This window comes from Neomesorhizobium albiziae, assembly GCF_900114255.1.
Classification (GTDB): domain Bacteria; phylum Pseudomonadota; class Alphaproteobacteria; order Rhizobiales; family Rhizobiaceae; genus Neomesorhizobium; species Neomesorhizobium albiziae.
This window is the reverse complement of the sequence record NZ_FOSL01000018.1, coordinates 1-55,367: the sequence shown is the minus strand read 5'-3', so window position 1 is coordinate 55,367 and position 55,367 is coordinate 1. Positions and strand designations below refer to the sequence as shown.

The 55,367-nt window shown below is 63.1% G+C and carries 62 protein-coding genes (1 of these 62 running past the window's edge); 46 read left to right on the top strand and 16 right to left on the bottom strand.

Features of this window, described 5'->3' with window-relative positions:
- The 3 genes from F3H98_RS22650 to F3H98_RS22640 form a co-directional block, all read left to right on the top strand.
- Positions 1–862, top strand: partial view of a LacI family transcriptional regulator gene (locus F3H98_RS22650; protein WP_149762602.1) — the 3' portion only. The gene continues 188 nt to the left of window position 1, outside the view; only the last 862 of its 1,050 coding nucleotides appear in the window; the start codon falls outside the window, past its left edge; its stop codon occupies positions 860–862.
- 316 nt (positions 863–1,178) lie between these two features.
- Positions 1,179–1,889, top strand: a complete 711-nt coding sequence (locus F3H98_RS22645) for a helix-turn-helix transcriptional regulator (RefSeq protein WP_149762601.1) — start codon at positions 1,179–1,181, stop codon at positions 1,887–1,889.
- Positions 1,889–2,647 (top strand): helix-turn-helix transcriptional regulator, encoded by a 759-nt coding sequence (locus tag F3H98_RS22640; protein ID WP_244621850.1) that lies wholly within the window; start codon positions 1,889–1,891, stop codon positions 2,645–2,647. Before F3H98_RS22645 ends, F3H98_RS22640 begins: the two co-directional genes overlap by 1 nt.
- Before the next feature lie 4 nt (positions 2,648–2,651).
- Here the strand turns inward: F3H98_RS22640 and F3H98_RS22635 are convergent, their stop codons facing one another.
- Genes F3H98_RS22635 through motA form a run of 6 tightly spaced genes read right to left on the bottom strand, consistent with a single transcriptional unit; the run spans position 2,652 to position 7,531 of the window.
- The gene (locus tag F3H98_RS22635; RefSeq protein ID WP_149762600.1) at positions 2,652–3,092 is read right to left on the bottom strand and encodes a hypothetical protein; all 441 of its coding nucleotides are present in this window, start codon (positions 3,090–3,092) and stop codon (positions 2,652–2,654) included.
- On the bottom strand, positions 3,089–4,180 hold the full coding sequence (gene flhB / locus F3H98_RS22630) for a flagellar biosynthesis protein FlhB (protein WP_149762599.1): 1,092 nt from the start codon (positions 4,178–4,180) through the stop codon (positions 3,089–3,091). The genes F3H98_RS22635 and flhB overlap by 4 nt, the downstream gene beginning before the upstream one ends.
- Positions 4,181–4,208: 28 nt before the next feature.
- A complete protein-coding gene (locus F3H98_RS22625) occupies positions 4,209–5,219 on the bottom strand; it encodes a flagellar motor switch protein FliG (protein WP_149762598.1) in 1,011 nt (336 codons plus the stop codon).
- A 43-nt stretch (positions 5,220–5,262) separates the two neighbouring features.
- Positions 5,263–5,652, bottom strand: a complete 390-nt coding sequence (gene fliN / locus F3H98_RS22620; RefSeq protein WP_149762597.1) for a flagellar motor switch protein FliN — start codon at positions 5,650–5,652, stop codon at positions 5,263–5,265.
- Between the two features lie 33 nt (positions 5,653–5,685).
- Positions 5,686–6,624: a FliM/FliN family flagellar motor switch protein gene (locus F3H98_RS22615; RefSeq protein ID WP_149762596.1), complete on the bottom strand. Its 939-nt coding sequence runs from the start codon at positions 6,622–6,624 to the stop codon at positions 5,686–5,688.
- Positions 6,625–6,658: 34 nt separating this feature from the next.
- The gene (gene motA / locus F3H98_RS22610) at positions 6,659–7,531 is read right to left on the bottom strand and encodes a flagellar motor stator protein MotA (RefSeq protein WP_149762595.1); all 873 of its coding nucleotides are present in this window, start codon (positions 7,529–7,531) and stop codon (positions 6,659–6,661) included.
- A gap of 148 nt (positions 7,532–7,679) precedes the next feature.
- On the opposite strand from motA, the gene F3H98_RS22605 reads away from it, so the two are divergent.
- The 29 genes from F3H98_RS22605 (at position 7,680) to fliQ (ending at position 32,549) form a co-directional block, all read left to right on the top strand.
- Complete coding sequence (locus F3H98_RS22605) at positions 7,680–8,795, top strand: DUF1217 domain-containing protein (protein ID WP_149762594.1); 1,116 nt, start codon at positions 7,680–7,682, stop codon at positions 8,793–8,795.
- Between the two features lie 10 nt (positions 8,796–8,805).
- Positions 8,806–9,528 carry a flagellar basal-body rod protein FlgF gene (flgF, locus tag F3H98_RS22600; RefSeq protein WP_149762593.1) on the top strand — a complete coding sequence of 241 codons (723 nt, stop codon included), beginning with the start codon at positions 8,806–8,808 and terminating at the stop codon, positions 9,526–9,528.
- Between the two features lie 12 nt (positions 9,529–9,540).
- On the top strand, positions 9,541–10,953 hold the full coding sequence (gene fliI / locus F3H98_RS22595) for a flagellar protein export ATPase FliI (protein ID WP_149762592.1): 1,413 nt from the start codon (positions 9,541–9,543) through the stop codon (positions 10,951–10,953).
- A complete protein-coding gene (locus F3H98_RS22590) occupies positions 10,934–11,575 on the top strand; it encodes a hypothetical protein (protein WP_149762591.1) in 642 nt (213 codons plus the stop codon). Before fliI ends, F3H98_RS22590 begins: the two co-directional genes overlap by 20 nt.
- Positions 11,576–11,659: 84 nt before the next feature.
- Complete coding sequence (gene flgB, locus F3H98_RS22585; protein ID WP_149762590.1) at positions 11,660–12,040, top strand: flagellar basal body rod protein FlgB; 381 nt, start codon at positions 11,660–11,662, stop codon at positions 12,038–12,040.
- A 1-nt stretch (position 12,041) separates the two neighbouring features.
- Positions 12,042–12,458 (top strand): flagellar basal body rod protein FlgC, encoded by a 417-nt coding sequence (gene flgC / locus F3H98_RS22580; RefSeq protein ID WP_149762589.1) that lies wholly within the window; start codon positions 12,042–12,044, stop codon positions 12,456–12,458.
- The gene (gene fliE / locus F3H98_RS22575; protein WP_149762588.1) at positions 12,458–12,778 is read left to right on the top strand and encodes a flagellar hook-basal body complex protein FliE; all 321 of its coding nucleotides are present in this window, start codon (positions 12,458–12,460) and stop codon (positions 12,776–12,778) included. The genes flgC and fliE overlap by 1 nt, the downstream gene beginning before the upstream one ends.
- Before the next feature lie 9 nt (positions 12,779–12,787).
- Positions 12,788–13,576 (top strand): flagellar basal-body rod protein FlgG, encoded by a 789-nt coding sequence (flgG, locus tag F3H98_RS22570; protein ID WP_149762587.1) that lies wholly within the window; start codon positions 12,788–12,790, stop codon positions 13,574–13,576.
- 75 nt (positions 13,577–13,651) lie between these two features.
- Entirely contained in the window at positions 13,652–14,056 is a 405-nt protein-coding gene (flgA, locus tag F3H98_RS22565) for a flagellar basal body P-ring formation chaperone FlgA (RefSeq protein ID WP_280178022.1), read from the top strand.
- A complete protein-coding gene (locus F3H98_RS22560) occupies positions 14,053–15,255 on the top strand; it encodes a flagellar basal body P-ring protein FlgI (protein ID WP_149762585.1) in 1,203 nt (400 codons plus the stop codon). Before flgA ends, F3H98_RS22560 begins: the two co-directional genes overlap by 4 nt.
- Before the next feature lie 9 nt (positions 15,256–15,264).
- Positions 15,265–15,843 (top strand): MotE family protein, encoded by a 579-nt coding sequence (locus F3H98_RS22555; RefSeq protein WP_244621849.1) that lies wholly within the window; start codon positions 15,265–15,267, stop codon positions 15,841–15,843.
- Positions 15,840–16,538 carry a flagellar basal body L-ring protein FlgH gene (gene flgH / locus F3H98_RS22550; protein WP_149762584.1) on the top strand — a complete coding sequence of 233 codons (699 nt, stop codon included), beginning with the start codon at positions 15,840–15,842 and terminating at the stop codon, positions 16,536–16,538. The genes F3H98_RS22555 and flgH overlap by 4 nt, the downstream gene beginning before the upstream one ends.
- A gap of 16 nt (positions 16,539–16,554) precedes the next feature.
- On the top strand, positions 16,555–17,049 hold the full coding sequence (locus tag F3H98_RS22545; RefSeq protein ID WP_149762583.1) for a flagellar basal body-associated FliL family protein: 495 nt from the start codon (positions 16,555–16,557) through the stop codon (positions 17,047–17,049).
- Entirely contained in the window at positions 17,046–17,777 is a 732-nt protein-coding gene (gene fliP, locus F3H98_RS22540) for a flagellar type III secretion system pore protein FliP (RefSeq protein ID WP_149762582.1), read from the top strand. The genes F3H98_RS22545 and fliP overlap by 4 nt, the downstream gene beginning before the upstream one ends.
- Positions 17,778–18,017: 240 nt before the next feature.
- Positions 18,018–19,331, top strand: coding sequence for a flagellin N-terminal helical domain-containing protein (locus F3H98_RS22535; protein WP_188130521.1), 1,314 nt, complete (start codon positions 18,018–18,020; stop codon positions 19,329–19,331).
- A gap of 130 nt (positions 19,332–19,461) precedes the next feature.
- Positions 19,462–21,075, top strand: coding sequence for a flagellar basal-body MS-ring/collar protein FliF (fliF, locus tag F3H98_RS22530; protein WP_149762580.1), 1,614 nt, complete (start codon positions 19,462–19,464; stop codon positions 21,073–21,075).
- Complete coding sequence (locus F3H98_RS22525) at positions 21,075–21,713, top strand: hypothetical protein (RefSeq protein ID WP_149762579.1); 639 nt, start codon at positions 21,075–21,077, stop codon at positions 21,711–21,713. Before fliF ends, F3H98_RS22525 begins: the two co-directional genes overlap by 1 nt.
- On the top strand, positions 21,710–22,996 hold the full coding sequence (locus tag F3H98_RS22520) for a MotB family protein (protein WP_244621848.1): 1,287 nt from the start codon (positions 21,710–21,712) through the stop codon (positions 22,994–22,996). Before F3H98_RS22525 ends, F3H98_RS22520 begins: the two co-directional genes overlap by 4 nt.
- Positions 22,993–24,324, top strand: coding sequence for a chemotaxis protein MotC (locus tag F3H98_RS22515; protein ID WP_149762577.1), 1,332 nt, complete (start codon positions 22,993–22,995; stop codon positions 24,322–24,324). Before F3H98_RS22520 ends, F3H98_RS22515 begins: the two co-directional genes overlap by 4 nt.
- Positions 24,321–25,712: a flagellar hook-length control protein FliK gene (gene fliK / locus F3H98_RS22510; protein WP_244621847.1), complete on the top strand. Its 1,392-nt coding sequence runs from the start codon at positions 24,321–24,323 to the stop codon at positions 25,710–25,712. Before F3H98_RS22515 ends, fliK begins: the two co-directional genes overlap by 4 nt.
- On the top strand, positions 25,645–26,232 hold the full coding sequence (locus tag F3H98_RS22505) for a transglycosylase SLT domain-containing protein (RefSeq protein WP_425294865.1): 588 nt from the start codon (positions 25,645–25,647) through the stop codon (positions 26,230–26,232). Before fliK ends, F3H98_RS22505 begins: the two co-directional genes overlap by 68 nt.
- Before the next feature lie 192 nt (positions 26,233–26,424).
- Positions 26,425–27,093 (top strand): response regulator transcription factor, encoded by a 669-nt coding sequence (locus F3H98_RS22500; protein ID WP_149762576.1) that lies wholly within the window; start codon positions 26,425–26,427, stop codon positions 27,091–27,093.
- A gap of 157 nt (positions 27,094–27,250) precedes the next feature.
- The gene (locus F3H98_RS22495) at positions 27,251–28,504 is read left to right on the top strand and encodes a flagellar hook protein FlgE (protein ID WP_149762575.1); all 1,254 of its coding nucleotides are present in this window, start codon (positions 27,251–27,253) and stop codon (positions 28,502–28,504) included.
- 40 nt (positions 28,505–28,544) lie between these two features.
- The gene (flgK, locus tag F3H98_RS22490; RefSeq protein WP_149762574.1) at positions 28,545–30,011 is read left to right on the top strand and encodes a flagellar hook-associated protein FlgK; all 1,467 of its coding nucleotides are present in this window, start codon (positions 28,545–28,547) and stop codon (positions 30,009–30,011) included.
- Positions 30,012–30,015: 4 nt separating this feature from the next.
- Positions 30,016–31,062 carry a flagellar hook-associated family protein gene (locus tag F3H98_RS22485; RefSeq protein WP_149762573.1) on the top strand — a complete coding sequence of 349 codons (1,047 nt, stop codon included), beginning with the start codon at positions 30,016–30,018 and terminating at the stop codon, positions 31,060–31,062.
- A 20-nt stretch (positions 31,063–31,082) separates the two neighbouring features.
- Positions 31,083–31,430 carry a flagellar biosynthesis regulator FlaF gene (gene flaF, locus F3H98_RS22480; RefSeq protein WP_149762572.1) on the top strand — a complete coding sequence of 116 codons (348 nt, stop codon included), beginning with the start codon at positions 31,083–31,085 and terminating at the stop codon, positions 31,428–31,430.
- Positions 31,427–31,873, top strand: a complete 447-nt coding sequence (flbT, locus tag F3H98_RS22475) for a flagellar biosynthesis repressor FlbT (RefSeq protein WP_149762571.1) — start codon at positions 31,427–31,429, stop codon at positions 31,871–31,873. Before flaF ends, flbT begins: the two co-directional genes overlap by 4 nt.
- Positions 31,870–32,286, top strand: coding sequence for a flagellar hook assembly protein FlgD (gene flgD / locus F3H98_RS22470; RefSeq protein WP_149762570.1), 417 nt, complete (start codon positions 31,870–31,872; stop codon positions 32,284–32,286). Before flbT ends, flgD begins: the two co-directional genes overlap by 4 nt.
- Positions 32,283–32,549 (top strand): flagellar biosynthesis protein FliQ, encoded by a 267-nt coding sequence (gene fliQ, locus F3H98_RS22465; RefSeq protein WP_149762569.1) that lies wholly within the window; start codon positions 32,283–32,285, stop codon positions 32,547–32,549. The genes flgD and fliQ overlap by 4 nt, the downstream gene beginning before the upstream one ends.
- An 86-nt stretch (positions 32,550–32,635) precedes the next feature.
- Here the strand turns inward: fliQ and F3H98_RS22460 are convergent, their stop codons facing one another.
- On the bottom strand, positions 32,636–34,063 hold the full coding sequence (locus tag F3H98_RS22460) for an aminotransferase-like domain-containing protein (protein ID WP_149762568.1): 1,428 nt from the start codon (positions 34,061–34,063) through the stop codon (positions 32,636–32,638).
- Positions 34,064–34,149: 86 nt separating this feature from the next.
- Here F3H98_RS22460 and F3H98_RS22455 point away from each other — a divergent pair, with 86 nt between their 5' ends.
- The 7 genes from F3H98_RS22455 (at position 34,150) to F3H98_RS22425 (ending at position 39,953) form a co-directional block, all read left to right on the top strand.
- Entirely contained in the window at positions 34,150–35,013 is an 864-nt protein-coding gene (locus tag F3H98_RS22455) for a DMT family transporter (RefSeq protein WP_149762567.1), read from the top strand.
- A gap of 160 nt (positions 35,014–35,173) precedes the next feature.
- Complete coding sequence (gene flhA / locus F3H98_RS22450; protein ID WP_149762566.1) at positions 35,174–37,261, top strand: flagellar biosynthesis protein FlhA; 2,088 nt, start codon at positions 35,174–35,176, stop codon at positions 37,259–37,261.
- Between the two features lie 17 nt (positions 37,262–37,278).
- Positions 37,279–38,010, top strand: coding sequence for a flagellar biosynthetic protein FliR (fliR, locus tag F3H98_RS22445; protein WP_188130525.1), 732 nt, complete (start codon positions 37,279–37,281; stop codon positions 38,008–38,010).
- Positions 38,011–38,013: 3 nt separating this feature from the next.
- Entirely contained in the window at positions 38,014–38,400 is a 387-nt protein-coding gene (locus F3H98_RS22440; RefSeq protein WP_149762564.1) for a hypothetical protein, read from the top strand.
- Positions 38,401–38,457: 57 nt separating this feature from the next.
- Entirely contained in the window at positions 38,458–38,994 is a 537-nt protein-coding gene (locus F3H98_RS22435) for a rod-binding protein (protein ID WP_149762563.1), read from the top strand.
- A 12-nt stretch (positions 38,995–39,006) separates the two neighbouring features.
- A complete protein-coding gene (locus F3H98_RS22430; RefSeq protein ID WP_149762562.1) occupies positions 39,007–39,432 on the top strand; it encodes a hypothetical protein in 426 nt (141 codons plus the stop codon).
- The gene (locus F3H98_RS22425; protein ID WP_149762561.1) at positions 39,429–39,953 is read left to right on the top strand and encodes a hypothetical protein; all 525 of its coding nucleotides are present in this window, start codon (positions 39,429–39,431) and stop codon (positions 39,951–39,953) included. The genes F3H98_RS22430 and F3H98_RS22425 overlap by 4 nt, the downstream gene beginning before the upstream one ends.
- 105 nt (positions 39,954–40,058) lie before the next feature.
- Here the strand turns inward: F3H98_RS22425 and F3H98_RS22420 are convergent, their stop codons facing one another.
- Positions 40,059–41,237 carry an acyl-CoA dehydrogenase family protein gene (locus tag F3H98_RS22420; RefSeq protein ID WP_149762560.1) on the bottom strand — a complete coding sequence of 393 codons (1,179 nt, stop codon included), beginning with the start codon at positions 41,235–41,237 and terminating at the stop codon, positions 40,059–40,061.
- Between the two features lie 175 nt (positions 41,238–41,412).
- Between F3H98_RS22420 and F3H98_RS22415 the strand changes: the two genes are divergently transcribed.
- The gene (locus tag F3H98_RS22415; RefSeq protein ID WP_149762559.1) at positions 41,413–41,694 is read left to right on the top strand and encodes an SCP2 sterol-binding domain-containing protein; all 282 of its coding nucleotides are present in this window, start codon (positions 41,413–41,415) and stop codon (positions 41,692–41,694) included.
- Between the two features lie 36 nt (positions 41,695–41,730).
- Here F3H98_RS22415 and F3H98_RS22410 read toward each other — a convergent pair whose 3' ends face one another.
- Positions 41,731–42,300 carry a GNAT family N-acetyltransferase gene (locus F3H98_RS22410; RefSeq protein ID WP_149762558.1) on the bottom strand — a complete coding sequence of 190 codons (570 nt, stop codon included), beginning with the start codon at positions 42,298–42,300 and terminating at the stop codon, positions 41,731–41,733.
- Between the two features lie 255 nt (positions 42,301–42,555).
- Positions 42,556–43,689, bottom strand: coding sequence for an ornithine/lysine decarboxylase (odc2, locus tag F3H98_RS22405; protein ID WP_149762557.1), 1,134 nt, complete (start codon positions 43,687–43,689; stop codon positions 42,556–42,558).
- 541 nt (positions 43,690–44,230) lie between these two features.
- On the opposite strand from odc2, the gene F3H98_RS31880 reads away from it, so the two are divergent.
- The 4 genes from F3H98_RS31880 to F3H98_RS22380 all read left to right on the top strand — a co-directional run bounded on the left by F3H98_RS31880 (position 44,231) and on the right by F3H98_RS22380 (position 48,693).
- The gene (locus F3H98_RS31880; RefSeq protein WP_244621846.1) at positions 44,231–45,628 is read left to right on the top strand and encodes an amidase family protein; all 1,398 of its coding nucleotides are present in this window, start codon (positions 44,231–44,233) and stop codon (positions 45,626–45,628) included.
- 187 nt (positions 45,629–45,815) lie between these two features.
- Entirely contained in the window at positions 45,816–46,709 is an 894-nt protein-coding gene (locus F3H98_RS22390; protein WP_149762556.1) for a LysR family transcriptional regulator, read from the top strand.
- 138 nt (positions 46,710–46,847) lie between these two features.
- A complete protein-coding gene (locus tag F3H98_RS22385) occupies positions 46,848–47,510 on the top strand; it encodes a DUF1007 family protein (RefSeq protein ID WP_149762555.1) in 663 nt (220 codons plus the stop codon).
- 1 nt (position 47,511) lies between these two features.
- Complete coding sequence (locus F3H98_RS22380; RefSeq protein ID WP_149762554.1) at positions 47,512–48,693, top strand: nickel/cobalt transporter; 1,182 nt, start codon at positions 47,512–47,514, stop codon at positions 48,691–48,693.
- A gap of 58 nt (positions 48,694–48,751) precedes the next feature.
- Here F3H98_RS22380 and denD read toward each other — a convergent pair whose 3' ends face one another.
- From denD to F3H98_RS22355, 5 genes are all read right to left on the bottom strand, one after another.
- Complete coding sequence (denD, locus tag F3H98_RS22375) at positions 48,752–49,723, bottom strand: D-erythronate dehydrogenase (protein WP_149762553.1); 972 nt, start codon at positions 49,721–49,723, stop codon at positions 48,752–48,754.
- Position 49,724: 1 nt separating this feature from the next.
- A complete protein-coding gene (locus F3H98_RS22370; protein WP_149762552.1) occupies positions 49,725–49,925 on the bottom strand; it encodes a hypothetical protein in 201 nt (66 codons plus the stop codon).
- Positions 49,925–50,683: an SDR family oxidoreductase gene (locus tag F3H98_RS22365; protein WP_149762551.1), complete on the bottom strand. Its 759-nt coding sequence runs from the start codon at positions 50,681–50,683 to the stop codon at positions 49,925–49,927. The genes F3H98_RS22370 and F3H98_RS22365 overlap by 1 nt, the downstream gene beginning before the upstream one ends.
- A gap of 10 nt (positions 50,684–50,693) precedes the next feature.
- Entirely contained in the window at positions 50,694–51,647 is a 954-nt protein-coding gene (locus F3H98_RS22360) for a cation diffusion facilitator family transporter (RefSeq protein WP_149762550.1), read from the bottom strand.
- 98 nt (positions 51,648–51,745) lie between these two features.
- The gene (locus F3H98_RS22355) at positions 51,746–52,441 is read right to left on the bottom strand and encodes a GNAT family N-acetyltransferase (RefSeq protein WP_149762549.1); all 696 of its coding nucleotides are present in this window, start codon (positions 52,439–52,441) and stop codon (positions 51,746–51,748) included.
- A gap of 181 nt (positions 52,442–52,622) precedes the next feature.
- Here F3H98_RS22355 and F3H98_RS22350 point away from each other — a divergent pair, with 181 nt between their 5' ends.
- Positions 52,623–53,810, top strand: coding sequence for a pyridoxal phosphate-dependent aminotransferase (locus tag F3H98_RS22350; RefSeq protein WP_149762548.1), 1,188 nt, complete (start codon positions 52,623–52,625; stop codon positions 53,808–53,810).
- Positions 53,811–54,122: 312 nt separating this feature from the next.
- On the top strand, positions 54,123–55,010 hold the full coding sequence (locus F3H98_RS22345; RefSeq protein WP_149762547.1) for a hypothetical protein: 888 nt from the start codon (positions 54,123–54,125) through the stop codon (positions 55,008–55,010).
- An 11-nt stretch (positions 55,011–55,021) separates the two neighbouring features.
- Here the strand turns inward: F3H98_RS22345 and F3H98_RS22340 are convergent.
- Positions 55,022–55,367 (bottom strand): transposase (locus F3H98_RS22340; protein WP_149762546.1); only part of this gene is annotated, 346 nt, incomplete at its 5' end.

Sequence of the window (55,367 nt, the reverse complement as noted above, 5' to 3'; positions counted from 1 at the left end):
CCTGCCCGACCGCGCGGCGCAGCGGCTCCGCACCGGGCGCACCAATGTGATCAGCCTGGTGCTCGACCCGCACGATGAAATCCTCGGCTTCGGCAGCTCGCTGGTCAGCGGCCTCACTGATGCGCTTCGCGACACGTCCTATCATCTGGTCATCACGCCGCACTTTGCCAATGTGCCGGCCATCGACCCGGTGCGCTACATCATGCGCAACCGCATGGCGGACGGCATCGTCTTCTCGCGCACCGAACCCTTCGACGCCCGCGTCAAGCTGCTGACCGAGAACGGTTTCCCCTTTATCTGCCACGGGCGCACCGAGCTAACCGCCGCCCATCCCTATGTCGACTACAACAACTTCAGCTTCGCCTATGAGGCGACCAAGCGGCTGATCGCCAAAGGCCGGAAGCGCCTGGCAATCATTTTGCCGCCGCGCCGGTTCACGTTCTTCCAGCACATCCAGTACGGCTTCATGAGCGCCGTGCGCGAAAGCGGCATCGACTTCGAAATCGCCGAAGGCGTTGACCTCGACAGTCCGTCGGCCGACATCCAGGCGCAGGTGTTTTACCGTACCGCCGAACCGAACCCGCCGGACGGCTACATCTGTGGCGGCGAAGTCTCTGCCCTCGCTGTGATGGCAGCACTGAGCGACCGCGGACTGGTGGCGGGTTCCGACGTCGACATCGTCGCCAAGCAGACATCTGGCCTCTTCAACCTGATCCGGCCGCGCATCGACACGATCTACGAGGACATCGCCGATGCCGGGCGTCAGATGGGCCGACTGCTCCTGCGTCGCATCGCCGACGAACCCGCTGAGGATTTACAGTCCCTGCAGCAGCCGCGGTTGAATTTCAGCCAATTGACCTGACGCTTGCGCCGGCCTTTCGTGAGCTGTGTAAACAAAATATTAAAGTTTGACATGAGGGTTTGATGTCTGATTCCTCTGAGGTTAAATTAGACCCGAATCAGCCGAGCCTCGGGGGCGCGGCGAACCTCTGAAATGCAACTCGGACCGGGCCAATCCCGGGGCCAGCGCGGATGGTTTCGCAGCGGTATCTTGGGATTCCGGATTGTCGGGTGCCGTAGTCCTTCGGGGCGTCGTCTTCGTAAACAGTGTGCGTGTGTGAATTTCGGGAGTGGCGCAGCCAAGACCGGAAGTCGAAATCGATTCCAGCATTGGTCCAATGACAACCCTCGCCGCGCAAGAAGGAAAGTCCGCCGCCGCCAGCAACCTGGCCACCCGCGGCGATTTAAGCGACTTTCTCGGCCGGGCATGCCGCGACTGTGGCGCCGACAGCTACATGCTGGTCACCGTGCTGCATGACCAGGACAAAAGCGATGTGCGCATCATCAGCTCGAACTGGATCTACGATACGATCCAGGCCATTGGGCAGGGCCTGATCGCAGTCATCGCGCAAAGCGCCTACACAACATCGGCCGGCCTGCGGCCACGTTCGATACGGACGGACCAGGCATCCGCGGGACCGACGATCCTGTCCTCGGAGCAAGCCTTCCTGCTCCACCGCAACGGTCATTCCGAACTCTATTGCATGCGGCTCAACGTCGTCCGCTCGCACGCCTTCCTGCTGGTTTCCTCAAAGCTGCCGGAGCGGATCGACCTGCAGGCGCTCTGGAGACTGCAATTGCAATGCTCCTACGCGCTGGCGCAGATTCCACATCTGCTGGCGGGGGCCGCTCATCAGGACCCGCTGTCCGATCGCGAGCGCGAATGCCTGCTTTGGGTATCGGAGGGCAAGACCACGGACGAGGTGGCTGTCATACTCGGCGTCTCGTCCAACACCGTGAACAGCTACATCACCCACGCGATCCAGAAGTTCGCCGCCAGCAATCGCGCAATGGCCATAGCGACCGCAATCAGGAACGGCATCATCTAATGGTAGCAACCGCGAGCCAAACCCGCCCGGGCAGCGATTATCGGACCACCGGTGCAATCCCTCCGCCGCCGAAAATCCAGCCTGCCGTTTCGATGAATGACGCGGCGCGGCGCTGCCGCATCATCGCCGCCGACATCAACGCTGCCGAGTGCGCGGTTTTCCTGATCGGCCCGTCGGTGGAGCGGGGCCGTCTGGTGCCTTGCTTCGACGCCGAATATCCGAGCATAGCGGCGACAACGAAACTTTTGTCGATTAGATCCGGCGAGATCATCGTCAAACACGCGCTGGTTTCGCCGGCGCCGTTCTGGTGGTCGTCCAACACTGCCTCAGCATCGGCCGCCGGTTTCCGCCAGCTCGCCTGGGCTGTCGAGACCGAACCATGCCTTCCCGGCACTTCGGGCCTGGCGTTTCCGGTCCAGGCGGAGCATGGCCAGTTCGGCATCGTGCTCTTCATGGGTTCCTCCATCATCATCGACGAGCCGTCTCTTTGCGACGTACACGCGCGTAGTTTCGCGCTGTTCGGCGCTGTCGCCCGGCTACGGTCGTCGGAACATCGCGCGGCGCCGTCGATTTCCAAACGTGAACTCGAATGCCTGCGGCTGACGGCAAACGGCCATACCAGCGATGACATCGCCAGATTGCTCGGCCTTTCCGTCCACACTGCCAACCAGTACCTCAGCAACGCCACCCAGAAGCTGAATGCCGTCAACCGCATGCATGCGGTCGCCAAGGCGCTGCGGCTCAGCCTGATCGAGTAGCCGGCTATCCAGCGAGGCGCAGCGGCGCGGTCTTGCGGATCCGCGCGTCCTCCAGCGTCCTTTCGAGGAATGCGGTATTGTCGTCCGGGTCCGGCGACGCATCGTCGAACGCCACGTAATTGACCTCTACCGATGCGTGCTCGGCGGTCAGCGTCAGCTGGAAGTAGACGGTTGCGCCGCGTGGCCTGAGCTCGAGATCGAGCACTATGCTCGGATACGCCGTCCAGCCGACATGCGCTTCTCCGCCATGGCCGAGCCTAATGGTACCCGGCATGAAATAGAGCTCCGCCGCCGAATCCACGATATCGGCGATGCAGGCCAGACTCTCCAGGCGAATGAACGCGATGTAGTCGGCGACGTCGACCAGCCTCAGCTCGCTGACGACCTGTTGGATGGCGTTTGCCACGATGATCTCGCGGCTGTTGGAATGCGGCTGACGGTTCATGTCGTCCCTCTGCGCGGCGACGCTTTCGATTTGTTTCCGTAGACGATGCGCACGAGTTCCGCGACCGCCTGGTAGAATTGAGCTGGGATCATGCTATCGACCGAAACTTGTTTGTACATGGAGCGGGCGAGAGCGACGTCCTCGAAAACCGGGATGCCATTGGCCTCCGCGATTTCCCTGATCTTCAGCGCGACGAGATCCTGCCCCTTGGCCAGAACGACCGGCGCCGCATCCTCGTCGCGCACATATTTCAACGCGATGGCAAAGTGCGTCGGGTTGGCGATGACCAGCGTGGCGTTCGGCACCGCGCCCATCATGCGGTTGCGGGCGCGGTCGCGTGCCAGCGACCGCATGCGCGACTTGATAATCGGGTCGCCGTCGCTCTGCTTGTGTTCGTCCTTCACCTCCTGACGTGTCATCCGTAGTTCCTGCCGCCAGTGGAAGCGTGACCAGATCAGGTCGGCGACGGCGATCGCCGTCATAACAAGGGTGATGGAAACCAGGACGTCGATGGCGACGTCGCGGATGACCAGGCCGAAGACCACGGGATTGGTGATCATCCCCGAGAGCAATTGATGCCTGGCCTCGCCCACGGCAAAAGCCAGCACAGCAATCACGAAGCACAGCTTGCCAAGCGATTTGATAAATTCGGCGATGCCTTGCGCGCCGAACAGTCGCTTCCAGCCCCCCGAGAGCGAGATTCGCGACGCCTGCGGGCGGATACGCTCGAGCACAAAGGCCGGCGCATGCTGAATGACGGATGCGATCACGCCGGCGGCGATCAGCAGGATCATCATCGCGCCCAGCATCCGTGCGATCTCGACCAGCACGATGCGATAAAGCGCCACCACATCGTGTTCGGTAGCCAGCGGCCATGCTTCCGGCTTTTCCAGAAACATTGCCAGGAACATGCCAAGACGCGCGATGTCCTCCTGCGCGAAAAAGACCGCGAACACCAGGATCGCGATGAACGAAGCGAGCAGCGGCGCTTCCTTCGAGTGGGCTACCTTGCCCTTCTCGATCGTATCCTGGATTTTCTTCTCGGTTGCTTCTTCTGTTTTGCTGTCTTTGTCGACTGCATCGGACATGGCGCACCTAAACGGGGGTCAGCGGCAGTCAGGCTGCGTCTTGGACAAAAGGCAGCGTGAACGCGCCTTCGCTTGCCATGCGGATGGCCGTGGTCGCGATCGTCTTGCGGGCGCGATTGATGTCGTCCTGGGGAATTCCTTCGGCGCTGCTGTTAAGCTCCGACTCGACCATCCTGCGCGAGCGCTGGCTGATCGCCGACAGGATGGATTCGGCAAGCCCCGTTGGCGCGCCACGCAACGCCAGCGTAACGATCTCCGTCGAGATGCCGTCAAACAGCGCGGTGCGCGCCTTCTGGGTCAGGAGTTCTATGTCTTCGAAGGCGAACAGGCGGGCCCGGACACCATCGAGATCGCCAGTGCCGAACTCTTCGAGCTCCTTCATGAACTCGTCGAGCTGTGTCTTGTCCAGCTCGTTGAGCACGCTGGCGACACGCGCCTGTCCGGCGGAAATGTCCTTGCCGCCGGTATCGGTCAAGACGCGCGTGCGAATCTGGTTCTCGACAACGCGGATGGCCGCGTCCGGAACGCTGGTCATTGTCATCAGGCGTTTGATGATGTCGCTGCGCACCGGCTTTTCCAGGGTCAGGAGCACGTTGGCCGAAGCTGACGGCGCCAGCTTGGACAGTACCATGGCAGCTGTCTGCGGGTGCTCGCTGGCAAGGAACACACCAAGCCTCACCGGCTCGAGTTTTTCGAGCTGCGGCCACACCGACGGGGGGCCTTCCTGCTTGACGACAGGCGCCTCGTTGCCCATCAGGGCGCTGACCTCTTCGGGCGAGAGCGACTCGTTGAGTATGGTGTCCATCTTGTCGGCGGAATCGAGAAGGCCGGCACCTTCAGTGAACTCCGCCTCGAATTCGGCGACGATCTTCTCGAGATCGCTTTGCGGGATGGTGCGCAGCAGGCGCGCTCCCTCGATCAGTGCCCTCAGTTCCTCCTGCTTGAAGAATTTCAAGAGGCGGCTGGCCGACGGCTTGCCCATCGCCACCAGGATGGCGGCGGCCTTCTGAGCCCGTGTCAAAGCAGCGATCTGGCTCATGTCGGCACCATGCTGGGAACTGGACTGGGCAGACGGGAGATCATCAGGCCGGCTTCGCCGCGCTGATGATCTCGGTCAGACGGATACCGAATCGCGACGCATCGTTTTCGAGCACCGTGATCTCGCCCTTGGCGATCTTGCGTCCGTTCACGACCACGTCGACCGGCTCGCCGATGCGCCGGTTGAGCGCGACCGTCGATCCCTTCTGAAGCGCCATCAACTCTGACACCTGCATCTCCGCGCTGCCGAGCACGATCTGCACGTCGACCGGGATGTTCATGATCACGCCGGCGTTGCGCGCGGAGGCATCAGCGCCAGGCTTTGCACCAGGCCGGTTCTCCTCTTCCTTCAGCACACCGCGCAGTTCCTCGATCGCCTTGTTGAGCTGCTCTTCCTGAACGTCGTGTTCGGTGGCCGCCGCTGTCTGACTCATCGCGCTCTCCAGTTCCGCATTTTTGGGTTCCGCTCAACCTTGGCCGGGCAGCAAACCATCCATGAAATCCTTGTCCTCGTCGAAGGGGCTCTTGACGCGAACGGTATAGTTTTGGCCGAGTTTGCCGAACTCGCATACGAACAGCGTTTTCTTGCGCGCCGAAAGCCGCGCCTCCGACTGGGCGTTCGGCTCAAGTTCGATGACCTGGCCCGCCTGCAGGTTGGCGAGATCGCCGAGCGTCATCCGCTGCAGCGGCATAGTCGCCTCAAGCTCGACCTTCGAGCGCATGACTTCGTCATTGAAGCGCTGGCGCCAATCTTCGGCCACCGCCGGTTCGGCTTCCGCCGCCTTGCCTCCCGTCCGATGCATGAGCACGCGCTGCGGCATGTGCAACTGCAAGGTTCCGATCGTTTCGCCGATGGCGATCGAGAAAACCAGCCGCACGGCCGGCCCATCGCGGAAGATCTTCCGCTTCAACTCGGTTCCGGTGAGCGCCGTCGGCAGTGGGAACTTGACGTTGAGCGCGCGCGCGCCCCAGCCGTTCACCGAGGTAGCGACCTCCTGAAACACGATACCGGCGACTTCGAGCTCGGTTGGCGAGAGTTCCCTGGCAATCGGGGTTATCGGCAGGTCCGGATCGCCGCCGAAAAGCGCTGAGACCACCACCGCTATGGCATCCGCGTCTATCAACATCACCAGCGCGTCGGACGACATCGGCGAAGCACCAATGGTCATCGCGAAGCGGCTGGTGTCCTGCGGCTTCACTTCAGAAAGGCGCGAAACGTCGACGCTCTTGAGCTCGATTGTCACAGGCGACGACAACGACCCGTTGAGGCCATCCGAGAACAGCGGCAGCGCGCGGGCGCCGAGCGCCCGCCCGGCTTCGACAACGTTGGCGTTGTCGCCGCGGTCGCCAACGAGGCGCTCGATGATGAAGGCTCTGGTATCTGCGGGGCTTGCGGGACTGGCCATGTCACATCCGCTCCGCTTTGGCGCATGTCATGGGTCAGGCCGCCTTCTTTACTTCGCCGTTGTTGAGGGTGCTCTGTTCGACGGCGTCGATCGACGGGCGGTCGTAAGCCGAGATCGTCTTGCGGCCGAACTCGATCGCCACCTGCGGCAGCGAGCCGTTGAGATAGGCGATCAGCGTCTGCTTCACGATGATGTAGAGACGGTTCTTCTTCTCGCGGACGATCTTGATCTTGGTGGCGATCGGCCCGACCACCGCATAGGAAAGGAAGATGCCGAGGAACGTGCCGACCAGCGCTGCGCCGATCAGCGCGCCGAGGATTTCCGGCGATTGGTCGAGGGCCCCCATCGCCTTGACGACGCCGAGGACGGCCGCGACGATACCGAGCGCCGGCAGGCCGTCGCCCATCGCCACCAACGCATGATAGCATTTCAGCTTATCGGCGCGGATGACCTGGATTTCCTCATCCATCAGCGCCTCGATCTCATGCGAGCGCGCGTTGCCGATGATGATGATGCGGCAGTAGTCGCAAATGAAATGCGTCAGGTCGTGATTCTTGAGCACGGTCGGAAACGCCTGGAAGACCGCCGATTCCATCGGGTTGTCGATATGCGCCTCGACCTCGCTGCGCGTCTTGGTGCGCAGTTCGCGCATCAGGCTGTGCAGGACGCCAAGCGTCTCGAGATAGTCGGTTTCCTTCGGAACGGCGTGTTTGAACGCCTCCAGGCAGGCCTTGCCGGTGTCCTTCACGGTCGCAATCGGATTGGCAACCAGAAAGGTGCCGAGTGCGGCGCCGCCGATGATGACAAGCTCCCAGGGCTGCATCAGCACTTCGATGTGCCCGCCCATCGCCATGAAGCCGCCAAGCACACAGCCGAGCGTCACCACCAATCCAATCAGAATGCCCACGTCGCGACCTTCCAGACTCTAACGTTCGGCAACACCTAACGCGCGTGCCTTGTGTGAAGCTTGAAAGGACGCGCGATACGCGAACCAGCTTCGCGCAAGCAAGCTTCCGTACATTCGCTGAAATGCTTCGGCCGGAGGCTCAAAAACCGTGGTCAACACCTATCTCAGCTATCAGCTGATCACTCGCGACCTGGCAAAATCCATCGACCGCGTCGAGGCGCAGCCCGGCGTGCAGCGCGACACCGCATACTACCTCGCCAACATCGGCAAGGTGAAGTCGATCGACGACTTCCTCAAGGATGACCGGCTCTACAGATATGCGATGAAAGCCCACGGGCTGGAAGCCATGTCCTACGCCAAGGCCTTCATCAAGAAGGCGCTGACGGAAGGCGTCTCGGACCCCAACAGCTTCGCCAACAAGCTGACCGACAAGCGTTACGCCGAATTCGTCAAGAGCTTCAACTTCGCGGCGATGGGCGAGATGACCACCGTCTACACGAAAGCCCAGCACGAGGCGGTCAGTAACTATCTGAACCAGGTGTCCCTGGAAGGCGGGAACCCCCAATCCAAGGCGGTTCAGGACGAGTCCAACTACTACCTCGCCAACATCTCCAAGGTGAAATCGATCGACGAGTTCATGGCGAACGACCGGTTGTATGCCTTCGCCATGAAGGCCTACGGCATTGAATCCTCCATCGACAACAAGGAGATGATGAGGAAGGTCCTGGAGGGCGGCATCCGCGATCCGAACAGCTTTGCCAACAGCATGATAGACCGGAAGTACGCGACGTTTGCCGCGGCATTCGACTTCGAGGCTAACGGCGAAAACGCCACGACCTATAATCCGGCGCAGCAGCCCGCCGTCGCCAAATACATGCGCCAGACGCTCGAAGAAGATGCCGGCGTCCAGAACGAGGGCGTGCGGCTGGCGCTCTATTTCGAGCGCAAGGCTCCCGGCATCAACAATTTCTACGATATTCTTGCCGATCCGGCGCTGGCCAAGGTGGTGCGGACGGCGCTCGGCCTGCCCGATTCATTCGCTGCGTCCGACATCGACCGCCAAGCCAAGCTGTTCGATGAAAAGCTGAACATCGACGATTTCACCGACCCGGAAAAGCTCGGCAAGTTCCTGACGCGCTTCACCAGCCTCTGGGAGGTCTCCAATTCCACATCGTCGCAGCCGTCCATCGCCATCCTCTACCAGCCAGTCGAACTCGGTATCTCAACCAACACGTTGCTGGCGATCCAGCAGATGAAACGCTGACGGGACCACAATGCAGAACGGCCTTTACGTCGCCCTTTCCTCGCAGATCGCACTCGAGAAGCGGATGACCACGATTGCCGACAACGTCGCCAATCTTGGCACTGTCGGGTACCGCGCCACCGGCGTGAAATTCGAGGATGTGGTGTCGGGCGTCGGCCAGAAGTCGGTATCGTTCACTTCCGCCGGCGATACCTATCTTTCCCAGATTTCGGGTTCGATGCGCCAAACGGGCAATCCTTTCGATTTCGCCGTCCAGGGCGATGCCTGGTTCGGCATCTCTACCCCGGCCGGCACGGTTATGACACGCGACGGCCGCTTCAGCATGACCGAGACCGGCCAACTGGTGACGCATGAGGGCCATCCGGTTCTTGACGCCGGCGGCGCGCCGCTCCAGCTCGATCCGCGCGGCGGCGCGCCTGTCGCCGGACGTGACGGGGCGCTGTACCAGAACGGCCAGGCGGCCGGCGCTATCGGCCTCTTCGACTTCAATCCGGGGCCGAATTTCACACGATACGGAAACTCCGGCGTCGTTCCCGCGACCCAGCCCGAACCGGTGGTGGATCGTACCGACATTGGCGTCGTCCAGGGCTTTGTCGAGGACTCCAATGTCAATCCGGTGCTCGAGATGACCCGCCTGATCATGGTACAGCGCGCGTTCGAGAACGCCGGCGCGATGATCCGCGACACCGAAACCGCATTCGACGACGCCATCAAGACGCTTGGCTCGCGATAGGCTGTCTGAAGGATGAGCCTGCCCCTGCCTGCCGTGGAGCAAGAACCCGCAAGGCCAGTGCCCGCGGGCGACAATGCGCTGGTCGTCCTCGACCGCCTCTATCGCCAGTTCTCGGATGAACGCACGCTGATCCGCCGTGGCGGCCGCATCACGGAAGTGTCGCCGACACACTACAAGGTGCGTGGCTTGTCCGACAGCGCACGTCTTGGCGATATCGTGGAGCACCGCAGCAATGGCGGTGCGAGGACCGGCGAGATCGTCCAGATCGGGCCTGATGAAGTTCTCGTTGCTCCCTACGGCAAGGCCGCCGATGCAGGCGTCGGCGACACCGTCTTCAATCGCGGCGCCTTCGAAGTCATACCCGACCATTCCTGGCGTGGCCGCGTGATCGACGCGCTTGGGCGCCCCATCGACGGCAAGGCGCCGCTCGCCATCGGTGATGCGTCGACGACAGCGCACGCCGGCGTGCCCGGCGCGCTCGAACGGCAGCGTGTCGGCACAGCGTTCCTGACCGGTGTCCGGGTCATCGACATCTTTACGCCACTGTGCTTCGGCCAGCGGCTCGGCGTCTTTGCAGGCTCAGGCGTTGGCAAATCGACCCTGCTCGCCATGCTGGCTGGAGCCGACGCGTTCGACACCGTCGTCGTCGCGCTGGTCGGCGAACGCGGCCGCGAAGTTCGCGAATTCCTCGAAGACACGATCGGCGCCAAGAGCATGGCCAAGACGGTTGCCGTCGTGGCGACCAGCGACGAGAGCGCCATGATGCGCAAGCGCGCGCCCGGCACCGCGATGCGGGTGGCGGAGCATTTTTGCCAGCGCGGCGACCGCGTCCTCCTGGTGCTCGATTCGATCACCCGCTTCGCCCACGCATTGCGCGAAGTCGCAACCGGCACCGGCGAACCGCCGGTGGCGCGGGGCTATCCCGCATCGGTCTTCACCGATCTTCCGAAACTTCTGGAGCGTGCCGGACCAGGCATCGACGGCGCCGGTTCAATCACCGCCATTCTCTCCGTGCTGGTCGACGGCGACGATCACAACGACCCGGTGGCCGACTCCGTGCGCGGCATCCTCGACGGCCACGTCGTTCTCGACCGCGCGCTGGCCGAGCAAGGTCGTTACCCGCCGGTCAATCCGCTGTCGTCGATTTCGCGCCTGGCCGGCAAGGCCTGGAGCGAGGACCAGCGGGGGCTGGTGTCGCGGCTGCGCGCGATGATCGCGCGGTACGAGGATACGCGCGACATCCGCCTGCTCGGCGCCTACCAGAGCGGCGCCGACCCGGAACTCGACATGGTGGTGCGCCAGGTGCCGCTGATCTACGAAGGGTTGATGCAATCGCCAAAGGATCCTCCGTCGGCCGATCCCTTTTCGGATCTGGCGCGTCATCTGAGGGGGAAGGAGAAGCCGAATGTCGGACAAGCAAGCTGACGGCATGGCTGCCATGATCCTGCGCATGCGCAAGATGTTGGAGAAGGAACAAGGCCAGACAGCCAGCCGCCTGTTTCGCCGCAAGCCCAAGCCGCGCCCGGCGTTCACCGCTGAAAAGAGATACGCAACCGGGCGGGGCGACTTCGTGGTCGCGGGCCTGGGCATCGGGCTTGGGCTCCTCTGCGCGCTGTTCCCCTGGTACATCTTCTTCAACCAGGAGCAGTTCGGTATCCGCGCCATCAAGTTCGAAGGCGGCGGCCAGGCTGACGGTCCGGTCGAACTTGCGATACAGCCGGAGCGGGTCGGCGCGCCAAGCGAGTCTGCGGAGATCCCGCCTTCCGGGCTCGACCTGCTCGCTACGGGAACATTGCCGAAAGAACCTGATGAAGCAGGCGTGCCGCCGCCAGGCCTTCGCGAGCAGCCGTTCCCGGCCGCAGGCGAGGAATTCAAGCTGGTCTTCGCCGCCAATGGCCGTGCCATGATCGAGGACGACAGCGGGCTGTTCGTCGTGCAACCGGGCTCGCGCCTGCCTGACAACAGCCGTGTCGCGGCGATTGAGCAGCGCGAAGGCCGATGGGTGCTGGTCACCACCGCCGACCAGGTAATCGAACTCGACCGTTGATTGCACCCAGGCCCGGACGCCCGACCGCAAGGTCCACGCAAGACTGATCCCCTAACCTCAATCTATCTCTCCGGGGGATTTGCCATGCAGCCTGTTTCTCTTTTTGACCTTGCCGCCCAGCAAGCGCGCTGGCTCTCGGTGCGCCAGTCGACCGTCGCCGGCAACATCGCCAATGTGAACACGCCGGGCTACCGGGCCGCCGATGTCGAGCCTTTCGAAAAAGTGCTCGATTCCAAGAGCGTCGCAATGAGGGCGACCGATCCGCGCCACATCTCACTCGGGGTCGGCGGCAGCGGCATAGCCGTGCGCAGCGAGGAAAACGACACCGCGGTCATGCCCTCCGAAAACAGCGTCGTAATGGAAACCGAACTGATGAAGGCCGGTGACGTCCGCCGCTCGTTCGAACTGAACACGGCGATCGTCAAGGCCTTCCATCGCATGACGTTGATGAGCCTGAAGGCCTGACATGGATCCGTTGTCGACAGCACTCAAGGTTGCCGCGTCGGGCATGACCGCCCAGTCGGAGCGGCTGCGCATCGTCTCGGAAAACCTTGCCAACGCGCAATCTACCGGAGAGACCCCGGGAGCCGAGCCCTACCGGCGCAAGACGATCACTTTCGCGGCCGAGGTCGACCGCGCCAGCGGCGGCACCGTCGTCGACGTGACATCGGTCTCGCGCGATCAGGGCGCCTTTCCGGTCGAGTTTCAGCCCGGCCACGAGGCCGCCGACGAAAACGGCTACGTCAAGATGCCCAACGTAAACGTACTGGTCGAAATGGCCGACATGCGCGAGGCAAACCGAGGCTACGAAGCCAATCTTCAATCCATCAAGCAGGCCCGTGACCTGATCTCCATGACCATAGACCTGATGAGGAACCAGTAATGATCACCGGTATCGGCATGCTCGACGGCGCTGGCAAGGTCAAAGAACCGGCCGGCGTATCCGAGATTGGAGCGGGCGCTGCAGGTGGTGTGAGCGTCGGTGGCTCCTTCGCGACGGCGCTGGCGGATGCCGCCACAACCGCAGTTGGTAATCTTCAGCACGCCGAACAGCTTTCCGTGCAGACGCTGCAGGGTGGCGACATCCAGACCCGCGACGTGGTCGACGCGGTCATGAACGCCGAGCAATCGCTACAGGCTGCGGTCGCCATCCGCGACAAGATCGTAGCCGCCTATCTCGAAGTCAGCCGTATGGCGATCTGAGGAACCACGATGAAAGCGCTAGCCATCGCCGCCACGGGCATGAACGCCCAGCAGACAAACCTCGAAGTCATCGCCAACAACATCGCCAACATCAACACGACGGGCTTCAAGCGCGCCCGAGCCGAATTTACCGACCTACTCTATCAGGTCGACCGGCCGCAGGGTGTACCGAACCGCGCCAACGAGAACATTGTCCCGGAAGGCGTGAGCATTGGCCTCGGCGTCAAGACCTCGGCCATCCGCAACGTGCACATCGAAGGATCGCTGACCAGTACCGGCAACAAATTCGATCTCGCGCTGACCGGCACCGGCTGGTTCCAGATTGAAGGCGCCGACGGCGAGACACTCTACAGCCGCGCCGGCGCCTTCAACACCAACGCCAATGGCCAGCTCGTTACGATAGACGGTTTCCCCGTCGTCCCGGCGATCAATGTTCCCGCCGACGCGGTCGAAGTCATCGTCAACAAGAGCGGCCAGGTGTTCGCACGGTTTGACGATCAGGCAGATCTCCAGGACCTCGGCCAGCTGACGCTGGCTACCTTCGCCAACGAAGCCGGCCTCGCACCGCTCGGAGACAATCTGTTTAAGGAAACCCCGGCATCCGGCCCCGCCAATGTCGGCGTACCCGGCGACCCAGGCTATGCGACGGTGGAACAGGGTTATCTCGAAAACTCCAATGTCGATCCGGTCAAGGAAATCACCGAGCTGATCTCGGCGCAGCGCGCCTATGAAATGAATTCGAAAGTCATCCAGGCGGCCGACGAAATGGCCGCTGTCGTGTCCAAGAACATCCGGTAGCCGGCCGTGCCACTCCGCCGAACCAGCATCGCAAGACCTCTCGCAAGCGCCGGGTTGGCGCTGCTGGCGTTTGCCATGCCGGCGGTCGCACAGGAGATCGCCGTGGTCACCAACCGTGTCGTCTATCCCGGCGAGACGATCGGCCTCGATGTGCTGCGAGAAGTCCCGGTCACCAACCGGAATCGCGACCTCTCCACCGTTGCAACCGTCGTCGAGCAGGTCGAAGGCAAGGTCGCGCGGCGTACCTTGCTGCCCGGCCGCTTCATTGCTGTCAACGCGGTGCGCGATGCCTATCTGGTCGAACAGGGTGCCGCCGTGCAGGTGATGTTTGTACATGGCGGGCTGACGATTTCGGCGAGTGCGGTGACCTTGCAGCCTGGTTCGGCCGGCGATGTCGTGAAGGTCCGCAATATCGACAGCGGCAACACTTTCACCGGCACGGTGATGGCCGACGGAACCATCCGGGTCGGCGCCACATGAAGCGTGCATTCGTTCTGCTCCTGGCCACACTTGTCGGCCTCACCGCCGGCCATGCCGACGGACCCGACGGCAAACCCGCCCAGGGCGCCGGCAAAAACCAGCAACTCGCCGCCGATTACAGCGGTGGAGAAGTACAGTTTCGTCCTTCCAGCGGTCCGATATCGCGCATCAAGGACATCGCGATGCTGCAAAGCGCCCGCGACAACCAATTGGTCGGCTACGGTCTGGTCATCGGCCTGTCGGGTTCTGGCGACAGCCTGCGCAATTCGCCTTTCACCGAGCAGTCCATCCGAGCGATGCTCGAAAATCTCGGCATCGCCACCGAGGGCGGCCGTTCGCGCGCCAAGAATGTCGCCGCGGTCATCGTTACCGCCAACATGCCGCCCTTCGTCCAGTCGGGCGCCCGCATCGACGTAACCGTCTCGTCGCTCGGCGATGCCACGTCGCTCACCGGCGGCACCCTGATCATGACGCCGCTCAAGGCCGCCGACGGCGAGATCTATGCCGTGGCCCAAGGTCCCGTCTCGGTTTCCGGTTTCAGCGCGCAAGGCGACGCCGAGACGCTGACGCAAGGCGTGCCGACCGCCGGCAGGGTGCCCAACGGCGCCATCGTCGAGCGGCAGGTCGCCGCCGAATTCGCGGATCTCGGTACGCTAACATTGCAGCTGCGCAATCCCGATTTCTCCACCGCGGTGATGATTGCCGATGCGATCAACGAATATTCCAGGCAGCGCTTCGGCAAGCGCCTCGCGTCCGAGCAGGATGCACGCACGGTCCTGATCAACAAGCCGAAGGGCATTTCCCCTGCCCGTTTCTTCGCCGAGCTGGAAAACCTGGTCGTCGCCACGGATGCACCGGCGCGCGTCGTCATCGACGAGCGCACCGGCACCATCGTCATCGGCCAGGATGTCCGGATTTCGAAGGTCGCGATCAGCCACGGCACCCTGACGGTGCGGATCAAGGAGATGCCGCGGGTTGTCCAGCCCGAGCCGTTCTCGCGCGGCCAGACGGCGGAGGAGCCCTTCACGGATATTCAGGCCGATCGGCCCGATTCCAAGGTCGCCCTTCTCGACGGACCCGATCTGGAGACGCTGGTTGCCGGCCTCAATCGCCTTGGCGTGAAGCCTGACGGCATCATCGCCATCCTGCAGGGCATCAAATCGGCAGGCGCCCTGCAAGCCGATCTCGTCGTGCAATAGGTGCGTAAGATGATTGCGCTGCCCTCAACAACGTTTCGCAAGGCGGCGCCGGTCGCCTGCACCTTTGCCGCTATGCTTTTGCTCGGCGCGCAGCCTGCGGCCACCGAGGCGGCGGCGCCGAATGTCGCGACCCGCAGCGTCGGCGACGCGCCCGTGATAACCGCCGCGGCACCCGCAACCGGTACAGAGCCAGCCACCGAGATCCAGCGCTTCTGCTCCAACATAGCAGACGCCGCGCGCGACCGCCGTTACGCGCTTCAGGCGCAAGAACTCCAGACGCTGCAAGGCGAAATCGACAAGCGCATAAAGGTGCTCGAGGAAAAGCGCGCCGAATACGAGGGATGGCTGAAGCGTCGCAACGACTTCATGGCCGAGGCCGAGGAAGGCGTCATCAAGATCTATTCCCGCATGCGTCCGGATGCCGCCGCAGAGCGGCTTGCCGAAGTCGACGCCGAACTCGCCGCCGCCATTTTGATGAAGCTCGATTCCCGGCAGGCAGGCGTGATCCTCAACGAGATGGAACGCAAGGCCGCCGCGATGCTGACTGGTATAATGGCAAGCGCGGCGCGCGAGAAAGACCCGACATGAGACTCTATGCCTTCGCCGCGCTCGCGCTTGCCGCTCTCGCCGGCTGCACATCGAACAACGAGATCGGCATTCCGCCGAGGATGTCTGCTGTCGGAACCGGTGTCGGCGCCGCCCAGTCGGTCTATACCTATCCCGAACAGCCCGCCGCGCCGGTCAAACGCTTCTCGCTGTGGGACGATCGCCAGAGCCGGCTATTCACCGACCGCCGTGCGTTCCTGGCCGGTGACATCCTTACAGTCCGCATCTCCATCAAGGACCGGGCGAAGTTCAAGAACGAATCCGAGCGCAGCCGCACCGCCAACCGCAGCCTGGGCTTCAGCGCCGGGCTCGAATGGGACGGCTACAAGACTTCCGGCAAAGGCGATGCCGACATCCATTCGGGCACCGAGAGCGCAGGCGCCGGCGCCACCGAGCGTTCGGAAGCCATCGACCTGCTGGTCGCCGCCGTGGTCACCGAAGTTCTGCCCAACGGCAATCTGATGATACAGGGATCGCAAGAGGTCCGCGTCAACGCGGAACTGCGGATCCTGACGATCGCCGGCATCGTTCGGCCATCCGACATCGGTGGCGAGAACACGATTTCCTACGAGCGTATCGCCGAGGCCCGCATCTCCTACGGCGGCCGCGGCCGCCTGACGGAAGTGCAGCAGCCGCCATACGGCCAGCAGTTCCTCGACAACGTCTTGCCCTTCTAGTGGAGCGCGGCTGAAAGTGGCCAACACCGAGCAAGTCGTCCCGCACAAGCAAGGTCCGTCGCTGATGATCCAGATCGCGATGCTGCTCGGGGTGACGGCAGTGGCGATCGGCATGGGCTGGCTGTCGGGGAACTATCTCAACGACTCCACCGGCGCCAAGATGCCTGGCGCTGAGGCCAGCGCCCAGGCGCCGGCTGCTGAGGGCGAACATGCCGCGGGAGCGCCGCTTTCGAGCATCGTGGTCCTGCCTCCCATCACCACCAACCTCGCCGCGCCGGACGAGATCTGGGTGCGCCTGGAAGTCGCGCTCGCATTCGACGCGCCGCCGCCGGAGAACCTGGCCGACAACATCCACCAAGATCTTCTCGGCTTCCTCCGCTCGGTGAAGCTGCATCAGATCGAGGGCGCCAGCGGCTTCCAGCACCTCAAGGAAGACCTTGAGGAGCGCGCGAAGATTCGCAGCGACGGTGCCGTCAAGAAACTCTTGATCCGGACTTTGATTTTCGAATGAGAGTTCTCCGTTTTCTCCCGCTTCTGCTCCTGGCAAGCGGGTCGGCAGCACACGCCCAGCAGATCGATCTCGGCGCCATCGGCCAGGCCGACGGCACCACCATCGGCTACATCATCCAGATGTTCGGATTGCTGACGGTCCTTTCGATCGCACCCGGCTTGCTGATCATGGTGACGAGCTTCACGCGCTTTATCATCGCCTTCTCGATCCTGCGCACCGGCATCGGGCTGCAGACGACGCCGGCCAACATGATCCTGATCAGCCTCGCTTTGTTCATGACCTTCTATGTGATGGCGCCGACTTTCGATCAGGCGTGGAACAACGGCGTCAAACCGCTGATGGACAATCAGATCGACGAGACCGTCGCCGTGGAGCGGATCGCCGAACCCTTCCGCGCATTCATGGTCAAGAATGTCCGCGAGAAGGATTTTGCGCTGTTTGCCGATCTTGCCCGCGAACGCGGCCAGACCGTTTCGGAAGAGGCCGTGGACCTGCGCATCCTCGTCCCCGCGTTCATGATTTCCGAAATCCGCCGCGGCTTCGAGATCGGCTTCCTCATCGTGCTGCCCTTTCTGGTCATCGACCTGATCGTGGCCACCATCACCATGGCGATGGGCATGATGATGCTGCCCCCAACCGTGGTTTCCCTGCCTTTTAAGATTTTGTTTTTCGTGTTGATCGATGGCTGGAATCTTTTGGTGGGCAGCCTGGTTCGCTCCTTCACCTGATCGCGCACGAAAAAATTCGTTCAAACAAAGAGATAGCTGAAATCTAGGGTTGCGCGCGCTGAACCCGCACGCTAGATTCATACAATCGCGTTATCTCTTTGGTAGGAATTCCCGACCATAAGTGCAGCGATACAGACGGGTTGATCCCCACGGCGGGATCATAGGCATGATGCCGCTCCGTCTTCGCCGGTAACGTCCGGCATGTCCCGCGAAAATTATTTCACACAAGGGGCAGGACCTATGTCCAGCATTCTCACTAACGCATCGGCAATGACGGCTCTCCAGAGCCTGAACGCAACCAACAAGAACCTCGCCACCACCCAGAGCCGCATCTCCACCGGCATGCGCGTCGCGCAGGCTTCGGACAACGCCGCTTACTGGTCGATCGCCAGCACGATGCGTTCGGACAACCAGGCGATGGGCACCATCAAGGAAGCTCTCGGTCTTGGCGCTGCTCAGGTCGACATTGCCTATACCGCCATGGACAAGGTGAAGCAGACTCTCGACACCTTGAAGTCGAAGCTGGTCACCGCGTCGCAGCCGAACATCGACAAGTCGAAGATCCAGTCCGAAATCAAGGAGCTTCAGAACGACCTGAAGACCTACGCCGAGTCGGCCTCCTTCTCGGGCGGCAACTGGCTGTCGGTCGACAAGAGCAGCACTGCCAAGGTGGTTGCTTCGTTCTTGCGCGGCGCTGACGGCTCCATCTCGCTCGGCACCATCGACGTCGACACCGCCAAGACCGCGCTTTTCAACCGGGATGCCAATCAGGCCGGCCTCCTGGAAAAGGGCGCCGCCCTGACGGCAGCGAGCGGCGCAGGCATCGCGATCTATACCGGCGCGGCGACCCCGGTTGCCGGCACCGTCGGCGCCGACACGCTCCCCGGCACCGCTGACGATACAGCGGCAACAGCGACGTTCGGCGCGCATGCCAACTTCGCGCTGGACGGCAATGACGCGATCAGCTTCGAAGTGACGCTGAATGGCGGCACGTCCAAGACGATCCGTATCGACCGCGACACGATCACCGCCGCCGGCTTGGCCAACGGTGCTGTCACCAGCGCCGCCGAAATGGCGACTGTCATGACCCAGGCGCTGAAGAGCGCCGGCCTCGACAGCAAGGTAGCTGCAAGCGTCGCCGGCGGCGCTCTCGTGCTGACCACGACGGAAAAGGGCCCCAACGCGACGATCGCCGTCGCCAACGGCGCTTCCAGCGACAACGGCAACTTTGTCGACGCCACCAGCATCGACATCACTGCCGCCACGTCGGGCCAGCTCAGCCAGTACCTGCAGGGCGTCGAAAACATGCTCAGCGCGGTGACGACGGCTGCTTCGGACCTCGGCGCCATCAAGACCCGTATCGGTTCGCAGCAGACCTTCGTGAAGGATCTGATGAGCGCCGTGGATCGCGGTGTTGGCGCCCTCGTCGATGCCGACATGAACGAAGAGTCGACCCGCCTGCAGGCCCTTCAGGTCCAGCAGCAGCTCGGCATTCAGTCTCTGTCGATCGCCAACGGCAGCGCCCAGCAGATCATGTCGCTGTTCCGCGGCTAATCCGAACCGTCTCACGAATAGGCAACAACAATCCGTCGGGTCGCGCTTTCGAGCGCGGCCCGATTTCATTTTCGCACAAGCTTCGGCGTTTAGGGTCCCGCTTCATGACCAGTCTGGGAGCCGCGTGTCCGTGCCGGAGCAGATTCAGAACATTGCCGACAATCTGAGGGCGTTCGGGCCGCGCCGGCTGGCAATGCTGGGCGGCATCGCAGCACTGGTGCTCGCGGTCATCGCTGTCGCCTCGATCTATCTCAACAGGCCGGCTTACGAGACCCTCTATGTCGGCCTCGAACGTGCCGACGTGAATCAGATCGGCCTGGTGCTCGGGGAAGCCGGCATCGGCTTCGACGTCGCTTCGGACGGGACGACGATCCTCGTCTCCGCCGGCAAGACGGCGCAGGCGCGCATGCTTCTCGCAGAAAAAGGCCTGCCGACCAGCGCCAACGCCGGCTACGAACTGTTCGACAATGTCGGCTCGCTCGGCCTCACCTCCTTCATGCAGCAGATCACCCGGGTTCGTGCCCTTGAAGGCGAGATCGCCCGCACCATCCAGTCCATCGCCGGCATCAAGGCAGCCCGCGTCCACATCGTTATGTCCGAACGCGCCAGCTTCCGTCGTGACGAACAGCAGCCGACCGCATCCGTTGTCATCAAGGCTTCTGAAACCGACGCACTCAAGAACGCCACATCGATCCGCCACCTCGTGGCGGCAGCGGTTCCCGGCCTGAACGCCGACAAGGTGACCGTGCTCGATTCGAGCGGCACGCTTCTGGCTGCCGGCGACGATCCGACCAACACCAGCGCCAGCCGTACGATGAATGTCGAGCGCACCGTCGAGATGCAGATCGAGGAAAACATCCGCCGCGCGCTGGCGCCCTACCTCGGACCGGAAAATTTCCGGGCGAGCGTCAGGGCCGACGTCAACACCGACCAGCGGCAGATCGAAGAGACCATTTTCGACCCGGAATCGCGCGTCGAACGCTCCGTCCAGGTTGTACGCTCCAACGAAAACGCCAGCCAGCGCAGCACAGCAGCACCCGCCACCGTCGAGCAGAACCTGCCCGACGCGCAGGTGGCGCCGGCAACTGGACCGGAATCCTCCGAACAGAACGAACGCAAGGAGGAGACCACCAATTATGAGGTGAATTCCAAGCGCATCGCCACCACCAGCAACGGCTATACGGTCGAAAAAATGTCGATCGCCGTCGTCGTCAACCAGCAACGGCTGGCCGCAATTCTTGGCAAGGACGCGACGCCGGAGCAGATCAACACCCGCATTGCCGATATCCAGAAGGTCGTCGCCTCGGCCACCGGTTTCACCGAGGCGCGCGGCGACGTCATCAACGTGTCGGCGGTCGAGTTCATCGACGGTCTCGACGGCGAAGCGATCGACGAACCGGGCATCTTCGACGCCGCCAGCCAGCACGTCGGCACCATGATCAATGCGCTGGCGTTCGTCGTGGTTGTCTTCCTCATGGCCTGGTTCGGGTTGCGCCCGCTGGCCGCCGCTCTCGGCAAACCAGCCGTCGCTCCGCCGAGCTTCGAAGACGTGCAGCGGTCGCTTCCGACACCCGAAGGGGCGGGTCCGGCAGCGGTCGGCGCCTTGCCGCAATCCAACCCGCTCGACGATCTCCGGCAGAAGATACGCCCTGCCCCGCAGGAGCGCCTTGCCCGCATGGTTGACCTCAACGAAGAGCGCACCGCGCACATCCTGCGCAAATGGGCAGCGGCGGAGGCAAGCTGATGCGCGCGCTTGCACTTTCCGACTTCCTGCCCGATTTCGCCGTACGTTCGCTTAATTCGCAAAATTCCGGCAAGGGTCCCGAACCGCTTGTCGATTTGCCCGAGCCGGCGGCAGCAGCGCCGGCTGCAGCGGACCTGAACACCCTGATCCGCGAAGAGGTCGCGAAGGCCGAGGTCGAGATAACCGGCCGCCTGTCGGCGATCTATGAGGCCACATTGCAGGCCGAGCGTGACAAACACGCCGCCGAGGTCGAGCGCCTTCAAGTCGAGTTCGGAAGCGAAATCGGCGCCAGGATTTCCGCGCAGCTCGATGACCTGGAAGCCTCTGTCGGCCTTGTCGCCACCTCACTCACCGGCCGCATCATCAGCAGCCTGCTGACCGAAGACATCCAGAAGCGCAGCCTCGAAAGCCTGCGCCGCTCGATCGTCGAAGCCTTGCGCGACAACGACACCGTCCGTATCCAGGCGCAGGGACCGCTTTCGCTGTTCGAACCGCTCAGCGCAGCCCTCGGCGAACGCGCCGGCAGCCTGCATTATGTCGAGGCCCCGGGCTTCGACCTCACGGTCAGCATCGACGGCAATCTGTTCGAGACGCGGCTCGCCGAATGGTCGACTGCGCTGGCCGGTGCGCTGTCATGAGCGTGCATGCGCCCGGCGAGGAAAGACACGAGATCGTCATCGTGCGCCGCCATCTCGGCGACCATGACGAAGACCATCATGGCGGTGTCTGGAAGATCGCCTTCGCCGACTTCATGACGGCGATGATGTGCTTCTTCCTGGTTATGTGGCTGATCAACGCGGCCAACGACCAGACCAAGGCATCGATCGCGAGCTACTTCAACCCGGTGAAGCTTGTCGACCGCTCGTCCGGAGGCAAAGGCCTCGACGATATGAGCGAAGGCCCCAATGCGCTTGGCGCGACGGCCGACACGCCGCAGGAAACGGACGGCAAGTCCGGTACGGAAGGCAAGGCCAACGCCGGCCCCGCCGACGCGCCCAATGCCACCGATCTTTCCGAAACGGAAATGCGCTCCGACGAACACCTTTTCGCCGACCCCTACGCCGTGCTGGCCGAGATCGCTTCCGACACCGGCACGCTTCAGAATGTTTCCAGCAAGGGAGACGGCGGCGCCCAGGATGCCGGCCCTGCTTCGGGTGCTTCCGGCGGCGAATCCTATCGCGATCCCTTTGCGCCCGACTTCTGGTCGCAACAGGTTGCTACGCCGCAGAATCCGACCGAAGACACTGTCTCCGTCGAGGAAGCCAGAGCCCAGGACACCATACCGGCGCCGGAAGTAAAGGCAGGTGACGCTCCCCAAGGCAAATCGCCGCTCGAAGACCTGAAAGCGGAAGTATCCGCGGCAACGCCGCCCGAGGAAGATTCGGTCAAGCCGGCGTCGGAGGAAAAGCCTGCCGATGCGGAGGCTGCCGATGCGAAACCGGCTGAACCCGATGCGGCTGCCGCCAAGGCCGCGGCCGACATCAAGCAGGAACTCGCCAAGGCCTTCGAGGCCGGCGACAAGGCCTATGACGGGATCTCGGTAACGCCGACCGAAAAGGGCGTCATCATCTCGGTGACCGATCAGCTCGATTTCGGCATGTTCGAGATCGGCTCCGCTGTGCCGCATCGCGAACTGGTGCTGGCAATGGAGAAGATCGGCAAGACGCTTGCCGGCAGGCCGGGCAAGATCACCATCAGCGGCCACACGGATGGCCGGCCATTTCAGAACAAAAACTACGACAACTGGCGGCTTTCCACGGCGCGTGCCCATTCCGCTTACTACATGCTCGTGCGGGGCGGGCTCGACGAGCAGCGGATCCGGGAAGTGGCCGGTTATGCCGATCGTCAGCTGAAAGTTAAAGAGGATCCGCTGGCCGCACCGAACCGGCGCATCGAGATCGTCCTGGAGACCGCTGAATGAGGACGCCGCTGCCCGCGGCGGCACTGTTCCTCGCAGTGGCGATGGCGACGCCCTCCCCACTTGGCGCGGCGGCGTTGGAGCCATATCAGATGGTGCGTTCGCTCCAGCTGGTTCAGGACCGCATCGCAGCCGGCGACCATGCCGCGTTGCCGATGCAGAACAAGCTGCTCGAAATGATCGACGCCAGGCTCCGAGAAGCCGGCAAGGATGATTTCACCGACAAACGCAACTTCCATGCGATGCTCGTCTACGCGATGAGCGGCGGCAATCCGGCCACCATCGAAGCCGTGCTGTTACGCCTCAAGCCCGAAAACACCGATGCCGCACTTGCCAATGGCATTCTCGACTATCTTCGCGGCAGGCAGGGCGAGGCGCGCTCCTCGCTTTCGCACATCGACCCGCTGACGGTGGCGCCCGAGCTTGGCGCCTTTCTCGCCCTCGTCAAGGCCACGATCACCACCACCGGCAATGCTGCGGCGGCCTCACGGCTGTTCGATCAGGCGCGCCTTCTCGGACCCGGCACGCTGGTTGAGGAAGCCGCGCTCAGGCGCTCGCTCAGCCTCGCCGCCAAGCTTGCAGATGCCGAGCGTTTTCTGCGTTCTGCCAGCCAGTACGTGCGCCGCTACCTGCGCTCTCCCTACGCCAGCCAGTTCGCCGATGCCTTCATCGAGGGCGTCATTAGTCTCCGCGCCACGATCGATCTGGAGAAGGTCGGCGACATCGTCGCCGGCATGGACCGCGACCAGCGGAAGTTCATCTATCTCAGGCTTGCCCGCCGCAGCGCCATCGACGGATTGACCGAACTGTCGGCATTCGCGTCTCGCGGCGCCGAACGGGTCGACGAGGAGGAAAAAGCCAGGCGCGATCCACGCGCCGAGCTCTATTCCAGCCTGGCGACCATGACGACCGCGACAGCCGGCGATGTCCTGGCGCAATTGCGGACCATCGATCGCGGTCGTCTTTCCGAAAACGACCGTCGCCTTCTCGAAGCGGCCGAAGCGGTCGCTGCCGAGATTACGGCGGTACCGGGTCGCCCCACATCGGACGCCGCGCAAGAAGCGGCGATCGCCGAGACCGTTGCCGGCGGTGCGGAACCCACGGCGGAACCTGCCGCCGCACCGACCCCGGAACCTGCCGCCGCACAAGCGCCAGCGACGCAGGCAGCAACCACCGAACCGGCGAACGCCGCTCCGCAGCCTGTCTCTCCCGCAACGGAGACGGTGGCAGCAGAGATAGATGCGCCGACCGCCGCCGCTGCTGCGACGGCCGGCGACGCTCGCAAGAAACTCGAGGCGGTCGACAAACTTCTCGGAGGATTGCCGCAATGACCAGCGCCGTGATGCAGGCAGGTTTCGCGCCCGGGCCGGCGCCGCAAGGCAGGATGCCTTCCGGCAAGGAGAAAGACGCCGCCGGCAGCGCGTTCGACGATGCCATGCGGTCCGGTGCAAAAGATCAGGGGCAGACCGGCCAGCCCTCAGCCGGCCAGAAGCCGGACGGCTCGAGTGGGCGATTGAGGCCCGCACTCCACACGCTCGGCCAGACTTGGCAGTCCTCCGCAGATGCAGGCGCGGAAACCGTTGCCGAGGGCGACGAACCGGCAAATTGGCGGATCGACAGCCGTGCCGAGCGGAAGGCACTGGAAGACGCCACGGAAGTGTTACCCGGAGACGCCGACGATGCGCAGGACGGCGAGGATGGAAACTCCGAGGCCGGCCCGTTACCGGCGATCGCGCTGCTCCTCGAAACGGTACTTCGTGGCGGCGATCCCACAGCCCGGCAAGCCGCCGAAAATACCGGCGGCACGCTGAGCGTTGCGGAGGCGCTGGCGGCGGCAAGCGGCGCTGGCGCGTCGCTGAAGAGTGTGAAAAACGGTGCCGCCGGTACCGAGCCATCAGAGGCCATGGGATTTGAAAATGCCCTGACGACGGACGCCAGGGGCGGCGGCGAAGCGGCGAAAGCAGGCAACCGGATTGCGTCGGGAGCTGCCGAACTGCCATCGCAACCGGGCGCTTCCGCGCCTGAACCGGACCAGCAGGACCGCGGCCGGCAGATCGATCGCGCCTCTCCTGATCAGCCTGCAATGCCGAGGGAGGCGCAACGCGAAGCGACGCAGCCCGAACCATCGGGCGCCAGTGCGAAAGCCACCGTCGTCGGCATGCAAAGCATGCCGGCGCCAGCGGTAAACGCCACCACGGCAGCGTTCCTGGAAGCGATTTCCGCCGATGCAGTCTGGAAACCGCAGGGCGCCGAAGCGGCCTTGAATCTTTCTTCGCAGGCCCGCCCGCAGCCGGGCGCCGTCCACAGCCTGAAAATTCAACTGCACCCGGCTGAATTGGGTATGGTCACCGCCGACCTGCGCTTCACAGGCGAACAACTCTCGGTTGAGCTGAAGGTCGAGAGTGCCGAGGCTTATCATCGGCTGAGCAGCGACTCCGAGACCATCGTAAAGGCCTTCCGGGCGCTCGGCTACGAGATCGATCGGGTCATGATCCAGCAACCCCACAACACCAGCCAGGCTGCCCGTGCCGACAATGTCGACGCAAATTCTGGCGCTCCGGGGCGCGATCCCCAGTCGACATTTTCGGGCAACGCAGGCGACGACGGGACACGTTCTGGCGGCCGGGGATACAATGCGCAAGGAGGAAGCGATGGGCGGCATGCCGAAGGCAGCGGCGCGACGGCTCAGGACCGGTCTTCTCGCGGCCTCTATATCTAGTATCCTGACGACGGCGGCGCAGGCTGTGCCGAACGCCTGCGAGCCCGAAATACTGGCCGCCGCAGACCGCTACGGCTTGCCGGTCGGCATTCTGTATGCGGTCGGGCTGACGGAAACCGGAAAGAAAGGCAGCCTGCAACCTAACGCATTGAATATAGACGGAAAAGCTTTGTTCCCGACATCCCGCCAGCAAGCTGTCGAGGCCTTCCGGCAGGCCCGGGAAAACGGTGCGAAATTCATCGACCTCGGCTGCATGCAGATCAATCACCGCTTCCATTCCGAGCATTTCCGCAGCGTCCAGGACATGCTCGACCCGCACCGAAATGTAGATTACGCGGCGCGCTTCCTGGTGCAGCTGAAACGGAAGCACAACACCTGGTCGATGGCGGTGGCGCGTTATCATGCGGGACCCGACAACGACCCCGCACAAAAGCGTTACGTCTGCCGCGTCATCGCCAACATGGTGGCCACCGGGTTCGGCAACTGGACCCCGAACGCCCGCGATTTCTGCAACCCGTAAAAACGCATTCGGAGGGCCGCCTACCCTGCCTCGAATCCCGACTGCCAGCACCCCGAGGCTTGGAACCGCCGCAACCATTGCGATTCGAGACTCCCAAGAAAACAGCTACAAGAAATGACGGTTTTTCAGGATTCGCCACAAAGGTTACCTCTGCGTTTACCATAACTTGCAGCTGATTCGGAGGGCGGGCCGATGATAGTAATCGTCGACGAGCGGGAGCTCGTCAAAGAGGGCTATTATTCACTTTTTGATCGAGAGGGCGTCGCAAGCGCCGGCTTTGGTTCGACGGAATTCGGCGAGTGGGTCACCACCGTCGCGGACGAGGATCTGAAGTCCGTACGTGCTTTCCTCATCGGCGAATGTTCGACCGACATCGTCTCGCCGCACAAGATCCGCGACCGCACCAAGGCGCCGGTCATCGCCCTCAGCGAACAGCACTCGCTGGAGAACACGCTGAAGCTGTTCGAATCCGGCGTCGACGATGTCATCCGCAAGCCCGTTCACATCCGGGAAATCCTGGCGCGCATCTCGGCGATCAGCCGCCGCGCCAAGGAAGAGGCGAATTTCGTTCAGATCGGCGCCATGCGCATCTTCATGGACGGCCGCGATCCGGAAATCGACGGGCAGCCGTTGCCCTTGCCGCGCCGCGAGCGCCGCATCCTCGAATACCTGGCAAACAACAGCGGCCGCCGCGTCACCAAGACCCAGGTCTTCAACGCGATCTATGGCATCTTCGACGACGAGGTCGAGGAGAATGTCGTGGAGAGCCACATCTCCAAGCTGCGCAAGAAGCTGCGCGAGAAAATCGGCTTCGACCCGATCGACTCCAAGAGGTTCCTCGGCTACCGGCTGATCATCTGATGGGCAGTCCTGGCGGAAGCGGCGAAGCGGCCCCTCCGTTGCAACCCGCGCCCCATCGCGATGCGATGCGGGCGCAAACAAGACGGGAAGCCAGCTTCGCGCAAGTCAAAAGCTCTATCCTCATGACCAACGGCAAGTGGCCTGGGGAGAATATTCGATGAGCTTGTATGGAATGATGCGCACCGGCGTGTCCGGCATGAACGCGCAGGCCAACCGTCTGTCGACGACAGCCGACAACATCGCCAACTCGGGCACCACGGGCTACAAGCGCGCCAGCACCGAATTCTCGTCCATGGTCATCCCGAGCTCGACCGGCAATTACACCTCCGGCGGCGTCAAGACCAACGTACGCTACGCGATCACCAATCAGGGCGATCTGAAATACACCACCTCGGCCAGTGACCTTGCCATCGACGGCGAGGGTTTCTTCGTCGTCCAGGACGCCAGCGGTTCGCCGGTTCTCACCCGCGCCGGCTCCTTCGTTCCCGACAGCCAGGGCCGCCTCGTCAACTCGGCCGGCTTCTATCTGATGGGGTACAGTTTCGCCAATGGCGACCCGAGCGCCGTCGCAAACGGTTTTGGCGGCCTTGAGGCCGTAAAGATTTCGCAGAGCGAACTGGTCGCGACACCCTCCAGAAACGGCATTTTCACCGCGAACCTCCCGCTCGACGCCACTGTCGTCGCCGCGGCAAACCTTCCATCGGCGAACGCGGCGACCGCCGCCTATTCCGCAAAATCCTCGCTGGTCACCTACGACAATCTCGGCAAGGAAGTGATCCTCGACGTCTACTTCACCAAGACGGCGGCCAACACCTGGGAAGTAGCGGTTTACAACAAGGCCCAGGCCGGCTCGCCCAACGCCTTCCCCTACAGCGGTCCGGCGCTAACGACACAGACCCTCAACTTCGATGCCACCACGGGCAAGCTGACCGCGGCCACGCCACTGTCGATCGCCATTCCAGGCGGCGCCACCCTCAGCCTCGACATCAGCAAGACCACGCAGCTGGGAACCAGCTACACGGTGCTCAAGGGCGAGGTCGACGGCAACGCGCCGAGCGGCATAGAGAAGGTGGAAATCGGCTCCGACGGCACCATCTACGCGCAATACCAGAACGGCGCATTCAAGGCGCTCTACCGCATCCCGATCGCCACGGTCCAAAGCCCGGACCAGCTGGCCGTGCTGCCGGGCAACGTCTTCACGCAGAGCGCCGATTCCGGCGATGTCCGCATCGGCTTCGCCAACGAAGGCGGCATGGGCGCCGTGATCTCCGGGGCGCTGGAGAACTCCAACGCCGACATCGCCGAAGAACTGACCAACATGATCGAGTCGCAGCGTACTTACACCGCCAATTCCAAGGTGTTCCAGACCGGTGCCGACCTGATGGACGTCCTCGTCAACCTGAAGAGATAAACCCGGCAAGCTGAAAAGCGTCAGCCTAAGAAAGCAAAGCATGTCGCTGACATCCGCCCTGAACATCGCGCAAACGGCGCTCAAGAACACGTCGCGGCAGACGACCGTCGTCTCCCGCAACATCGCAGACGCCTCCAACCCCGACTATACGAGGCGCACGGCGGTTCTCTCCAGTTCGGCGCCTGGCGCTCGTGTGGTCGACATCCAGCGTGCGGCCAACGAACAGCTGTTCCGCCAGAACCTTTCCGCGCTCTCGTCGTGGGAAGGTCAGAGTGCGCTGCTCGACGGACTGGAGTCGCTGAAGACGTCCGTCAACGGGGTGGACAACGCATCCTCGCCGGCGATGCTAATCGGCAAGCTGCAGGAGGCGCTGGACCTTTATGCCGCAACGCCCTCCAACCGCACGCTTGCCGAAAACGCCGCGGAAGCCGCCCGCCAGGTCGTGCGGGCGCTCAACGACGCGAGCGAATCCGTTCAGCTGTTCCGCACCACAGCCGACCAGGACATCGCCCAATCGGTCGACGATCTGAACACGTTGCTTGCCGATTTCCATGACGTGAACACCAAGGTGGTGTCCGGCACGCGTGCCGGCCGCGACGTTCTGGATCTGGTCGACAAGCGCGAAGCCTTGTTGAAGCAGATCTCCGAAAAGCTTCCGGTCACCACGATGACACGGGCCGATTCCGACATGGTCATCATGACCAGGGACGGCACGATGCTTTTCGAGACGACGCCACGCGCCGTCACCTTCGAGCCCTCCACCAGCTATGCCGCGGGAGGGGTCGGCAACGCTGTCTATGTCGATGGCGTCAAGCTCACGGGCGGGAGCGGCGGCAACACCGACGCTTCCGGCAGGCTCGCCGGTCTGATCCAGTTGCGCGACAGCGTCGCGCCGACCATGCAGAGCCAGCTCGACGAAATCGCACGCGGCCTGATCACCGCCTTCGCCGAAGTCGACAAGGCTGGCGTCCTGCCGAACCAGACGGGCCTCTTCACCTGGTCAGGCGCGCCTGCTATTCCGCCTGCTGGAACATTGGTCGACGGACTGGCGGGATTGATCAAGATCAACGCCGCCTTCGATTCCAGGCAGGGTGGTAACCCCGAACTCATCCGCGACGGCGGCGCCAATGGCGTCGCCTACAGATGGAACACCGGGACACCCCCCTCCGCATCCTTCTCCGAGCTCCTGATTGCAATCGGCGATCGGCTCGATACGCCCATGACGTTCGACCCCGATGCTGGGAATGGAACGAGCGCGACACTCGGCGCCTATTCGACCAACTCGATCAACTGGTTCGAAGGCATGCGCCGGGATGCCTCCCGCGCCGCCGATACCAAGAGTGCGATGGCGGTGTATACCGCCGAGGCACTGTCCAACAGCACCGGCGTCAACATGGACAACGAACTGTCGCTGATGCTCGACCTCGAAAATTCCTACCAGGCGTCGGCACGGATGCTCAAAGCCGTCGACGACATGTTGTCGGCACTTTTCGCAGCGGTGAGGTAGCGCGATGAAAGCTTCCTTCGTTTCCTCTGTCTCGATATCCAACGCGATGCGCTACCAGGTGTCGCGCATGCAGTCCGAACTCGTGAAGGCCCAGAAGGAGTCTTCCTCGGACAGGGTCGCTGACGCCGGCCTTTCGCTGGGCGCCCGCACCGGTCAATTGGTCTCCATCGAACGCGATCTCGAACGCCTGGATGGCATCGTCAAGTCCAACGATCTGGCCAAGGTGCGGCTGTCGGCAACCCAGACCTCATTCGGGCAGCTCGCCACCACGGCGCGGACTCTGCTCACCACGCTGATGGCAAGCTCCACCGGCAACCCGGACTCATCCGTCGTGCTGTCCGACGCCAAGAATGCCTTGAGCGCCATGACCTCGGTGCTCAACACCACGGTCAATGGCCAGTATATTTTCGCCGGCATCAACACCGACGTCAAACCGCTGAACGATTTCAACGCGCCGGGTTCCCCCAGCAAGGCTGCGTTGGACGCCGCGTTCCAGTCCTTCTTCGGCTTCACCCAGACGGACGCCCAGGCGGCCAACATCACCACCGCCCAGATGGACAACTTCCTGACCACCGCCATTGAACCGATGTTCATGGGCGCCGGATGGAAAACCAGCTGGTCGAACGCCTCTGACCAGAAAATCGTCAGCCGCATCGCGCTCAACGAAACCGCCGAAACGTCCGTCAGCGCCAACAATGACGGCGTGCGCCGGCTTGCGATGGCATCCGCAACGATCAGCGGTCTCTTCACGGCCCAGATGTCCGCCGACGCCAAGAAGGCGATCATCGACCGCCAGGTTGGTCAGGTCGGTCAGGCCATTGGCAACATCAGTACGGAACAGGCCCTCATGGGCTTTACCGAGAATCGGGTCAAGAGCGCCACCGACCGCCTCACCATGCAGAAGGACCTGCTGGACCGGAGCGTGCTGGATATGGTCGGCATCGACCCTTACGAGGTCGCCAACCGGATCACGACGCTGGTCGGGCAGATCGACAAATCCTACGCGCTCACCGCCCGCATACAGCAACTCAGCCTGCTCAAATACCTGTAGCGCCAACCAGCGGAATCGACATGTACCAATTCTCCTATTCCGATATCCAGACAGACTCGGTTGCCGACGCCAAGGATCGCGAGCGGCAATTGCTGACCCGCTCCATCGACCTTTTGATCGCCGCGCGCGACGTCGGCCCGATGTCCATGCAGGCAATCGAAGCAGTCTACTTCATGAACAAGGTGTGGACCGCCTTTATCGACGACCTCGGCAGCGCCGACAACGAGTTGCCGACCGAACTGCGCGCCAACCTGATCTCGATCGGCCTCTGGCTTTTGCGTGAAGGCGAAGAGGTCAGGACCGGGAATTCCACGAATTTCGAGGGGCTGATCGAAGTCTCGCAGATCATCCGCGATGGGATTCAATGAAAAACACGCTGAAGATCTCGCTCAAGCCGAACGAGAAAATCTACGTCAACGGCGCGGTTATCAGGACCGACCGCAAGGTAACCCTCGAATTCCTGAATGACGTGCAGTTCCTGCTCGAAAACCACGTGCTGCAGCCCGAGGACGCATCGACTCCGCTTAGGCAGCTCTACTTCATCGTGCAGGTGATGCTGATGAGCCCGGGAGATGCCGCGCCCGCGCGCGATATGTTCCGCAAGTCGCTGCCGCTTCTACTGGCAAGCTTCGAGGACGAAGTTATTCGCGCGGCCCTAAAGGATATCGACCGGCAGGTCGGCGAAAACCATGTCTTCGAGGCGTTGAAGGCGATCCGTGCGCTCTACGGTCGCGAAGCCAGCGCCATGAATTCGCCGGCCGGCGCGTATGTGAAACCGAATCCGATCGCAATGGAGGAGAATTTCCGATGAGCGTGTCCGGTATCTCATACGACAAGCCCTTGCCCAACGGCGTCAAGGCTTCAGACCAGAAAGCCAAGACGACCGTCGATTACGATTCGTTCCTCAAGCTGCTCGTCGCGCAGATGAAGAACCAGGATCCGACTTCCCCGATGGAATCGACCGATTACGTGGCACAGCTTGCAACGTTCTCGCAGGTCGAACAATCGGTCCAGGTCAATTCAAAGCTCGACCAGATGCTGCAGGCATCTGCTCTCCAGCAGGCCGACGCGCTGATCGGCCGCCACGTCACCTCCGCCGACGGCCAGACCTCGGGCAAGGTCACCGAGGTGAAGCTCAAGGCCGACGGCATCGTCGCCATCCTTGAAGGCGGCAAGGAATTGCCCATCACGCCGGGCGTGGTGATCAAGCCCGCAGCCGCATGAACGAGGCCGACGCCCTCGACATCGTCCAGTTTGCCATCTGGACGGTCCTGACCGCGTCAGGGCCGGCCGTGGCGGCCGCCATGCTCGTCGGCATCGCCATCGCGCTCGTCCAGGCGCTTACCCAAATCCAGGAAATCACCCTCACCTTCGTGCCGAAGATCGTCGCGATTCTGCTCGTCGTCGCCTTCACCGGGCCCTTCATGGGCGGCCAGATCTCTGCCTTCACCAACGTCATCTTCGAGCGCATCGAAACCGGGTTCTAACTATGAGCCGGGCAGCGGCACCGGCACCCTCTCCCGCTGACTTCTCTCCAGCCCCGCCATCCAGCAAGGAGTGCGCTGACGCGCCATTAACAGGACCGGCGGGCTTCCAGGAGCGCCTGGCGCAGTACCTCGAATATGCGGGGGTCGAGCGTTTGTGAGACGTTGAACCGCATGTAGTTCGTCGCAGATTGCGACGGACTGAATGCATTTCCCGGCGCCAGCACGACATTTTTTGCGAGGGCGGCACGCGCGACCTCGGCGGCATCGACGCCGTCCGGCAGACGGCACCACAAAAGCATGCCCGACTGCGGCTCGATCCAGGGCACGATGCCCAGGGTCTTCAATCGGCCGGTGACATCGAACATGGCGCGAGAGAGGCGGCTGCGCAAACCGTCCATGTGCTTGCGGTAACCGCCGTCGCTGAGCACGTTGAGGACCAGTTCGGCGTTCAGCCGACCGCCGCCGAACGACGTGGCGATCTTCAGATCGATCAGGTTGTCAATCCATTCCCGGCGCGCTGCCACGAACCCGCAGCGCGCCGAGGCGGACAGGGTCTTCGAAAAGCTGCCAATATGGATGACGCGGTCAAGCCCGTCGAACGCCGCAAGCCGCGGTGCCGGAGTGTGTTCGAAGTCGGCGAAAATGTCGTCCTCGACGATAGTCAGGGCGAACTGCTCGGCGAGCTTCAGCACCCGATGCGCGACAACCGGGGACAAGGTGGCGCCGGTCGGATTGTGGATTGCGGAATTGGTGATGTAGAGCCGTGGCCGGTGCGCGGCGAGCGCCTGCCCGAGCAATTCGACGTCCGGGCCGGAGGGCGTGTAGGGCACGCTGACGATTTTCGCGCGATGCGCCCTGAGCAGCGCCTGGAAGTTGAAGTAGCAGGGATCGTCGACCAGCACCGTGTCGCCGGCTTCGAGCAGGAAGCGGCATAACAGGTCGATCGCCTGCGTTCCGGATTCGGTGAGCATAACCTGATCCGGCGAGGCCTCGATGCCACGCTCGGCCATGCGACGGGTAATCAGTTGGCGCAGCCGCGGCAAGCCCAGCGGAGAGCCGTAGTCCGCAAGGGCCGGTCCGGCCGCGCGCGAAAGCTTCCGCAACGCCCGTCGGATACCATCCTCGGGCAGCCAGGATGGCGGCAGCCATCCGCAACCCGGCTTGAGGTCGCCGTCGCCCGCTTCCAATGATTGCCGCGAAACCCAGAAAGGATCGACGGCGCGGTCGAGTTTCGGGCCGATGTCAGCGAGTGACAGGGGCGCCGCCTGGCTGGCGACATAAAAACCCGAGCCGGGCCGGGAAAAGATCGTGCCTTCCGCAACCAGGCGCTCATAGGCCTCGACCACCGTCGAGGCAGACACTTTCAACGTACCGGCCAACCCGCGGATCGACGGCAGCTTCGAGCCGGGCGTCAGGCTGCGTCCGGCGATACGCTGCCGGATCGTCGCCATGACCATCGCGACTCGGGTGCTTTCCGCCAACGGATTGTCCATCTGTACTGCACTTTGCGCCATAACAGTTTGTGCTAACCGTATCGATTTGTCACTGGCAACGCCAGCGCCAGCAACGGATAGCAGCAAGACAATCGAAGGAGTGCGGAATGGACCGAATGGCAGCCGGATGGATCAACGGTTTCATTGGCGTGGTGATCTTCAGCGGTTCGCTTCCCGCCACCCGCGTGGCGGTGATGCAGTTCGACCCGGTTTTCCTGACCGTCGCCCGCGCCGCCATTGCCGGCGTCCTTGCGCTCGGCCTGCTCATCGCCTTCAAGGAGAAGCGCCCCGCCAGCCGGGAACTCGCCTCCCTGGCGGTCGTTTCGCTGGGCGTCGTGGTCGGCTTTCCGCTGTTGACGGCGCTGGCCCTGCAGTATGTCACATCGGCGCACTCCATCGTGTTTGTCGGGCTCCTCCCGCTGGCCACGGCGATTTTCGGCGTGATCCGCGGCGGCGAGCGACCGAGACCGGCATTCTGGATGTTCTCGGTGCTCGGTAGCGCGCTGGTGGCGGGCTTTGCCCTGTCGCAAGGGCTTGCGGCTTCACCTGAAGGCGATGCGCTGATGCTCGCCGCCATCGTTGCTTGCGGGCTGGGTTATGCCGAAGGCGCGAAACTCTCCCGCACACTCGGCGGCTGGCAAGTGATCTCCTGGGCCCTGGTGCTGTCGCTGCCGGTCATGATGGTTCTGGCCTTTCTCTTTATGCCGCCGACCTTCACCGGCATCGAGGCGCCCACCTGGATCAGCCTTGCCTACGTCTCGCTCTTCAGCATGTTGATCGGCTTCGTTTTCTGGTATCGCGGCCTGGCACAGGGCGGTATTGCGGCGGTGGGCCAACTGCAGCTTCTGCAACCGTTCTTTGGCCTGGCGCTGGCTGCCACCTTGCTGCACGAACCGGTGACCTGGCTGATGCTGGCGGTGACATTCGCAGTCATCCTGTGCGTGGCCGGTGCGCGGAAGTTCGCCAGATAGCATTGGCAAGGACGATCCAGCCGAGCTTGGGAATGCCTGGTTCGGCCTGAACGCATTCCGCTCTAGAAAGCTTCGCCTCATCCTCGCACAAGCTTGGCTGATTATGCTCGCCGGGCCGGGGTGCGAATTCTCGCTCCGGTCTTGATAAGGCAGGGCATCGATGGCGATTACGGAAAGCATAGGCGCGATCAAGACCGAAAAGCACGGCCGCGACGTGGGCTTCGCGATCGGCATCCTGGTTATCCTGGCGGTGCTCTTCCTGCCGATACCGTCGTTCCTCATCGACATCGGCCTCGCCTTCTCGATCGCGCTTTCGGTGCTCATCCTGATGGTGGCGCTGTGGATCCAGCGGCCACTGGATTTCTCGTCCTTCCCCACCGTGCTCTTGATCGCCACCATGTTGCGCCTGTCGCTCAACATCGCGACGACCCGGGTGATCCTCTCCCACGGCAATGAAGGAACCAATGCCGCGGGTTATGTGATCGGCGGCTTCTCGCAGCTGGTCATGAGCGGCGATTTCGTCATCGGCCTGATCGTCTTCTTCATCCTCATCATCGTCAATTTCATTGTCATCACCAAGGGCGCGACGCGTATCGCCGAGGTCGGCGCGCGCTTCACCCTGGACGCTATCCCCGGCAAGCAGATGTCGATCGATGCCGATCTTTCGGCCGGCATGATCGACGACAAGACGGCGCAGCTCCGGCGCCGCGAGCTCGAGGAAGAAAGCTCTTTCTTCGGCTCGATGGACGGCGCCTCGAAATTCGTTCGCGGCGACGCCATCGCCGGCCTCATGATCACCGCGATCAACATCATCGGCGGCATCATCATCGGCTATTTCCGCCACGGCATGAGCATGGCGGAAGCCTCCGACGTGTTCATCAAGCTTTCCGTCGGCGACGGCCTGGTCACCCAGATCCCCGCGCTCATCGTGTCCCTCGCCGCCGGCCTGCTCGTCTCCAAAGGCGGCACCCGCGGTTCCGCCGATCAGGCCGTGTTCGGCCAGCTCGGCGCCTATCCCCGCGCGCTGTACGTGGCGGCCCTGCTGCTGCTGGTGCTGTCGCTGATGCCAGGCCTGCCGATGCTGCCTTTTCTCAGCCTGGCGCTGCTGATGGCCGCCGCCGGTTACATCATCCCGATGCGCCACAACCGCTCGCTCGCCGCCGCCGAACAGGCCGAGAAGCAGAAGCAGGACTCGAAGGAGGAAGAGGAGAAGAACTCCGTCAAGGCGTCGCTGAAAACCGCCGAAATCGAACTCCTGGTTGGCAAGCAGCTCTCCACCAGGCTGATCGTCTCGCATCAGGAATTGGCGTTCCGGATGGGCAAGATGCGCAAGAAGTTTGCCACCCAATACGGTTTCGTGGTTCCCGAAATCCGCCTCACCGACGACTTCAACATCCCCGGCAAGAATTACCAGATCAAGGTGCACAGCACCGTCGTCGCCGAGCACCAGATGCGCATCGGCGAGGTCATGGTACTGCTCGGCAACCGCGCCGCACCGGACATTCCGGGCGAGGAGGTGCGCGAGCCCGCCTTCGGCATGCGCGCCTTCTCGGTGCCGGAAATGTTCACCGAGGACCTGAAGCGCGACCAGTTCGCCTTTGCCGACAACATGTCGGTGCTTCTGACGCACCTCTCCGAAGTCATCCGCAACAACCTGCCCCAGCTTCTGTCCTACAAGGACATGAAGGCGCTGCTGGAGCGGCAGGACCCCGAATACCGCAAGCTCGCCGACGAGATCTGTACATCGCACATCTCCTATCCCGGCCTGCAGGCTGTGCTGAAGCTGCTGCTGGCGGAGCGCGTATCGATCCGCAACCTGCACCTCATCATCGAAGCGATCGCCGAGATCGCGCCGCATGTCCGCCGCACCGAGCAGATCGTCGAACATGTGCGCATCCGCATGGCGCAACAGATCTGCGGCGATCTCTCCGACGGCGGCGTACTCAAGGTGCTAAGGCTCGGCAACCGCTGGGACCTCGCCTTCCACCAGAGCCTGAAACGCGACGCCAAGGGCGAGATCCGCGAGTTCGACATCGATCCCCGCCTGTTGGAAGAATTCGGGCAGGAAGCCACCAAGGCGATCCGCTCCCATCTCGACGCCGGCGAGCGTTTCGTGCTGGTGACCGCGCCCGACGCGCGCCCCTATGTGCGCATGATCATCGAGCGGCTGTTCACCACGCTGCCGGTTCTCAGCCATGTCGAAATCGCCAAGGGCGTCGAAATCCGCGTGCTGGGCAATATCTCGTGACGGCAGTCGCCGAAAGCATGGTGCTTGCGGCGTTCGTAGCCTTCTGCCGCATCGGCGGGTGCTTTCTGCTGATGCCGGGCATCGCCAGTGTCCGCGTGCCTATACAGGTCCGGCTTTTCGTCGCGGTCGCGGCGACCGGCGCGCTGCTGATCCATATGTGGGACCAGATCGTTCCTTTCGTCAGCAAGCAGCCGGGCGTGCTTTTGCCGATGATCGTCTCCGAGGTGATGATCGGCGGACTGATCGGCCTGATTACCCGCGTCTACATCCTGGCGCTCCAGTTTGCCGGCGCGGCAATCGCCATGATGATCGGTTACGGCGGCATGGCCGGACCGGGCATCGAGGAACCCGAACCGCAGGCGCCGCTCGCAGCGATCATTTCGTTCGCCGCATTGCTTCTGCTTTTTGTGTTCGACTTCCACCACGAGGTCGTGAAGGCGCTGGTCGAATCCTACCGCGTCGCGCCGGTCAACGTCTTCTTCAACCCGCAATCGGCGCTGGTCGACCTGACCGACACCTTGTCCGAATCCTTCATGGTGATGATCCGCCTCGGCAGCCCGTTCATTGCCTATGGTCTGCTCGTCAACGTGACCATCGGCTTCATCAACAAGCTGACGCCGCAGATACCGGTCTATTTCATCTCGCTGCCCTTCGTCATCGCCGGCGGTCTGGTCATGCTTTATTTCGCCATCGCTACGCTGCTCAGCCTGTTCGCCGATGGTTTCATCCCGGTTACGATTGGAAGGTAGGCCATGACCTCGCGCAGGGATCGCCTGAAGAAATTGGTGAAGGTCCAGGAGCAGTTGAAGGCCTTCCACGAGACCCGTCATGCAGGTTTTCTGGCTGCAGCCTCTGCGGCTGAAACCGAAGCGCAGGATCTTGCCAAAAGCTTTGACGCCGAAGACTCTTATTCCGCGCTTTTTCCCGAACTCTACAACCGGCGCATCGCCAGCGCGCTGACCCGCAAGGATACCAGCCTCGAAAGCGCGCGCGGCGAGGCCGGGCGCGTCGCCACCGCGACCGCACGCACCAACATGGTCGAGCGGGCCTATCGCGAGGTGCTGCGCATGGACGAACGCGACCAGGCTGACCGCGAACGGCTGGAATTGATCCAGCGCAAGACGTCCGAAGCCAAGTAAGGCTGCCACAAGTTTGGCGAGCGATAATAGCCGGCAAGAATAAGACAGGAAACGTTCGTGGCGATCTCTCCACCCAGCGACATTGTTCTCGATGTTGCCCGGGCCATCGAGCCGGCAAACATCGACGCGGCGCGCGCCCGGCTGGCGCAGCGAAGCGGCGCCGCCGCTGTCGTGGACAACGCCTTTTCGATAAGCGACATGAGGAATGCATCGGCACCTGAAGCGAAGGCCACACCGGAAACCTTCGTCAAGTTCGAGGCGATGGTGCTGCAGCAGTTCATTCAATCGATGCTGCCAAAGGATGCCGGAGCGGTTTACGGAAACGGCATGGCCGGTGACATGTGGCAGTCCCTGCTCTCCCAACAACTGGGCGACGCAGTGGCCAAACGGGGCGGCATCGGCATCGCCGACAGCATCCTGCGCGATCACTATTTCGAAGGCGAAACCAAGGTGGCGCTGAGCGGTGTTTCGGCCGGTCCGGAGAAGGCCGAGATCGATCGTCAGAGCATGCTTTCGACAGCTCTCGTTCAGGAAATGCAGCGCAAACTCACGAAATCCCTTGCCGAAGATGCATCGGCAAGCCTCAAACCTTAGGCCAGGAGCAGCATGTCCGACTTTCCCCTGATCAACCCGCAGACGCCCGCACGTGCTTCCACCAATGAGGTCGCCGCGACTGCCGCCATGCCGGCTTCGCTGGCGGCGATCCTTGGCCGCATCGAGGAGGCTGTGGACGAAGAGACGGCGTTGATCAACACCGACAGCAATTTCGACCTCAAGGCCTCGAATGCGCGCAAGGGCCGCTATCTCTACGAACTGACCAGGGTCATGAAAGGCATCGGCGAGACGGTCGTGCTGAGCGACCAGCATCGCGGCGATTTCGTCCGCCTGCGCCAGAAGCTGGAATCCAACGAAGCCGCGATCCTCGCCCGGCTCAACGCGGTCAACGAGGTGGCTACCCTGCTGCAGAATGCAATCCAGCATTCGGAGGCCGACGGCACCTACTCGGCCGGTGAGTTCGGCGTCGCCGGATGATCAAGTTCGTCGTCGCCGCGATCTGGATCTGCGTCGTCACCATCGGCGCCATGGTCTATTCGTTCCAGTCGTCGGCGGCGAAGCCCGAGCCGGGTCAGGAGCGCGCCTTTTTCGGCGGGCTGGATTATGTGAAGACCGAAGTGTTCTCGGTGCCGGTGCTGCAGTCGGGCGCCATCAACGGCTATTTCATCGGCCGCTTCGTTTACACGGTCGAAAGCGAAAAGCTGAACAAGCTGTCGATCCCGGCCGAGTCGCTGATCGTCGACGAGGTATATTCCTATCTGTTTTCCCACCCGGAGATCGACTTCACCAGGACCGCGAAGGTCGATGTCGACGCTCTCAGGAACGGCATCAGGGACAGCATCAACAAGCGCGTTGGCGACACGCTTGTCCATGAGGTGCTGATCGAGCAGATCGACTATCTGTCCAAGGCTGACATCCGCAACAACACGATCCGCCAGCGCAACACCGCCGAAAGAGCGCGAGGCAAGCCGCTGGACGCGCCGGCGCCGAAACACTGAGGCCAGAGCATCGGACCGAAAAGTGCGAAGCGGTTTTCGGAAAAATCCGATGCTGAAACAAATGGATAGAGCAGCGAAGGCGGTTCCTGTTTAGCGTTCGCTGCTCTATTCGGCCTCGCTGCCGCCGCGCTTGTTGCTGGTGCCGGGCAGCGTGCCTTCCAACTTGCAGATGATGCCGAGCATGATCTCGTCGGCACCGCCGCCGATCGACACCAGGCGCGTGTCGCGATAGGCGCGGCTGACCGGGTTGTCGTAGGAAAATCCCATCCCGCCCCAATATTGCAGGCAGGCATCGCTGAGTTCGCGCGCCAGCCGCCCGGCTTTCAGCTTGGCCATCGAAGCAAGCCGGGTGACGTCGGCGCCGTCGACATAACGTTCGACCGCCGACCAGGTAAGCGCCCGCAGCGCCTCGACCTCGGTCCTCAGTTCCGCCAGCCGAAAATGCACGACCTGATTGTCCAGCACAGGTTTGCCGAAAGCGCCGCGTTGACCCGTATAGTCGATCGTCAGGTCGATCAGCCGGTCAAACCCCTTCAGCGAGCTCGCCGCGGCATAGAGGCGTTCCTCCTGGAACTGCATCATCTGCATAGTGAAGCCCATGCCCTCCTCGCCGATGACATTCTTCCGCGGCACCCGCACCTCGTCGAAGAAGAGTTGCGCCGTATCGGAAGAATTCATGCCGATCTTCCTGATCTTCTGCCGCGTGATCCCCCTGGCGTCCATCGGCACCGCGATCAGCGACTTGTTCTGGTGAACCGCACCTTCCGACGTGTTGGCAAGCAGGCAGCACCAGTCGGCCTGCATGCCGTTGGTGATCCACATCTTGGTTCCGGAGATGACGTAGTCGTCGCCGTCCTTGCGCGCCGCGGTCCTGACCGCCGCGACATCCGAGCCGCCGCCTGGTTCCGAAACGCCAAGGCAGCTCACGGCGTCGCCCGCGATGGACGGCGCCAGGAAATTGCGCTTCACATGGTCGGAACCGAAGCGGTTCAAAGCCGGCGTCGACATGTCGGTGTGGACCCCGATCGCCATCGGCACGCCGCCACAATGGACGCCGCCCAACTCTTCCGCCATCACCATCGAATAGGAAAAGTCCAGTCCGAGCCCGCCATAGCGGGGATCGTATTTGATGCCGAGCAGGCCGAGATCTCCAAGCTTCTTGAACACATCGTGGGCGGGGAACTGTTCGGCCTCTTCCCAGCCGTCGACATACGGGTTGAGTTCGGTCTCGACGAACTTGGCGACGGTCTTGCGAAGCTGCTCGTGTTCGGACGTGAATTGCATGTCCATCCTCGCGAGCGTCTTAAAGACGCCATTTCACATTTGACGTAAACGTCAATCCAAAGCTATATGCCGATAGTGTCGCCAGCCGGCAGCGATTTTGGCCTTGGAATTCGGCCAGGATGAAAACTTTGGCGCGGTCGGCCGCACGACAAACACCGGGACGAGGAGCATTTGCATGGCAATTCAGGATATCGCCGAAAAGATGACGGCGAAAGTCGCGAGCGCGGGTTTCGAGCGTTCCGTGAAATTCGATACTGGCGCTGACGGCGTCATCGTGATCGACGGCGCCACGGTGTCGACCACCGACGGCCCGGCCGACTGCACCATCAAGCTGTCACTCGACGATTTCGAGCAGCTGATTTCCGGCGACCTCAACCCGACCAGCGCCTTCATGACGGGACGCATTAAGATCGAGGGCGACATGACCGTCGCCATGGCGCTCAGCCAGCTGCTCTGATTCTGCCGCGCTAAACCGTTGATAGATAAGGAATAGTCAGGCGGCGAGCTTCAGCCCGCCGCCTTTCAGCTTGCGTCCGGCGGCACGCAGCACACCCTTTGCGCCGTTAAGCGCGCCTTCGCTCAGTTCAAGCGCAAGGAAGCGGTGCCGTTCGTACGGACCGGGCATGGCAAGCGCGCCGGTCTTGTCAGCCGAGAAGCCGAAACGGCTGTAATAGGGCGCATCGCCGACCAGCAGGATCGCTGCGTGGCCGAGCCGCTTGGCTTCCGAAATAGCGTGCGACATCAATGCCTTGCCGATGCCCGCGCTTTTCAGCGACGGCTCGACCGCCAGCGGCCCGAGCAGCAGCGCCTTGCCGCCGTTCTCACCAAGCCGGACATCCCACAGACGAACCGTGCCGACGACCGTGCCGGCGCCGTCGCGCGCCACGAACGCCAGGCCCTCCGACGGACGCCGGCCGCGCCGCAGCTTTTCGGAGGATTTCTTGCGTCTTTTCAAACCCATGGCCCGGTCGAGCAACGCCTCGCGCGCCGGCACATGTGGATCGATTTCTGCGGTGATGGCGAAAACGAATTCGTTTCGCGCAATGTTTTCAACGACTTCCATCTTCCTGATCCCTTACGAGTGGAGAAAAGTGTCCACAAGCAGCCATAGCGGCACAAAATCGTCCGCTATGGCGTGATCCGACGACCCTTTTGAGCGTGATCTTTTCCGAAAACCGGTTCCCACTTTTCGGGATCACGACCCTTTTGAGCGTGATCTTTTCCGAAAACCGGTTCCCACTTTTCGGGATCACGACCCTTTGAGCGTGATCTTTTCCGAAAACCGGTTCCCACTTTTCGGGATCACGCTTTGAGGCCGTCAGATCACGTAGGATCGGAGTGGCTCGAAGCCGTTGAAGGCGACCGCCGAGTAGGTGGTGGTGTACGCACCGGTACCCTCGATCAGAACCTCGTCGCCGATGGTCAGCGACAGGGGCAGCGGGTACGGCGTCTTCTCATACATCACGTCGGCCGAATCGCAGGTCGGGCCGGCGAGCACGCAAGGCGCGGTCGCACCGCCGTCATGCGCGGTCACGATCGGGTAGCGGATCGCCTCGTCCATCGTTTCGGCGAGACCGCCGAACTTGCCGATGTCGAGGAACACCCATCGCACATTGTCGTTGTCGGCCTTCTTCGAAATCAGGACGACTTCCGACTTGATGACGCCGGCATTGCCGACCATGCCGCGGCCCGGCTCGATGATGGTCTCGGGAATGGCGTTGCCGAAGTGCTTGCGCAGCGCCGAGAAGATCGCCTGGCCATAGGCCTGCGCCGCCGGCACGTCCTTCAGGTAGCGCGTCGGGAAGCCGCCGCCCATATTGACCATCTTCAACACGATGCCCTCGTCGGCAAGCTGTGCGAACACCTTCTTGGCGTCGCCCAGCGCGCGGTCCCATGCGGTGAGATCGGTCTGCTGCGAGCCGACATGGAACGACACGCCGTAGGCGTCGAGGCCGAGCTTGCCGGCATGACGCAGCACGTCGACGGCCATCGCCGGCACGCAGCCGAACTTGCGCGACAGCGGCCACTCGGCGCCTTCGCCATCGGTGAGCACGCGGCAGAACACGCGGGCGCCGGGCGCTGCGCGGGCGATCTTCTCGACCTCCTCGACGCAGTCGACGGCGAACAGCCGGATGCCGAGCTGGTAGGCGCGCGCGATGTCGCGCTCCTTCTTGATGGTGTTGCCGAAGGAGATTCGTTCGGCGGGAGCCCCCGCGTCCATCGCCATCTCAACCTCGGCAACTGACGCGGTGTCGAAGGACGAGCCCATCGCAGCAAGCAGGCGCAGGATCTCCGGCGCCGGGTTTGCCTTCACCGCGTAGTAGATCTTGGAATCGGGAAGCGCCTTCTCGAAGGCGTTGAAATTGTCGCGCACGACATCGAGGTCGACGACCAGGCAAGGACCGGACGGACGTCGGGTGGCGAGGAAATCGAGGATGCGCTGGGTAGCCATCGGGTCTCTCCAATCGCGCCTTTCGGCGCGCACAAGGGCGTGCGGGACGCGGGCCGTCGGCCTCGCGAACACGCGATCAAACAAAGGCGGGACGGAAATCCATGGAACCAGCCGGTGGAGACCCCGGAACCATGAAACGCCGTCTCGCGGCGATGAACCTTAGCCAGCCCGGCTTCGGTTCGCTTTGTCTGCCTTGGCTTGGATGGGAGACCCGTCCGCACTGCCGGCAATGAAGGTGTGCCTCTTCAGTAACCCCGGTCTTTGGACGACCGGCAGAACACCAGAAAGGCCCGCACCGTCGTTGCTTCAAGGTGTCCTCGGTTTGGCGGTTGGCCACTAAACCGACTGGAGTGGTTGGCTCCAGTTACCTTACCGGTTTCCTCGCCATTCGAGGGACCAGCGGACACCCACAGGCACGTGCGACTTTGGGCAAGTCGCGATATATGGTCGAGTGCTGTAACAATCAATTAAAATCGAAGCCCGACTTGAAAAAATCCGGACGTCGAACAATGCTGCGCGCACTGTTTCCGGATAATGAACGATGGCCGAGCGGCGCGACCCCTTCAACGCATTCCTGGATTTGCCGCATGTGCCTGTTGCCAATGCGAAATCCGGACCGTTGGCGGGGCTTCGGCTGGCCGTCAAGGACATATTCGATGTCGCCGGCTACCCGACCGGCTGCGGCAACCCGCAGAGGGCCGCCGAGGCTTCGCCGGCCCGCAAAACCGCCGTCGCCGTGCAGACGCTTCTCGATGCCGGCGCGCGATTCGCCGGCAAGACGCAGACCGACGAACTCGCCTTCTCGCTGATGGGACACAACGCGCACTTCCCGCAGCCGGTCAATCCCGCGGCGCCCGACCGCGTCACCGGCGGCTCCTCTTCCGGATCCGCCGCCACTGTTGCCGGTGGACTGGCCGACATCGCGGTCGGGTCGGATACCGGCGGCTCGATCCGCGCGCCTGCCTCCTTCTGCGGCCTGGTCGGCCTGCGCACCACGCATAGCGCGATACCACTCGACGGCGTTATGCCGCTGGCGCCGAGCCTCGACACGTTCGGCTGGTTCGCGCGGGATATTGAGACCTATGAGAAGGTGGCCGAGGTGCTGCTTGGCAGGGACAGCGCTGCCCCTCACCCTCACCCTTACCCTCTCCCCGTAAAGGACGGGGAGAGGGGGGCGTCCACGTCGCGGCCATCCTCCTTCTCCCCGTCCCTACAGGGAGAAGGTCCGGCAGGGGATGAGGGGCATTTGAACAACTCGTCGGGCTCCACCCTCTCCATCGAGAGGAGGGAGACCCCCACCCCGGCGCTGCGCGCCGATCCTCCCCACAAGGGGGAGGGTGAAATCCGCGCCTTCTCCATTTCTGTCCTTGATGGGCTGGTGCTGCCCAACGCCGTCGCCGAATATGCGCGTATTCGTGACCTGGCAGCCAACGTCACCGGCGCTCCGGCCGCCGCCCCTACCCTTTCCCACGACATAGGCGACCTCTACTGGTGCTTCCGCAAGCTGCAGGCCCATGAGGCCTGGGCCTCGCAAGGAAGCTGGATTTCCGCGAAGGATCGCGGCCTCGGCCCGGGCGTCAAGGAACGCTTCGAATTCGGCGCGACCATCACCCACGAGACCGCCGAAGCCGAGACAGCGCGCCGGGACGACTTCCGCGACGAGCTGGCGGGACTTCTGGGCTCTGGCGGCATTCTCATCCTGCCCACCGTTCCGGGCGCGGCCCCGCTGAAATCCGCAAGTTTCGATGCCACCCAGGCCTATCGCGAGCAGGCACTTCATCTTCTGTGCCTGTCGGGCCTTTCCGGCTTTCCGCAAATCACGCTGCCGCTCGGCTCGGTCGACGGTGCGCCCTTCGGCATCTCGCTGCTCGGCCCCGCCGGCAGCGATCTCGCGCTGATCCGGCTTGGCCGGCGGATTCTGGAGGAAGCGGACAAGTGATGACGGCGGAACTTGTAGCCCCTGCGGCGGTGTTACGAAAGCTCACCCCACCCGGCTGCTTCACAGCCATGCCCCCTCCACCACGCTTCGCGTGGTCCCCCTCCCCCGTAAACGGGGAAGGATCCAACGTCCACGCAGCCGATCCTCCTCTGGGGACAGCAACCGAACTTTCAGCGCGAGGACATCCATGGACACACTGACCCGCATGCGCGCCTTCATCGACGTCGTCGAGGCGGAGGGTTTTTCCGCCGCGGCGCGCAAGATCGGCCGCTCGAAAGCGCTGCTTTCCAAATATGTGCGCGAACTGGAGGACGAACTCGGCGCGCTGCTGCTCAACCGCACCACGCGGCAGTTTTCGCTGACCGAAGCCGGCCACACCTATTACCGGCGGGCTTCCGAAATCGTCCGCGAGATCGACAGCCTACAGGAGACGGTGCGCGAATCTTCCGGCGACGTGCGCGGCCGGATCAAACTTTCGGCACCACGCACCTTCGCCGATGCGCCGATCGGCCAATCGCTGATCGACTTCGCCAGGGAGCATCCGGAAATCACGCTGGAAATCTACCTCGACGACCGGTTCGTCGATCTGGTGGAGGAAGGCTTCGACCTCGCCATCCGCATCTCGCGACTGGAAAACTCGTCGCTGATCGCCCGGCGGCTCGCGCCGTTCTCGGTCGTGCTCTGTGCGTCGCCCGACTTCGCCGAGAAAAATGGCCTGCCGCAACGGCCGCAGGACCTGACCAAGATTCCGTGCATCGTCGACACCAACAGCCGCAATCTCTCCAACTGGGCCTTTATCGGGGAAACCGGGGAAATGATCAGCGTTGCCGTGTCTGGCCGGCTGGAGGTCAACAGCCCGATTGCGACCCGCGCCGCAGCGCTCTCCGGGCTCGGTTTCGCCTTGCTGCCCGATTTCATCGCCCAGCCCGACATCGACGCCGGCCGGCTGGTCGCCGCGCTCGAGGACCGCATCGTCACTGGAGGCGGCATTTTCGCGGTCTATCCGCACCGCCGCTATCTGCCCGCCAAGGTGCGCGTGCTGGTCGATTTCCTGGTGCAGTGGTTCAAATCGCGGGAATAGACACGATTTGTCTGTTGGCCGCATTTGTGCGACGCCAGGTGATTACGCCTGGCTGCAAAATGCTTGGGGCGCGGGTCCCAATTTCGCCGGTTTTCTGGTAAACCTCGGCAATCTCAATCCAAAGGACGGCACTCTTCGATGCGACTTTCCGCGCCAACGACTATTCTGGCGAGTGCTGCGGCCGCCTTCCTTGCCACCACGGTTCCGGCTTTCGTGCACCCCCACGTCTTCGCCGAAGCCCGCCTCGACGTGACGCTCAACCCCGACAAGTCGGTCAAGTCGCTACGCCACCTCTGGCGTTTCGACGATGTCTTCTCCAGCACGGTGCTGATGGAATTCGACAAGAACGCCGACCTGCAGCTCGACGACGCCGAACTGCAGGAGGTGGCCAACACGGTTACTACCTCGCTTGCCGAATACGACTACTTCCAGGTGGTGACGGAAGACGGCAAGGATGTGGCCATGAAGCCGCCGGCGCAGCTGATCGCCAATTACGAGAGCGACCAGCTCATCATCCTGTTCGAATCCGAGCCGAAGGAGCCGCTGAAGCTTTCCGGCAAGGTGGATTTCGGCGTCTACGATCCGACCTTCTATACGGCGATCGATTTCACCGAGGACGACAACATGGCGGTCGACGGCGACCTGCCGGCGGGCTGCACCCGCACCGTTGTCCGCCCCGACCCCGACGAAGCCCTTGCTCAGAACCAGTCGAAGCTCACCGACGCGTTCTTCAACGATCCCTCGGGCACCGACATGAGCAAGATTTTCGCCACCCGCCTCGAACTGAGCTGCAAGGGCTGACATGAGCAAGACCTTCATCCGCATCGTGTTTGCGTTGCTGGCGCTTTCCTACATCGCCACGCATTTCCTCGCCCCCGCGCATGCGCAAAGCTCACTCGGCATCGGCGCTAACGAGGCGACCTTGCCGTCGACCGGGCTGTTCGCCGGATGGCTGAACTGGATCAACGTGCAGCAGCAGGCTTTCTATCGCGAGCTGACCGGCGCGCTGAAGGCGATGCGCGGGGATGGCTCGAAGCTGTGGCTGCTGGTCGGCCTTTCCTTCGTCTACGGCATCTTCCACGCAGCCGGCCCCGGCCACGGCAAGGCGGTGATTTCGTCCTACATGCTCGCCAACGAAGTGGCGCTGCGCCGTGGCATCTTCTTGTCCTTCGTCTCCGCCTTCCTGCAGGCCGCGACTGCGATCGCCGTGATGACGCTGGTCTTCCTGGTGCTGCGCGGAACGTCGATCTCGATGACCGACGCCACCTGGTTCCTGGAAACCGTGAGCTACGCGATGATCACCGCATTCGGCGCCTGGCTCTTGTGGCGCAAGGCCGGGCCGCTGGTGCGCGGACTGTTCGGGGCCAACCCGGCCTACAGCCTTTCGGCCGCGCATGCCCATGCACACGGGCATGCGCATTCGCATTCTCACGGGCATTCGCATGCCGCACACGCACACAGCCACGCGCACTCCGGCGCGCACAGCCACAGCCACGAGGCGCATGCTCACGCCGGCCACGACCATGCGCATCACGACCACTCGCACGCGCATGCCTCGGCCCACGCGCACCACGACCATCACGGCCATGCACATGCCCCCGGCGAGGTCTGCGAGACCTGCGGCCATTCGCATGCGCCCGATCCAGCACTTCTGTCGGGCGACCGCTTCGATTGGCGCGCCGCCTGGTCGGCAGTCGCCGCCGTCGGCATCCGCCCCTGCTCGGGCGCGCTGATCGTCCTGTCGTTCGCCTTCCTCAACGGCCTGTGGGCCGGCGGCATCCTGTCGGTGGTGGCGATGGCGATCGGCACCGCGATCACCGTCTCGATCCTCGCCACGCTTGCCGTCACCGCGAAGAACTGGGCGGTGTACTTCGCCGGCGACGGCCGCATGGGCAACCGCGTGCATTCAGCCTTCGAGATCGGCGGCGCCGCACTGGTGATGCTGATGGGGCTGTTGTTGCTCAGCGCAAGCCTGACGGCTTGAGAAGATCGCAGCCTGACCAACAGCGCCCCACGTCGCCTCTTATCTTGCGACGCGCCGGCTATATCGTCCTGCCCAGTTCGTCCTCGATATGGACCCGCACGATATCGTCGAAGTTCTCCTCGGCGGTGAAGCCGAGCGCCCTTGCCCGCGTGGCCTCGAAGCGGGTCGGCCAGCCCTTCACGATCGACCAGATCGTCTCGTCCGTTTCCTCGCGGATCAGTCCCGCCACATCGGCGCCGGCGATGCGCTCAAGCGCCTCGATCTGCTCGCCGACGCTGACGGCCACGCCCGGCATGGTGAGGTTGCGGCGCGGCCCGACGGCGTCGCCGTCGATGCCGGCGGCATGGATCAAGAAGCCGACCGCCGAGCGCGGGCTGGCGTGGGTGTGCACCACAGAGCGCGGCACCGGCAGGATCGCCTCGACGCCGTTCAGCGGCTCGCGGATGATGCCCGAGAAGAAGCCGGACGCCGCCTTGTTTGGTTTGCCCGGCCGTACGCAGATGGTGGGCAGGCGGATGCCGATGCCGTCGAAGAAGCCGCGCCTGGTATAGTCGGCAAGCAGCGCCTCGCCCATCAGCTTCTGGGTGCCGTAGGAGGTGAGCGGCGTCTGGTGGAAATCGTCGGAAATGACATCTGGGAACGGCGCGCCGAACACCGCGATTGACGAGGTGAAGATGACGCGCGGCCTGTAATCGGCGAGCCGGATGGCGTCGAACAGAGCGCGGGTGCCGTCGAGATTGACGCGGTAGCCTAGGTCGAAATTGGCTTCCGCCTCGCCCGAAACGATGCCGGCGAGGTGGAAGATCGCGTCCGGCTTCTGCTCCACCAGCCTGGCCGCAGCACCCGCCTCGGAGAGGTCGCCGACATGGATGGCGACATGTGCGTCTTCCATGGAAAGCGTGTCGGTCGGCACGATGTCGTGCAGGTCGAGCGCGGTGATCTTGCGGCCGGCGAGCGAGCCGTCCTTGTGCAGGCGGGCGGCGAGCTTGCGACCCACCATTCCGGCGGCCCCCGTGATCAGGATGCGCATGTCAGTCTTTCCCCCTCTGGCTTCGTCCGCGCAGCCAGAACACCAGGAAGAAAGCCGCCACGAAAAGCACCGCGACGGCGAAGGCCGCCGCCGGCGACACATTGCCGACCGCCAGCACGATGGTCGGCATGTAATAGAAGGCGGTCCCGAAGACGGCCAGGATGATTGCCGCCGCGATGGCGGCGCCGCGGTTGCTTCCCATCACAGCGTCCAGCCGCCATCGATGGGAATGGCCGTTCCCGTGGTGAAGGCGGATTCGTCCGCGGCCAGGTAAAGCGCAAGTGCCGCGATCTCCGAAGCTTCGCCGACGCGGCCCATCGGCTGGCGCGAGACGAACATTTCCATCGCCTTGTCGGTGCCGCCGGCGGTCTTGCCGAGATCCTCGACCCGGCCCTCCCAGGAGGGCGAACGCACGGTGCCGGGGCAGATCGCGTTGCAGCGGATGCCTTGCCGGATGAAATCCATGGCGACCGACTTGGTGAGGCCGATGACGGCGGCCTTGGTGGCGCCGTAGGCGTAGCGGTTGGGCGCGCCCTTGATGGACGACGCGCCGGAGGAAAGGTTGACGATCGAGCCGGAGCTTCCGTTTTCCTTGGCCCGCGCCAGCATGCCGGGCAGAAAGGCGCGGATCGTGCGGTGCATCGACTTCACGTTGAGGTCGAAGGAAAAATCCCAGTCCTTCTCGCTTGTTTCGAGCACGGTGCCGTGATGCACGTAGCCGGCGACGTTGACCAGAATATCGATGGGGCCGATCTTTTGCGCATAGGCTTCGACGGCGCGCGTCGACATCACGTCGAGCTTGGACTTCCTGGCGCGCGCCAGCCCCTCGAGCTTGGAGCGGTCGAGGTCGGAGGCATGCACGGTGGCGCCTTCGGCCACGAAAGCCTCCGCGATTGCCCGGCCGATCCCCTGCCCTGCCGCGGTAACCACGGCGATCTTTCCCTTCAGCCTGCCTGCCATGCGTGTTTCCCTAGTGGTGATGTTGTTCGTCGGCGTGCCCGTCGGCGCATTCGCCATATTCCGGTTCCACAGTGGCATGGTCGATGCCGTGGCTTTGCGCAAGCCTTTCCTTGATGGCCCTGACCGCGCCATGCGCGTCCACCCCCTCGTCGAGGCAGGCATGGAGCGTCGCCATGTTGTTTGCCCCGTCAAGCGACCAGACATGCATATGGTGGATGTTGCGGACACCGGGCACGCCTTTCACGACATCGGCCGCGATGGCGTCGCGGTCGAGATTGGCCGGAACCCCTTCGAGCAGCACATGGGCCGCGTCGCGCATCAGCGCCCAGGCTGTGGACAGGATGAGCAGCGCGACCAATACCGACAGGATCGGATCGATCGGCGTCCAGCCGGTCCACATGATGACAAGGGCGGCGATGATCGCTGCGACGGAGCCCAGGAGATCGCCCAGCACATGCACAACGGCGCCGCGCATGTTGAGGCTATCGCGGTCGCCGCCATGCAGGACCAGGAAGCCGGCGATATTGACCAACAGGCCCAGCACCGCAACGACGAGCATCGGTCCGGCCAGTACAGGGGCGGGCTCGATGAAGCGGCGCGCCGCCTCGTAAACGATCCACACCGCGACGGCAAAGATGGTGATGCCGTTGGTGTAAGCGACCAGCGTCTTGACCCGTCCGAATCCATAGGTCAGTCGTTGCGTCGCTGGCCGCTCCGCCAGCTTGAATGCGTACCAGGCAAGCCACAGCGCAATAGAATCGGTGAGCATGTGGCCGGCATCCGCCAGCAGCGCCAGCGAGCCGGTGAGAAGGCCGCCGGCCGCCTCGGCGATCATGAAGCCGCCGGTCAGGCAGGCGGCGATCAGGACGCGTGTCTTGTCCGTCGTGCCGGAGCCATGGTCGTGGCCGGCATGGCTGTGGCCCGCATGGCCGCCGCCATGGTCGTGGCCGTGTGCATGCGCCATGCGTTGTTCTCCTAACCGGCCAGCAGCAGCGAACGCTAGATCAGAATCGCCTTCGCTGCTCTATCCTTTGTTTCAGCATCGGATTTTTCCGAAAACCGCTACGCACTTTTCGGTCCGATGCTCGCCCGCATCTCTTCCAGCCGCTGCTTCTGCTGGCCCTGGGCGTCGAAGTTAGCCGGATCGAGCCACGCCTCATAGGCCTTGCGCAAGGCCGGCCATTCCTTGTCGATGATCGAAAACCAAGCGGTGTCGCGGTTTTCTCCCTTGATCACCATGGCTTGGCGAAAAACCCCTTCCGGCTGGAACCCGAAACGCAATGCGGCGCGCTTGGAAGGCTCGTTGCGGTTGTTGCACTTCCACTCCCAGCGTCGGTAGCCGAGATCGTCGAAAATGTGACGCATGAACAGATAGTGCGCCTCGGTGGCGGCGGGCCTGCGCTGCATCAGCGGCCCCCAGTGGATGTGGCCGATCTCGATGGCGCCGTTGGCCGGGTCGATGCGCAGGAAAGTCTGCCGCCCGGCGACCTTGCCGGATGCCTTGTCGATGACGGTGAAATAGAGCGGGTCCTCGCTCGCCTCGGCCTTTTCCAGCCAAGGCTGGAAGGCGGCGCGGCTTTGCGGCGTGTATTCGCCGAGCCAGCGGAAGCGGTCGTCGGCATTGCCGGCGGTCGCCGCTTCGAACAACCCGTCGCCATGTTTTTCAGCGCTGAGCGGCTCCAGCCGGACGTAGCGGCCTTCCAGAACCTTGCGCCTGGGGCGCGGACGCGGCTGCCAGTTCTTCAAATCGTCGGACACCGGAAATTCCTTTGCGTTTGACAGGCGAAGCGGACACTTTCAAAAATGCCTGCCGCCATTATAGCGCAGCGCTTCACTCAGACGCGCAAAGGCGCTGTAAGACTTTGAATCCGCGCATGATCCCTGGCGAACCGGAACCGGTTTTCAGGCTCATGCGCTAGCACCAATCCGGGTCAACAGAATGCTCCACACCGTTCCCGCCTTCGATCGCCTCGGCGAAGAAAACGCCTTTGCCGTGCTGGCGCGGGCAACCGCCCTTGCCGCGCAAGGCGAGGACATCGTCAATCTCGGCATCGGCCAGCCGGATTTCAAAACGCCGGCCCATATCGTGGAGGCTGCGATCAAGGCGCTGCGCGACGGCCACCACGGCTACACGCCGGCGACCGGGCTTCTGGCCACCCGCGAGGCGGTGGTGCGGCGCACGCTCTCCACCACCGGCATCGAGGTATCGCCGGAAAATGTCATGATCCTGCCGGGCGGCAAGCCCACCATGTATGCGGCAATCATCATGTTCGGCGAACCCGGCGCCGAAATCCTCTATCCCGACCCCGGCTTTCCGATCTACCGCTCTATGATCGAGTTTACCGGCGCCAAGCCGGTTCCTGTGCCGATCCGCGAGGAGAACGGCTTTGCCTTTTCGGCCGACGAAACGCTTTCGCTGATTTCGCCTCAGACCAGGCTCCTGATCCTCAACTCGCCGGCCAATCCGACCGGCGGCGTCACCCCGCACGCCGAGATCGAGAAGCTGGTGAAGGGCCTGCAAGCGCATCCGCATGTCGCCATCCTGTCGGACGAAATCTACGACGTGATGACCTATGACGGCGAGACGCATTGCTCGCTTCTGCAGTTCCCGGAGATCCGCGAGCGCCTCATCGTGCTCAACGGCTGGTCGAAGACCTGGGCGATGACCGGCTGGCGCATGGGCTGGTCGATCTGGCCGAACACGCCGGATAGCAGCCACCTCTACGACAAGGTGCGCAAGCTGGCGGTGAATTGCTGGTCCTGCGTCAACGCGCCCGCCCAGTTTGCCGGCATCGCCGCGATCGACGGCCCACAGGACGAGGTCGACAAGATGATGCAGGCCTTCGACCGCCGCCGGAAGGTGGTGGTTGAAGGGCTGAACGGACTGCCGGGTGTCTCCTGCATCACGCCGAAAGGCGCCTTCTATGCCTTCCCCAATGTCTCCGGGACTCGCTGGAAAGCCAAGAAGCTGGCCTCCGCGCTGCTAGAGGAAGCCGGCGTGGCGCTGATCGGCGGCCCGGATTTCGGCATCCTCGGCGAAGGTTATATCCGCCTCTCCTACGCCAACTCGGAAGAGAACATCCTGCGGGCGATCGACAGGATCGGGAATTTTTTAAGAAATAACTGAGGCAACATTGCCTGGGAGAGCATGCGCTTACTGGCGCGCACCTCTCTGGCTGCCATCTCCCCCTCGAGGGGGGAGATCAGTCGCGCAATCTCAACCATCGAAAGATCGGCACCTTCTGCTCCACGGCGAACAGCAACTCATCAGCCAGATGGGGGGCGATCGAATTGCGGCGGAACAATGTCTCCATGAGCCGGTTATCAGAGAGACCTAATGGAGGACTATGCAATGCACGGTATCATCTATCTCGTCGGTCTCGTCGTCGTCGTCCTGTTCATATTGTCCGCGCTCGGCCTGCGCTGATCGGAGGACAACATGACAATTTCACAAACAAGTGGTCGTGAGACCGTCGTCGAGGAAGCCGGAGCGCGCGACACCGGAGCTTCCTATATCGATTGGCCCGCGATCCTGGCCGGCGTCGTGGTGGCCAGCGCAATTTCCTTCGTGCTTTTGACCTTCGGCTCGGCGATAGGCCTGTCCATGACTTCGGCCCGCGAAGGCCAATCCGCGTCATTGTTCTGGATCTCCGTCGTCGGTGGCCTCTGGATCCTTTGGGTTCAAATCACCGCATCGCTTTGCGGTGGCTATCTGACCGGCCGCATGCGCCGCAGGGTCGGCGACGCAACCGAAGCGGAATCGGACATTCGCGACGGCTCCAACGGGCTTGTCATGTGGGGCCTCGCAACGCTCGTGGCGGCCGGCATCGCACTGTCAGGCGCGATGGGAGCGGCAAAAGTTGCCGGCCAAACCGCGACCGCTGCGGCTTCCGCGGCGGGCCAGGCTGTCGACGCGATGGACCCTTCGGCTCTGCTCGTTGACCGGACACTTCGCGGGCGGCCAGACGCCGCAGCGGCGACCGAGGAGGATCGCCAGGCTATCGGGCGCATTCTGCTTACCGCCGCCACCGGCGACCAGATCGATCCGGCCGACCGGGACTATCTGGTGGCAACCGTCGCGTCGCGGACCGGTGTTTCGCCGGAAGAGGCGTCCACTCGCGTCGACCAGCTGGTTGAGCAGGCACGCGCAATCGAGACGCAGGCGCGAGAAGCAGCCGAGCGTGCTCGACACGCCTCTGTGATCGCGGCATTCCTCGCCGCCGCCGCGCTGGCGATCGGCGCAGCCGTTGCCTACTACGCAGCCACGCTGGGCGGGAATCATCGCGACAACCAGACGGTGCTGGAGGGATGGTATCGGCCGTGGTGATCTAGAGCATTTCAGGTTTTGACAGAAGCGTATCCGGCGTTTGCGAAGTAGTTGGAGCATTCGTGGGGCTCGATGTTTGCGGCGAGGTTGCCGACATCTCGCCAGGTATCCTCAATGGTTCGCTTCTGTGCGAGGCGCATCCAATGCTTGATCTTGGCGAAAGCCTGTTCGATCGGGTTGAGGTCTGGCGAGTAGGGCGGCAGGTACCAAAGCCTGGCGTCGGCGGCGCGGATCATTTGCCGGACGGCTGCCGACTTGTGGGAGCCGAGATTGTCCATCACGACGATGTCGCCGGGCCTGAGCACCGGTACGAGCTGCTGCTCGACATAGGCGCGGAAGCACTCGCCGTTGATTGGC

Coding starts and splice junctions, on each gene's coding strand:
- F3H98_RS22645 (WP_149762601.1), top strand. CDS start 1,179: ATGACAACCCTCGCCGCGCAAGAAGGAAAGTCCGCCGCCGCCAGCAAC.
- F3H98_RS22640 (WP_244621850.1), top strand. CDS start 1,889: ATGGTAGCAACCGCGAGCCAAACCCGCCCGGGCAGCGATTATCGGACC.
- F3H98_RS22635 (WP_149762600.1), bottom strand. CDS start 3,092: ATGAACCGTCAGCCGCATTCCAACAGCCGCGAGATCATCGTGGCAAAC.
- flhB (WP_149762599.1), bottom strand. CDS start 4,180: ATGTCCGATGCAGTCGACAAAGACAGCAAAACAGAAGAAGCAACCGAG.
- F3H98_RS22625 (WP_149762598.1), bottom strand. CDS start 5,219: ATGAGCCAGATCGCTGCTTTGACACGGGCTCAGAAGGCCGCCGCCATC.
- fliN (WP_149762597.1), bottom strand. CDS start 5,652: ATGAGTCAGACAGCGGCGGCCACCGAACACGACGTTCAGGAAGAGCAG.
- F3H98_RS22615 (WP_149762596.1), bottom strand. CDS start 6,624: ATGGCCAGTCCCGCAAGCCCCGCAGATACCAGAGCCTTCATCATCGAG.
- flgF (WP_149762593.1), top strand. CDS start 8,806: ATGCAGAACGGCCTTTACGTCGCCCTTTCCTCGCAGATCGCACTCGAG.
- fliI (WP_149762592.1), top strand. CDS start 9,541: ATGAGCCTGCCCCTGCCTGCCGTGGAGCAAGAACCCGCAAGGCCAGTG.
- F3H98_RS22590 (WP_149762591.1), top strand. CDS start 10,934: ATGTCGGACAAGCAAGCTGACGGCATGGCTGCCATGATCCTGCGCATG.
- flgB (WP_149762590.1), top strand. CDS start 11,660: ATGCAGCCTGTTTCTCTTTTTGACCTTGCCGCCCAGCAAGCGCGCTGG.
- flgC (WP_149762589.1), top strand. CDS start 12,042: ATGGATCCGTTGTCGACAGCACTCAAGGTTGCCGCGTCGGGCATGACC.
- fliE (WP_149762588.1), top strand. CDS start 12,458: ATGATCACCGGTATCGGCATGCTCGACGGCGCTGGCAAGGTCAAAGAA.
- flgG (WP_149762587.1), top strand. CDS start 12,788: ATGAAAGCGCTAGCCATCGCCGCCACGGGCATGAACGCCCAGCAGACA.
- flgA (WP_280178022.1), top strand. CDS start 13,652: ATGCCGGCGGTCGCACAGGAGATCGCCGTGGTCACCAACCGTGTCGTC.
- F3H98_RS22560 (WP_149762585.1), top strand. CDS start 14,053: ATGAAGCGTGCATTCGTTCTGCTCCTGGCCACACTTGTCGGCCTCACC.
- F3H98_RS22555 (WP_244621849.1), top strand. CDS start 15,265: ATGATTGCGCTGCCCTCAACAACGTTTCGCAAGGCGGCGCCGGTCGCC.
- flgH (WP_149762584.1), top strand. CDS start 15,840: ATGAGACTCTATGCCTTCGCCGCGCTCGCGCTTGCCGCTCTCGCCGGC.
- fliP (WP_149762582.1), top strand. CDS start 17,046: ATGAGAGTTCTCCGTTTTCTCCCGCTTCTGCTCCTGGCAAGCGGGTCG.
- F3H98_RS22535 (WP_188130521.1), top strand. CDS start 18,018: ATGTCCAGCATTCTCACTAACGCATCGGCAATGACGGCTCTCCAGAGC.
- F3H98_RS22525 (WP_149762579.1), top strand. CDS start 21,075: ATGCGCGCGCTTGCACTTTCCGACTTCCTGCCCGATTTCGCCGTACGT.
- F3H98_RS22520 (WP_244621848.1), top strand. CDS start 21,710: ATGAGCGTGCATGCGCCCGGCGAGGAAAGACACGAGATCGTCATCGTG.
- F3H98_RS22515 (WP_149762577.1), top strand. CDS start 22,993: ATGAGGACGCCGCTGCCCGCGGCGGCACTGTTCCTCGCAGTGGCGATG.
- fliK (WP_244621847.1), top strand. CDS start 24,321: ATGACCAGCGCCGTGATGCAGGCAGGTTTCGCGCCCGGGCCGGCGCCG.
- F3H98_RS22505 (WP_425294865.1), top strand. CDS start 25,645: ATGGGCGGCATGCCGAAGGCAGCGGCGCGACGGCTCAGGACCGGTCTT.
- F3H98_RS22500 (WP_149762576.1), top strand. CDS start 26,425: ATGATAGTAATCGTCGACGAGCGGGAGCTCGTCAAAGAGGGCTATTAT.
- F3H98_RS22495 (WP_149762575.1), top strand. CDS start 27,251: ATGAGCTTGTATGGAATGATGCGCACCGGCGTGTCCGGCATGAACGCG.
- flgK (WP_149762574.1), top strand. CDS start 28,545: ATGTCGCTGACATCCGCCCTGAACATCGCGCAAACGGCGCTCAAGAAC.
- F3H98_RS22485 (WP_149762573.1), top strand. CDS start 30,016: ATGAAAGCTTCCTTCGTTTCCTCTGTCTCGATATCCAACGCGATGCGC.
- flaF (WP_149762572.1), top strand. CDS start 31,083: ATGTACCAATTCTCCTATTCCGATATCCAGACAGACTCGGTTGCCGAC.
- flbT (WP_149762571.1), top strand. CDS start 31,427: ATGAAAAACACGCTGAAGATCTCGCTCAAGCCGAACGAGAAAATCTAC.
- flgD (WP_149762570.1), top strand. CDS start 31,870: ATGAGCGTGTCCGGTATCTCATACGACAAGCCCTTGCCCAACGGCGTC.
- fliQ (WP_149762569.1), top strand. CDS start 32,283: ATGAACGAGGCCGACGCCCTCGACATCGTCCAGTTTGCCATCTGGACG.
- F3H98_RS22460 (WP_149762568.1), bottom strand. CDS start 34,063: ATGGCGCAAAGTGCAGTACAGATGGACAATCCGTTGGCGGAAAGCACC.
- F3H98_RS22455 (WP_149762567.1), top strand. CDS start 34,150: ATGGACCGAATGGCAGCCGGATGGATCAACGGTTTCATTGGCGTGGTG.
- flhA (WP_149762566.1), top strand. CDS start 35,174: ATGGCGATTACGGAAAGCATAGGCGCGATCAAGACCGAAAAGCACGGC.
- fliR (WP_188130525.1), top strand. CDS start 37,279: ATGGTGCTTGCGGCGTTCGTAGCCTTCTGCCGCATCGGCGGGTGCTTT.
- F3H98_RS22440 (WP_149762564.1), top strand. CDS start 38,014: ATGACCTCGCGCAGGGATCGCCTGAAGAAATTGGTGAAGGTCCAGGAG.
- F3H98_RS22430 (WP_149762562.1), top strand. CDS start 39,007: ATGTCCGACTTTCCCCTGATCAACCCGCAGACGCCCGCACGTGCTTCC.
- F3H98_RS22425 (WP_149762561.1), top strand. CDS start 39,429: ATGATCAAGTTCGTCGTCGCCGCGATCTGGATCTGCGTCGTCACCATC.
- F3H98_RS22420 (WP_149762560.1), bottom strand. CDS start 41,237: ATGCAATTCACGTCCGAACACGAGCAGCTTCGCAAGACCGTCGCCAAG.
- F3H98_RS22415 (WP_149762559.1), top strand. CDS start 41,413: ATGGCAATTCAGGATATCGCCGAAAAGATGACGGCGAAAGTCGCGAGC.
- F3H98_RS22410 (WP_149762558.1), bottom strand. CDS start 42,300: ATGGAAGTCGTTGAAAACATTGCGCGAAACGAATTCGTTTTCGCCATC.
- odc2 (WP_149762557.1), bottom strand. CDS start 43,689: ATGGCTACCCAGCGCATCCTCGATTTCCTCGCCACCCGACGTCCGTCC.
- F3H98_RS31880 (WP_244621846.1), top strand. CDS start 44,231: ATGGCCGAGCGGCGCGACCCCTTCAACGCATTCCTGGATTTGCCGCAT.
- F3H98_RS22390 (WP_149762556.1), top strand. CDS start 45,816: ATGGACACACTGACCCGCATGCGCGCCTTCATCGACGTCGTCGAGGCG.
- F3H98_RS22385 (WP_149762555.1), top strand. CDS start 46,848: ATGCGACTTTCCGCGCCAACGACTATTCTGGCGAGTGCTGCGGCCGCC.
- F3H98_RS22380 (WP_149762554.1), top strand. CDS start 47,512: ATGAGCAAGACCTTCATCCGCATCGTGTTTGCGTTGCTGGCGCTTTCC.
- denD (WP_149762553.1), bottom strand. CDS start 49,723: ATGCGCATCCTGATCACGGGGGCCGCCGGAATGGTGGGTCGCAAGCTC.
- F3H98_RS22370 (WP_149762552.1), bottom strand. CDS start 49,925: ATGGGAAGCAACCGCGGCGCCGCCATCGCGGCGGCAATCATCCTGGCC.
- F3H98_RS22365 (WP_149762551.1), bottom strand. CDS start 50,683: ATGGCAGGCAGGCTGAAGGGAAAGATCGCCGTGGTTACCGCGGCAGGG.
- F3H98_RS22360 (WP_149762550.1), bottom strand. CDS start 51,647: ATGGCGCATGCACACGGCCACGACCATGGCGGCGGCCATGCGGGCCAC.
- F3H98_RS22350 (WP_149762548.1), top strand. CDS start 52,623: ATGCTCCACACCGTTCCCGCCTTCGATCGCCTCGGCGAAGAAAACGCC.
- F3H98_RS22345 (WP_149762547.1), top strand. CDS start 54,123: ATGACAATTTCACAAACAAGTGGTCGTGAGACCGTCGTCGAGGAAGCC.